Source organism: Streptomyces huasconensis (assembly GCF_021028635.1).
GTDB classification, from domain to species: domain Bacteria; phylum Actinomycetota; class Actinomycetes; order Streptomycetales; family Streptomycetaceae; genus Streptomyces; species Streptomyces huasconensis.
In genome coordinates, this window is sequence record NZ_CP086119.1 from 5,386,925 (window position 1) to 5,443,825 (window position 56,901).

51 protein-coding genes, 1 pseudogene and 1 riboswitch (2 of these 53 only partly in view) are annotated in these 56,901 nt (G+C 70.9%); of the genes and pseudogenes, 27 read left to right on the plus strand and 25 right to left on the minus strand.

From position 1 onward, the window contains the following. The 3 genes in view from rsgA to J2N69_RS24715 are tightly spaced (at most 32 nt apart) and all read right to left on the minus strand, a layout consistent with a single transcriptional unit that may run on beyond the window. Window positions 1-286, minus strand: partial view of a ribosome small subunit-dependent GTPase A gene (gene rsgA, locus J2N69_RS24705; protein WP_127911080.1) — the beginning only. Its footprint begins 725 nt before the window's first position; only the first 286 of its 1,011 coding nucleotides appear in the window; it begins with the start codon at window positions 284-286; its stop codon lies beyond the left edge, outside the window. A gap of 16 nt (window positions 287-302) precedes the next feature. Then, a complete protein-coding gene (aroA, locus tag J2N69_RS24710) occupies window positions 303-1,652 on the minus strand; it encodes a 3-phosphoshikimate 1-carboxyvinyltransferase (RefSeq protein WP_230902674.1) in 1,350 nt (449 codons plus the stop codon). Between the two features lie 32 nt (window positions 1,653-1,684). Beyond that, complete coding sequence (locus tag J2N69_RS24715) at window positions 1,685-2,407, minus strand: M50 family metallopeptidase (RefSeq protein WP_230902675.1); 723 nt, start codon at window positions 2,405-2,407, stop codon at window positions 1,685-1,687. A 49-nt stretch (window positions 2,408-2,456) separates the two neighbouring features. On the opposite strand from J2N69_RS24715, the gene J2N69_RS24720 reads away from it, so the two are divergent. From J2N69_RS24720 to J2N69_RS24765, 10 genes are all read left to right on the plus strand, one after another. Continuing rightward, window positions 2,457-3,275, plus strand: a complete 819-nt coding sequence (locus tag J2N69_RS24720) for an SOS response-associated peptidase (protein ID WP_230902676.1) — start codon at window positions 2,457-2,459, stop codon at window positions 3,273-3,275. 1 nt (window position 3,276) lies between these two features. Next, the gene (locus J2N69_RS24725; RefSeq protein ID WP_230902677.1) at window positions 3,277-3,933 is read left to right on the plus strand and encodes an alpha/beta hydrolase family protein; all 657 of its coding nucleotides are present in this window, start codon (window positions 3,277-3,279) and stop codon (window positions 3,931-3,933) included. Between the two features lie 232 nt (window positions 3,934-4,165). Further along, entirely contained in the window at window positions 4,166-4,840 is a 675-nt protein-coding gene (gene sigR, locus J2N69_RS24730; RefSeq protein WP_030780923.1) for an RNA polymerase sigma factor SigR, read from the plus strand. Beyond that, the gene (rsrA, locus tag J2N69_RS24735; protein ID WP_230902678.1) at window positions 4,837-5,157 is read left to right on the plus strand and encodes a mycothiol system anti-sigma-R factor; all 321 of its coding nucleotides are present in this window, start codon (window positions 4,837-4,839) and stop codon (window positions 5,155-5,157) included. Before sigR ends, rsrA begins: the two co-directional genes overlap by 4 nt. 192 nt (window positions 5,158-5,349) lie before the next feature. Then, window positions 5,350-6,708, plus strand: a complete 1,359-nt coding sequence (locus J2N69_RS24740; RefSeq protein WP_230902679.1) for an HD-GYP domain-containing protein — start codon at window positions 5,350-5,352, stop codon at window positions 6,706-6,708. Beyond that, a complete protein-coding gene (locus J2N69_RS24745) occupies window positions 6,705-7,994 on the plus strand; it encodes an HD-GYP domain-containing protein (RefSeq protein ID WP_408056787.1) in 1,290 nt (429 codons plus the stop codon). Before J2N69_RS24740 ends, J2N69_RS24745 begins: the two co-directional genes overlap by 4 nt. 147 nt (window positions 7,995-8,141) lie before the next feature. After that, window positions 8,142-9,122: a tetratricopeptide repeat protein gene (locus J2N69_RS24750; protein ID WP_230902680.1), complete on the plus strand. Its 981-nt coding sequence runs from the start codon at window positions 8,142-8,144 to the stop codon at window positions 9,120-9,122. Between the two features lie 106 nt (window positions 9,123-9,228). Continuing rightward, window positions 9,229-9,879: a peptide deformylase gene (def, locus tag J2N69_RS24755; RefSeq protein WP_230902681.1), complete on the plus strand. Its 651-nt coding sequence runs from the start codon at window positions 9,229-9,231 to the stop codon at window positions 9,877-9,879. A gap of 302 nt (window positions 9,880-10,181) precedes the next feature. Next, window positions 10,182-11,294: an epi-isozizaene synthase gene (cyc1, locus tag J2N69_RS24760; RefSeq protein ID WP_330166828.1), complete on the plus strand. Its 1,113-nt coding sequence runs from the start codon at window positions 10,182-10,184 to the stop codon at window positions 11,292-11,294. Beyond that, the gene (locus J2N69_RS24765; protein WP_230902683.1) at window positions 11,291-12,667 is read left to right on the plus strand and encodes a bifunctional albaflavenone monooxygenase/terpene synthase; all 1,377 of its coding nucleotides are present in this window, start codon (window positions 11,291-11,293) and stop codon (window positions 12,665-12,667) included. The genes cyc1 and J2N69_RS24765 overlap by 4 nt, the downstream gene beginning before the upstream one ends. Window positions 12,668-12,755: 88 nt before the next feature. On the opposite strand, the gene J2N69_RS24770 is transcribed toward J2N69_RS24765, so the two are convergent. The 8 genes from J2N69_RS24770 to J2N69_RS24805 form a co-directional block, all read right to left on the minus strand. Next, window positions 12,756-13,778, minus strand: a complete 1,023-nt coding sequence (locus J2N69_RS24770; RefSeq protein ID WP_230902684.1) for a ribonucleotide-diphosphate reductase subunit beta — start codon at window positions 13,776-13,778, stop codon at window positions 12,756-12,758. Next, the gene (locus J2N69_RS24775; RefSeq protein WP_230902685.1) at window positions 13,778-16,183 is read right to left on the minus strand and encodes a ribonucleoside-diphosphate reductase subunit alpha; all 2,406 of its coding nucleotides are present in this window, start codon (window positions 16,181-16,183) and stop codon (window positions 13,778-13,780) included. The genes J2N69_RS24770 and J2N69_RS24775 overlap by 1 nt, the downstream gene beginning before the upstream one ends. Window positions 16,184-16,329: 146 nt before the next feature. After that, window positions 16,330-16,427, minus strand: a riboswitch (adenosylcobalamin-variant (AdoCbl-variant) riboswitch). Window positions 16,428-16,500: 73 nt separating this feature from the next. Continuing rightward, entirely contained in the window at window positions 16,501-17,004 is a 504-nt protein-coding gene (locus J2N69_RS24780) for a GNAT family N-acetyltransferase (RefSeq protein ID WP_230902686.1), read from the minus strand. Window positions 17,005-17,081: 77 nt separating this feature from the next. After that, window positions 17,082-18,722 carry a monocarboxylate uptake permease MctP gene (gene mctP, locus J2N69_RS24785; protein WP_408056911.1) on the minus strand — a complete coding sequence of 547 codons (1,641 nt, stop codon included), beginning with the start codon at window positions 18,720-18,722 and terminating at the stop codon, window positions 17,082-17,084. A 2-nt stretch (window positions 18,723-18,724) separates the two neighbouring features. Continuing rightward, window positions 18,725-18,994 (minus strand): DUF3311 domain-containing protein, encoded by a 270-nt coding sequence (locus tag J2N69_RS24790; protein ID WP_230902687.1) that lies wholly within the window; start codon window positions 18,992-18,994, stop codon window positions 18,725-18,727. Between the two features lie 133 nt (window positions 18,995-19,127). Continuing rightward, window positions 19,128-19,325, minus strand: a complete 198-nt coding sequence (locus tag J2N69_RS24795; protein ID WP_269075631.1) for a YbdD/YjiX family protein — start codon at window positions 19,323-19,325, stop codon at window positions 19,128-19,130. Then, complete coding sequence (locus J2N69_RS24800; RefSeq protein ID WP_230902688.1) at window positions 19,322-21,460, minus strand: carbon starvation CstA family protein; 2,139 nt, start codon at window positions 21,458-21,460, stop codon at window positions 19,322-19,324. The genes J2N69_RS24795 and J2N69_RS24800 overlap by 4 nt, the downstream gene beginning before the upstream one ends. An 83-nt stretch (window positions 21,461-21,543) precedes the next feature. After that, a complete protein-coding gene (locus J2N69_RS24805; protein ID WP_127911086.1) occupies window positions 21,544-22,326 on the minus strand; it encodes a GntR family transcriptional regulator in 783 nt (260 codons plus the stop codon). Between the two features lie 324 nt (window positions 22,327-22,650). Here J2N69_RS24805 and J2N69_RS24810 point away from each other — a divergent pair, with 324 nt between their 5' ends. The 6 genes and pseudogenes from J2N69_RS24810 (at window position 22,651) to J2N69_RS24835 (ending at window position 28,974) form a co-directional block, all read left to right on the plus strand. Then, a complete protein-coding gene (locus tag J2N69_RS24810) occupies window positions 22,651-23,925 on the plus strand; it encodes an extracellular solute-binding protein (RefSeq protein WP_230902689.1) in 1,275 nt (424 codons plus the stop codon). 144 nt (window positions 23,926-24,069) lie between these two features. Beyond that, window positions 24,070-25,059: a carbohydrate ABC transporter permease gene (locus tag J2N69_RS24815; protein WP_230902690.1), complete on the plus strand. Its 990-nt coding sequence runs from the start codon at window positions 24,070-24,072 to the stop codon at window positions 25,057-25,059. Continuing rightward, window positions 25,056-25,886, plus strand: coding sequence for a carbohydrate ABC transporter permease (locus tag J2N69_RS24820; RefSeq protein WP_230902691.1), 831 nt, complete (start codon window positions 25,056-25,058; stop codon window positions 25,884-25,886). The genes J2N69_RS24815 and J2N69_RS24820 overlap by 4 nt, the downstream gene beginning before the upstream one ends. Before the next feature lie 6 nt (window positions 25,887-25,892). Further along, a pseudogene (locus J2N69_RS24825) lies at window positions 25,893-27,408 on the plus strand (glycoside hydrolase family 3 protein). Between the two features lie 234 nt (window positions 27,409-27,642). Continuing rightward, window positions 27,643-28,107, plus strand: a complete 465-nt coding sequence (locus tag J2N69_RS24830) for a lactococcin 972 family bacteriocin (RefSeq protein ID WP_230902692.1) — start codon at window positions 27,643-27,645, stop codon at window positions 28,105-28,107. A gap of 135 nt (window positions 28,108-28,242) precedes the next feature. Next, the gene (locus J2N69_RS24835) at window positions 28,243-28,974 is read left to right on the plus strand and encodes a hypothetical protein (RefSeq protein WP_230902693.1); all 732 of its coding nucleotides are present in this window, start codon (window positions 28,243-28,245) and stop codon (window positions 28,972-28,974) included. Window positions 28,975-29,045: 71 nt separating this feature from the next. Here J2N69_RS24835 and nagB read toward each other — a convergent pair whose 3' ends face one another. After that, window positions 29,046-29,831: a glucosamine-6-phosphate deaminase gene (nagB, locus tag J2N69_RS24840; RefSeq protein ID WP_230902694.1), complete on the minus strand. Its 786-nt coding sequence runs from the start codon at window positions 29,829-29,831 to the stop codon at window positions 29,046-29,048. A gap of 450 nt (window positions 29,832-30,281) precedes the next feature. Continuing rightward, window positions 30,282-31,052, minus strand: a complete 771-nt coding sequence (locus tag J2N69_RS24845) for an SDR family oxidoreductase (protein WP_230902695.1) — start codon at window positions 31,050-31,052, stop codon at window positions 30,282-30,284. A gap of 93 nt (window positions 31,053-31,145) precedes the next feature. Here J2N69_RS24845 and J2N69_RS24850 point away from each other — a divergent pair, with 93 nt between their 5' ends. Then, a complete protein-coding gene (locus J2N69_RS24850; protein ID WP_230902696.1) occupies window positions 31,146-31,763 on the plus strand; it encodes a TetR/AcrR family transcriptional regulator in 618 nt (205 codons plus the stop codon). A gap of 347 nt (window positions 31,764-32,110) precedes the next feature. Further along, complete coding sequence (locus J2N69_RS24855; protein WP_230904860.1) at window positions 32,111-33,577, plus strand: sensor histidine kinase; 1,467 nt, start codon at window positions 32,111-32,113, stop codon at window positions 33,575-33,577. Between the two features lie 253 nt (window positions 33,578-33,830). On the opposite strand, the gene J2N69_RS24860 is transcribed toward J2N69_RS24855, so the two are convergent. Both J2N69_RS24860 and J2N69_RS24865 read right to left on the minus strand, forming a co-directional pair. Next, a complete protein-coding gene (locus tag J2N69_RS24860; protein WP_016639615.1) occupies window positions 33,831-34,088 on the minus strand; it encodes a WhiB family transcriptional regulator in 258 nt (85 codons plus the stop codon). Window positions 34,089-34,403: 315 nt separating this feature from the next. Then, complete coding sequence (locus tag J2N69_RS24865) at window positions 34,404-35,372, minus strand: diacylglycerol/lipid kinase family protein (protein WP_127911458.1); 969 nt, start codon at window positions 35,370-35,372, stop codon at window positions 34,404-34,406. Between the two features lie 126 nt (window positions 35,373-35,498). On the opposite strand from J2N69_RS24865, the gene J2N69_RS24870 reads away from it, so the two are divergent. Next, window positions 35,499-35,957 carry a hypothetical protein gene (locus tag J2N69_RS24870; RefSeq protein WP_230902697.1) on the plus strand — a complete coding sequence of 153 codons (459 nt, stop codon included), beginning with the start codon at window positions 35,499-35,501 and terminating at the stop codon, window positions 35,955-35,957. A gap of 3 nt (window positions 35,958-35,960) precedes the next feature. Here J2N69_RS24870 and J2N69_RS24875 read toward each other — a convergent pair whose 3' ends face one another. The 3 genes from J2N69_RS24875 to J2N69_RS24885 form a co-directional block, all read right to left on the minus strand. Next, a complete protein-coding gene (locus tag J2N69_RS24875; RefSeq protein WP_408056788.1) occupies window positions 35,961-36,971 on the minus strand; it encodes an RNA polymerase sigma factor SigF in 1,011 nt (336 codons plus the stop codon). A gap of 17 nt (window positions 36,972-36,988) precedes the next feature. After that, window positions 36,989-37,402: an ATP-binding protein gene (locus J2N69_RS24880; RefSeq protein ID WP_030780840.1), complete on the minus strand. Its 414-nt coding sequence runs from the start codon at window positions 37,400-37,402 to the stop codon at window positions 36,989-36,991. A 247-nt stretch (window positions 37,403-37,649) separates the two neighbouring features. Beyond that, entirely contained in the window at window positions 37,650-37,910 is a 261-nt protein-coding gene (locus J2N69_RS24885) for a UBP-type zinc finger domain-containing protein (RefSeq protein WP_230902699.1), read from the minus strand. Between the two features lie 46 nt (window positions 37,911-37,956). Here J2N69_RS24885 and J2N69_RS24890 point away from each other — a divergent pair, with 46 nt between their 5' ends. Further along, entirely contained in the window at window positions 37,957-39,555 is a 1,599-nt protein-coding gene (locus J2N69_RS24890; protein ID WP_230902700.1) for a Na+/H+ antiporter, read from the plus strand. Here J2N69_RS24890 and J2N69_RS24895 read toward each other — a convergent pair. From J2N69_RS24895 to J2N69_RS24905, 3 genes are all read right to left on the minus strand, one after another. Further along, a complete protein-coding gene (locus tag J2N69_RS24895; RefSeq protein WP_230902701.1) occupies window positions 39,534-40,478 on the minus strand; it encodes a 1-aminocyclopropane-1-carboxylate deaminase/D-cysteine desulfhydrase in 945 nt (314 codons plus the stop codon). The genes J2N69_RS24890 and J2N69_RS24895 overlap by 22 nt on opposite strands. A 124-nt stretch (window positions 40,479-40,602) precedes the next feature. Then, on the minus strand, window positions 40,603-41,193 hold the full coding sequence (locus J2N69_RS24900; RefSeq protein ID WP_127911454.1) for an N-acetylmuramoyl-L-alanine amidase: 591 nt from the start codon (window positions 41,191-41,193) through the stop codon (window positions 40,603-40,605). Between the two features lie 139 nt (window positions 41,194-41,332). After that, window positions 41,333-41,569, minus strand: a complete 237-nt coding sequence (locus J2N69_RS24905) for a hypothetical protein (protein ID WP_127911453.1) — start codon at window positions 41,567-41,569, stop codon at window positions 41,333-41,335. Between the two features lie 257 nt (window positions 41,570-41,826). On the opposite strand from J2N69_RS24905, the gene J2N69_RS24910 reads away from it, so the two are divergent. The 5 genes from J2N69_RS24910 (at window position 41,827) to J2N69_RS24935 (ending at window position 50,542) form a co-directional block, all read left to right on the plus strand. After that, on the plus strand, window positions 41,827-43,233 hold the full coding sequence (locus tag J2N69_RS24910; protein ID WP_230902702.1) for a family 2B encapsulin nanocompartment shell protein: 1,407 nt from the start codon (window positions 41,827-41,829) through the stop codon (window positions 43,231-43,233). A 141-nt stretch (window positions 43,234-43,374) separates the two neighbouring features. Further along, entirely contained in the window at window positions 43,375-44,547 is a 1,173-nt protein-coding gene (locus J2N69_RS24915) for a family 2 encapsulin nanocompartment cargo protein polyprenyl transferase (protein WP_408056912.1), read from the plus strand. A gap of 349 nt (window positions 44,548-44,896) precedes the next feature. Continuing rightward, on the plus strand, window positions 44,897-45,559 hold the full coding sequence (locus J2N69_RS24920; RefSeq protein WP_230902704.1) for a GNAT family N-acetyltransferase: 663 nt from the start codon (window positions 44,897-44,899) through the stop codon (window positions 45,557-45,559). 653 nt (window positions 45,560-46,212) lie between these two features. Further along, window positions 46,213-47,184, plus strand: coding sequence for a hypothetical protein (locus J2N69_RS24930; protein ID WP_230902706.1), 972 nt, complete (start codon window positions 46,213-46,215; stop codon window positions 47,182-47,184). A gap of 199 nt (window positions 47,185-47,383) precedes the next feature. Then, window positions 47,384-50,542, plus strand: a complete 3,159-nt coding sequence (locus J2N69_RS24935; protein ID WP_230902707.1) for a BTAD domain-containing putative transcriptional regulator — start codon at window positions 47,384-47,386, stop codon at window positions 50,540-50,542. Window positions 50,543-50,565: 23 nt separating this feature from the next. On the opposite strand, the gene J2N69_RS24940 is transcribed toward J2N69_RS24935, so the two are convergent. Continuing rightward, a complete protein-coding gene (locus tag J2N69_RS24940; RefSeq protein WP_230902708.1) occupies window positions 50,566-51,330 on the minus strand; it encodes an ABC transporter permease in 765 nt (254 codons plus the stop codon). Next, window positions 51,327-52,310 carry an ATP-binding cassette domain-containing protein gene (locus J2N69_RS24945; protein WP_230902709.1) on the minus strand — a complete coding sequence of 328 codons (984 nt, stop codon included), beginning with the start codon at window positions 52,308-52,310 and terminating at the stop codon, window positions 51,327-51,329. Before J2N69_RS24945 ends, J2N69_RS24940 begins: the two co-directional genes overlap by 4 nt. Window positions 52,311-52,489: 179 nt before the next feature. Here J2N69_RS24945 and J2N69_RS24950 point away from each other — a divergent pair, with 179 nt between their 5' ends. Together J2N69_RS24950 and J2N69_RS24955 are read left to right on the plus strand one after the other, a co-directional pair. Next, entirely contained in the window at window positions 52,490-53,125 is a 636-nt protein-coding gene (locus J2N69_RS24950; protein ID WP_230902710.1) for an HAD family hydrolase, read from the plus strand. 111 nt (window positions 53,126-53,236) lie between these two features. Beyond that, on the plus strand, window positions 53,237-54,193 hold the full coding sequence (locus J2N69_RS24955) for a sigma-70 family RNA polymerase sigma factor (protein ID WP_230902711.1): 957 nt from the start codon (window positions 53,237-53,239) through the stop codon (window positions 54,191-54,193). A 5-nt stretch (window positions 54,194-54,198) separates the two neighbouring features. Here the strand turns inward: J2N69_RS24955 and J2N69_RS24960 are convergent, their stop codons facing one another. Both J2N69_RS24960 and J2N69_RS24965 read right to left on the minus strand, forming a co-directional pair. Beyond that, window positions 54,199-56,292, minus strand: a complete 2,094-nt coding sequence (locus J2N69_RS24960) for an elongation factor G (RefSeq protein ID WP_230902712.1) — start codon at window positions 56,290-56,292, stop codon at window positions 54,199-54,201. Between the two features lie 143 nt (window positions 56,293-56,435). Further along, window positions 56,436-56,901, minus strand: partial view of a hypothetical protein gene (locus J2N69_RS24965; RefSeq protein WP_230902713.1) — the 3' portion only. 23 nt of this gene lie beyond the right edge of the window; only the last 466 of its 489 coding nucleotides appear in the window; its start codon lies off the right edge, out of view — the gene reads right to left on this strand; it ends in the stop codon at window positions 56,436-56,438.

Here is a 56,901-nt window from a genome sequence, read left to right on the forward strand (position 1 = left end):
CGATCCGCACGATGCGCGCGAGGGTGTCCTTCTTGCCGGACAGGTCCCCGACCACCGCGACCCGGTCGCCCACCACGGCGGCCTTGCGGCCCAGCTCGCGGGCCTTCATGGCCATCACGATCCGGTCGTCGACCAGGACGGTGAGCCGCCCGCGGTCGACGGTGAGGACCATGCCCTCGGCGGCGTCCTCGTGCTTGGGCCTGATGTGGGTGCGGGGGCGGTTGCCCTTGCGGTTGGGGCGGACGCGGATGTCGTCCTCGTCGGGGTTCTTGCCGTAGCGGCGCATGTTCTCGTTCCGCCCGTCAGTTCCCGAGCATCCCGGTCCAGAGTTCGGGGAAGTCCGGGAGGGTCTTCGCCGTCGTCGCGACGTTCTCGATCTGTACGCCGGCCACCGCGAGGCCGATGATCGCGCCCGCGGTCGCCATGCGGTGGTCGTCGTAGGTGTGGAAGACACCGCCGTGCAGCGGGCGCGGGCGGATGTGCAGGCCGTCGGCGGTCTCGGTGACGTCACCGCCGAGTTCGTTGATCTCCTTGGTGAGCGCGGCGAGCCGGTCCGTCTCGTGGAGGCGCAGGTGGGCGACGCCGCGCAGCGTCGAGGGGGAGTCCGCGAGAGCCGCGACGGCCGCGATGCCGGGGGTCAGCTCGCCGACCTCGCTCAGGTCCACGTCGAGGCCGTGGATCGAGCCGGAGCCGGTGAACACCAGGCCCCGCTCGGTCAGTTCGCAGGAGCCGCCCATCTCCGTGAAGATCTGGCGGAGCGCGTCGCCGGGCTGCGTGGTGTGCGCGGGCCAGTCCGGGATGGTGACCGTGCCGCCGGTGACCAGGGCCGCGGCGAGGAACGGCTGGGCGTTGGAGAGGTCGGGCTCGATGGTCAGGTCGCGGCCGAGGAGCGCGCCGGGGGTGACCCGCCAGACGTTCGGCTCGCCGCCCGCCTCGGGGGTGTCCACCTGGGCGCCGGCCGAGCGCAGCATGTCGACCGTCATCCGGATGTGCGGCATGGAGGGCAGCGGACCGCCCACGTGCCGGACCTCCACGCCCTGGTTGAAGCGCGGGCCCGACAGCAGCAGGGCGCTGACGAACTGGGAGGACGACGAGGCGTCGATCTCGACCGGGCCGCCGTCCAGGGCCCCGGCGCCGTGCACGGTCAGCGGCAGCGCGCCCGGGCTGCCGAGCGAGGTGTCGTCGATGCGGGCGCCGAGCACCCGCAGGGCGTCGATCACACCGGTCAGGGGGCGCTCGTACGAACGGGGATCGCCGTCGAAGCGGATCGGGCCGTCGGCGAGGGCGGCGACCGGGGGCAGGAAGCGCATGACCGTGCCGGCGTTGCCGACGTCGACCGTGGCCGGGCCGCGCAGGCCCGAGGGGATCACGCGCCAGGCCTCACCGGTGGCGTCGGGGCCGCCCGCGACGGAGGAGCTGGACGACACCGTCTCCTCGATGCCGACGCCCATCGCGCGCAGGGCGCCCGCCATCAGCAGGGTGTCGCGGGAGCGCAGCGGGCGGCGCAGCCAGCCCGGCTCGGCGGCGAGGGAGGCGAGGACGAGCGCGCGGTTGGTGACCGACTTCGAACCGGGGACGTGGACCGTCGCGGTGACGGCTCCGCTTGCGTGCGGGGCGGGCCAGAGGGCGGTGTGCGCCGGGGTTTCGGTCATGCCCTCACTTTAGTGGCTGCCGCGGACCCCGCTCAGACGGTGAGCAGCCAGCGTGCCCCGCCCATCAGGGAGCAGAGCGAGACGGCGTGGAAGAGGAAGAGCCACAGCCCGGCGGGGACGTGGGTGAGCCGCGACAGCTGGTCCGCGTCCGAGTCGCCCGCGCCCCCGTGCCGGCGTTTGGCCTGGAGTTCGAAGGCGGGCCGGACACCGCCGAGGAGCAGGAACCACACCACCGCGTACGCGAACGCCGCCTGCACGTCGGTCTCGGCCAGCCAGGACACCAGGAGGAAGGTCCCGCCGGTCAGGACGACCGTCAGGGCGCCGTACGCGTTACGGATCATCACCAGCATCGCGACGAGCAGCGCGGTGGCGATCCACAGCAGGGCCGTGATGCGCCCCGAGGAGAGCAGGGCGGCGCCGCCGAGGCCGAGCAGCGGGGGCGCGGTGTAGCCGGCCGCCGCGGTCAGGATCATGCCGAGCCCGGTGGGCCGGCCGCGCGAGACGGTCAGGCCCGAGGTGTCGGAGTGCAGCCGTATGCCGTCCAGGCGGCGCCCGGTGAGCAGCGCGACCAGGCCGTGGCCGCCCTCGTGGGCGATGGTGATGGCGTTGCGGGCCAGGCGCCAGGCGCCGTGCGGGACGACGACGGCGAGCGCGACGACGCCGGCCGCGATCACCAGCCACTGCTCGGGCGCGGACTGGGTGCCGAAGACGCGGTCCCAGAGGCCGGCCAGGCCGGCGTCGGCGGTGCTGTACATGGTCGGAACCGGCTCCTCTGGGGGACGGGGTCGTGGCAGTCTGGCACGTATGTGCGGACGGTATGCATCGAGTCGTAGGCCCGAGGACCTCGCGGGGATCTTCGAGATCCAGAAGTGGGAGGAGCCGGAGGAGGAACTCGCCCCCGATTACAACGTGGCCCCCACCAAAGAGGTCTACGCGGTCCTCGACCGTCCACTGAAAGACGCCGAGGACCCGGCTCCGGTTCGCCAGCTGCGCACCCTGAAATGGGGCCTCGTCCCGTCCTGGTCCAAGACGCCCGAGGGCGGCGCGCGGATGATCAACGCCCGCGCCGAGACCGTCCACGAGAAGCCCTCCTACCGCCGCGCCTTCGCCGCGCGCCGCTGCCTCCTGCCCGCCGACGGCTATTACGAGTGGGTGACCGCGCCCGAGGAACGGCAGCTGGAGGTCGAGGGCAAGAAGAAGCGGTCCCGCAAGCAGCCGTACTTCGTGACCCCGGCCGACGGCTCCGTCTTCGCCATGGCGGGCCTCTACGAGTTCTGGCGGGACAAGACCCTGCCCGACGAGCACCCCCTCGCCTGGTGGGTGACCTGCACGGTGATCACCACGGAGGCCGAGACCACCCCGCTGGCCGTCGCCCCCGCCGAGGGCCCGCGCTCGCTCGCCGACATCCACCCGCGGATGCCGCTGATGCTCACCCCCGACCGCTGGGACGCCTGGCTCGACCCGTCCCGCACGGACGTCGAGGAGCTGCGCCCCCTCCTGGCGCCGCCCCCGGCCGGGCTGATGCGCGCCTACCCCGTGTCGACGGCGGTCAGCAACGTACGCAACAACGGCCCGGAGCTGCTCAAGGAGCTGGACGGCCCCGAAGAGGGCACACTCTTCTGACGTGACGCACGAAACACACCCGCCCCAGAGCGACATCGTGGAGACCGGCGCCGGTGAGGCGCGGATCACCTGGCACCCGGCGCGGAAGAAGGCCCGCCTCCTGCTGGCCGTCGGCCACGGCGCGGGCGGCGGCATCGAGGCCCGCGACCTCCAGGCCCTCGCCGCCGCGCTGCCCGCGCACGGCGTGAGCGTCGCCCTCGTCGAGCAGCCCTGGCGCGTCGCGGGCAAGAAGCTGGCGCCCGCGCCGAAGACGCTCGACGTGGGGTGGCGCGGGATCTGGCCCGCCCTGGAGAAGAAGGGGCTCCCGGTCGTCTCCGGAGGCCGCAGCGCGGGCGCGCGCGTGGCCTGCCGCACCGCCGCGGAGCTGGGCGCCGCCGCCGTCCTCGCGCTCTCCTTTCCCCTGCACCCCCCGGGGAAGCCCGAGAAGTCCCGCGCCGACGAACTGCTCGGCGCCGGGGTGCCGACCCTCGTCGTGCAGGGCGGCAACGACCCCTTCGGGAAGCCCGCCGAGTTCCCCGAGGGGACGTACGAACTGCTCGAAGTGCCCTTCGGCGATCACGGTTTCAAGGTGCCGAAGAAGGCGGGGCCGTCCCAGGAGGACGCCATGACGGTCATCACGGACGGCGTCACACGGTGGGCGGGAATGCTGGACGCGTGACCCCTGTTGTCGCGAACAGACGGTGAACGCCGTCGCAGACGTGTTCGTACGAGAGGGAGTCCGCCGCATGGGTTCGACCATCTGCCCGAACCGCTCCAGCGCCGCTGACCTGGAGTGGACGGTCTTGAGCGCACCCAAAACCGCAACTATTCGGGCGGCGCGCGGAGTGGATCGTCGTCTATCCTCCGATTCGAGTGGGGCTGCTTTCGGCCTCGCCACGTCGTTGGAGGAGGTGGGTCCGGTCACTGGGACCGACGCAGGGACCGAGCACGGCCAGGCGGAGCGCCCGGAAGAGGGTTCGGAGACGGCCGCGGAGCGCACGGCCCGCTTCGAGCGGGACGCGCTGACGTTCCTCGACCAGATGTACTCCGCGGCGCTGCGCATGACGCGCAACCCGGCGGACGCGGAGGACCTGGTCCAGGAGACCTACGCGAAGGCGTACGCGTCGTTCCACCAGTTCCGCGAGGGGACCAACCTCAAGGCGTGGCTGTACCGCATCCTCACGAACACGTTCATCAACTCGTACCGCAAGAAGCAGCGCGAACCCCAGCGCAGTGCCGCCGAGGAGATCGAGGACTGGCAGCTCGCGCGCGCCGAGTCGCACATGTCCACCGGTCTGCGCTCCGCCGAGTCGCAGGCGCTGGACCACCTGCCCGACTCGGACGTGAAGCAGGCGCTCCAGGCGATCCCCGAGGAATTCCGCATCGCCGTCTATCTGGCCGATGTCGAGGGCTTTGCGTACAAGGAGATCGCGGACATCATGGGGACACCCATCGGTACGGTGATGTCCCGGCTGCACCGGGGCCGCCGCCAACTGCGCGGCATGCTGGAGGACTACGCCCGTGAGCGCGGGCTCGTCCCGGCGGGTGCCGGAGAGTCGAACGGAACGAAAGGCTCGGGCTCATGAGCTGCGGAGAGCCGCACGAGACTGACTGCAGTGAAGTCCTGGACCACCTCTATGAGTTCCTGGACCACGAGATGCCGGACAGCGACTGCACCAAGTTCGAGACGCACTTCGAGGAGTGCTCGCCGTGCCTGGAGAAGTACGGCCTGGAGCAGGCCGTGAAGAAGCTGGTGAAGCGCTGCTGCGGCCAGGACGACGTCCCCATCGACCTGCGGGCCAAGGTGATGGGACGCATCGACCTCATCCGCTCCGGTCAGTCGGTGCCCGACCAGGACGTCACGCAGGACGCCGCACCGGGTGTGACGCCCTCGGAGGCGTGAACCTGGCGGGTCCCACCGCCGGTTGAGAAGGAGAGCAGGTCGCGCATGATGCGGCCTGCTCTTTTTCCGTGCCCCGTTTCTCCCCGCCGTCACTCGAATGTGCTAATTCGCCGCCGTCGGGCACTGGCCGCCGAGCCGCCGCTCTAGTCTCCGGACCTGGGTCTTGCGAGCTGGAACGGGGAGGAGAACTCCATGCGGTCGGTGCCGGCGCGGGCCCGCCTGTACATCCTGTGCGTCGCCCTGGCGGGCGCCGCCTGCGCCGCGCCCGCGCTGAACGCACGCACCCCCTGGCCCGCCGTCGCGCTCCTCGCGGTGCTCTGCGCCGGGTGCGAACAGAGCGCCCTGCCGCGCGGCCGCACGCGCGGCCTCGGCACCTTCTACCCCGTGCTGCTCGCCGCGGTCTTCCTGCTGCCGCCCGCGGCCGCCGCCCTCGTCGCCGTGCCGGGCGCGCTGCTCGCCCGCGTCGACCGCCGCCCCCACGGGATACGCCGCCTCTGGCGCGCCGCCCGGCTCGCCCCGGCCTGCTGGGCGGCGGCGCGGGTCCACGCGGCGCTCGGCGGGCCCGCCGCCGGTGCCGGGCCCGACTTCCCGCACGTCCTGTGGCCCGCGGGAGCCGCCGTGCTCGCCTTCTGCGCCGTGCTCGCCGTGCTGGACGGCGGGATCTTGGCGACCGCCGAGCGGGTGCCCGCCCGGGCGGCATGGCGGGGCCTTTTCACCCGCTCGCTCGCACCCGTGGCGGTGCACGGCCTGGCCGGACTGATGATGGCCATCCTGTGGACCAGCCCCTACGGCCCCCCGGCCGCGCTGCTCGTACTGCTGCCCATGGGCGTCTCCTGCTGGGCCTTCGCGCAGTACCACCGCGAGCGGGCCGCCCACCAGGCCACCATCCGGGCGCTCGTCCAGGCCGTCGACCTCAAGGACAAGTACACCCGGGGCCACAGCGAGCGCGTCGGCCGCGCCTCGGTGATGATCGCGCGCGAGCTGGGCATGGACGACGAGCGCGTCGAGGTCCTGCGGTTCGCGGGCATCCTGCACGACGTCGGCAAACTCGGCGTGCCCACCCGCCTGCTGCGCAAGGACGGCCCCCTGACACCCGAGGAGCGGCGCGTCATCGAGCTCCATCCCGAGTACGGGCACGAGATGGTGCGCGGCATCGGCTTCCTCGGCGAGGCACGCGCGGCAATCCTCCACCACCACGAGCGGATCGACGGCAGCGGATATCCCTACGGGCTCGCCGGACGGCAGATCCCGGAGTGCGCCCGCGTGGTGGCCGTGGCCGACGCCTTCGACGCGATGACGTCCACCCGGTCCTATCGCCGGGCACGACCGGTGTCCGCCGCCCTGGAGGAGCTGGCCCGGTGCGCGGGGGCGCACTTCGACCCGGTGATGGTCGCCGCGCTGACCCGTGCGCTGGCCCGCGACGGGTGGCACCCCGAGGTCACGTCGGACGTTTCGCGCCGTGCGCCGGAGCACGCCCCTGACCAGGGCGGAAACGTACCTTCTGCGCGGACCGCCGCCACGCCCGCCGGGCGCGGACCGGCCGCCCCGTGACCGCCCCCGGCGCCCGGCGCCCGCTCACCCGCGCGGAACGCCTGCCCGTGACCGCGGCCCACGCGGTGGCCGGGCTGCTCGCCGCCGTCTCGCTCGGCTGGACCCTGTGGCACGGCGTCGCCGAACGGCCGGTCGCCCTCGCCTTCGGGGCGCTGATCACCCTCGGTGAACTGGCCCGGTGGGGGAGCGGGAAGGGGCGTGAGCCCGCGCCGCTCGGCGCCGCGGGAGCCCTGGCGTACGCCCTGCTCGGGCAGAACGCCGGGACGGCCACGCACCACGGCGTGCTCCAGGTGATCGCCGTGGTCGTCGCGGCCGCCCTCGTGGGGGCGGTGCCGCACGTCGCGCTCGGCCGGGGGCCCACGGCCGACCACATGGCGCGGCGCGTGCTGACCGTCGCGTTCGCCGCCGCCTGCTTCCAACCCCTCTACAACGCGGGCAAGTTGGAGGGCTGGGTCGGCCACGGCCCCTGGTACGCGCTCTTCATCGTCGTCCTGCTCGGCCTCACCGCGCTCTGTGACGCCGTCCTCGCCGCCGCGCTGGCGCACGCCCGCACCCGCTGGCCGTTCGGGCCGCTGCTCCGCGACGAGCTGCGGGCCATGCCCGGCATCGGCTCGGCCGTCTGCGCCACGGGGGCCGTGATGGCGCTCGCCGTGGCCGTGGCGGGGCTCTGGGCGCTGCCCGTGTTCAGCCTCCCGCTGCTGCTCACCCAGCTCGCCTTCCGGCGCTACGCGGCGGTGCGGGCCACCTACCGGCAGACCATCGCGTCGCTGGCCCGGGCCACGGAGATCGCCGGGTACACCCCGCAGGGCCACGCCCACCGCGTCGCAGGCCTCAGCCGGGCCGTCGGGCGTGACCTGGGGCTCAGCGGGCCGGACCTCACCGTCCTCGAGTACGCGGCCCTGATGCACGACATCGGCCAGCTCTCCCTCGTCGACCCCGTGCCCGAGGGCGCCACCGCCGCCCTGCCCGAGGCGCAGCAGCGCCGCATAGCCCTGCTCGGCGGCGCCGTCGTCCGGCAGACCGGGGTGGACTCCGCGGTCGCCGTGGTGGTGGAGCGCCAGGCCGACCCGTACCGCGATCAGCCGCTCACCGCGCGAATTGTGCGCACCGCGAACGCGTACGACGAGATGGCGCGGGGAGAAGGACCCTCAGGGGCGCTCGGCGGCCCGCTCAACGCCCTGGAGAGGCTGCGGCTGGCCACGGGCCACGACTACCAGCCCGAAGTCGTGGAGTCCCTGGCGAGGGTGGTGTCGCGGGGCGGCCTTAGCTCTCCCCCGGCTGGGTAACCCATGGGTAATGAGCGGTCGTCCGACCGTACGTGGTTGGATGCGAAGAAGAGGAAGACGAGGGTGCGCGGGGGCATCGACCCGACGCCGCGCCTTCGAGGACGGGACTTCCGGCACATCGTGACAGGCGGGAATCAGGCGGGAATCGTGAGGATCTTCGGCAAGGGACGGCACCGGCCCTCCGCCTCATGGCGGCAGGCGACCGACCGCGCCTTCACGCTGATCGGCGACGGCCGGTACGAGGACGCGGGAGCGCTGCTCACGCGCGCGGCGGATCTCGAACCCTGGCTGTCCGAGTCCTGGTTCAACCTCGCGCTGCTGCACAAGTTCCGGCACGACTGGGAGCAGGCGCGGGCCGCGGGGCTGCGTGCCGTCGCGCTCCTGGACCGCTCGGCGGGCGCCCCGGACTGGTGGAACGTCGGCATCGCGGCGACCGCGCTCCAGGACTGGCCGCTGGCCCGCCGCGCCTGGCAGGCGTACGGGCTGCGGGTGCCCGGTGGCGTGGCGGCGTCCGGTGAGCCCTCGGGCATGGAGCTTGGCAGCGCGGCCGTGCGGCTCTCCCCGGAGGGCGAGGCCGAGGTGGTGTGGGGCCGCAGGCTGGACCCCGCGCGCATCGAGGTGCTGTCCATTCCGCTGCCCTCCTCCGGGCGCCGCTGGGGCGAGGTCGTGCTGCACGACGGCGTCCCGCACGGCGAGCGGACGACGGCGGCCGGACACTCGTACCCCGTGTTCGACGAGATCGAGCTGTGGGCGCCCTCACCCGTGCCGACCTGGGTCGTCCTCCTGGAGGCCGCCACCGAGGACGACCGGGACGCCCTGGAGCGGCTCGCGGCCGACGCGGGCTTCGCCGCCGAGGACTGGTCGTCGTCCGTGCGGCTGCTGTGCCGCATGTGCTCCGAGTCGCGGATGCCGAGCGACGAGGGCGACGGCGAGCACCTGGACCCGCACGACCACAGCGAGCCGGGTCACCCGGGCCCGCTCGGCCACCGCAGCCCCGGCGCGGTCTGGGTGCCGGAGCGCGAGTGCGGCATCGCGGCGCCCGCCGCCCTGGTGCGCGGGCTGCTGGACAGCTGGGTGGCGGACAGTCCGGACTCGCGGGACTGGCGCGACCTCGAAGAGGTCTGCTGACCGGAAGCGGCCACCGGCCTCCCCGGCCCGAAGAGACCGGCCGGCACTTCGCCGTAGGCTGTACCGGCACAAACTCTGAGGGTTTCACGGAAGGCTTACGGCGGACATGGCGCAGGACACTGAGCAGCAGGCCTCCGGCGGGGTGCTCCCCGTCGACGACGAGGGCTTCGTCATCGACACGGAGGACTGCGAGGAGCGCGAGACGGCCTACCGCGAGCGCGGCACGTCGCGGCCCATCACGGTCGTCGGCAACCCGGTCCTGCACAAGGAGTGCAAGGACGTCACGTCCTTCGACGACGACCTCGCCCGGCTGATCGACGACATGTTCGCGACCCAGCGCGTCGCGCAGGGCGTGGGCGTCGCCGCCAACCAGGTCGGCGTCGACCTGAAGGTCTTCGTCTACGACTGCATGGACGACGAGGGCGTGCGCCACGTCGGTGTGGTCTGCAACCCCGTGCTCCAGGAGCTGCCCGCCGAGAAGCGCCGTCTCGACGACTCGGGCGAGGGCTGCCTGTCCGTGCCCACCGCCTACGCCCCGCTGGCCCGCCCGGACTACGCCGAGGTGACCGGCCAGGACGAGAAGGGCAACCCCATCAAGGTGCGCGGCACCGGCTACTTCGCCCGCTGCCTGCAGCACGAGACGGACCACCTCTACGGCTACCTCTACATCGACCGCCTCTCCAAGAGGGAGCGCAAGGACGCGCTGCGCCAGATGGCAGAGGGCACGCCGCGCTACCCCGTGGTACCCAATGAGTGACGCGTGCGGCGCCTGAGCGGCGCGGGAACCGCGTGACACGTGCGGCCCCTGGTCGGGAACCCCCTGACCAGGGGCCGTTGCCATGAGCCGCTCACCTGTGCGAGCAAAACCGGCTGTCGAAGATCCAGAATCAGTCAACCCCGATGATGTTCTCGGCACCGGGGGGTAGTGAATGGCGCAAAACTGTTCCCTGAACGGTCAGTTGTGGTGCTGAATGGAAAGGCGCGGAGAGTTGCGCAACGGCGCGCGCCCGGCACGGGGGAGGGGCGTGCGTCACCCATGCGGTTGAAAGGGGTTTGTCCGTGCCTGCATATTCCGGAAGCACTTCCCAGACACAGCCACACAGCCAGGCGGTGACCGTCCCACCGGCGCTCGCAGTTCCGGTGATCGAGGCGACGTTTCCCCGCCGTCTGCACCCGTATTGGCCCCAGCTTCAGGAGAAGTCCAGGACCTGGCTGCGCGAAATGCGGCTCATGCCGCCGGACAAGGTCGAGCGCTACGCGGACAGCCTCTGCTACACCGACCTGGTGGCCGGCTACTACATCGGCGCGCCGGACGAGTTGCTCACCGCGATAGCCGACCTCAGCAGCTGGTTCTTCGCGTGGGACGACCGGCACGACCGGGACTCGGTGCACGGCCGCGCGGCGCAGTGGCGGCTGCTGTGCCGGGGCCTGCACGACGCGCTCGACGCGCCCCATGAGTATCTGCGCGACCGGGACCCGTTGGTCGCCGGTTTCGCGGACTGCGTCCGCCGCCTGTACTCCTTCCTGGGCCCCAGCTGGAACGCCCGGTTCGCGCGCCACTTCCACCCCGTGATCGACGCGTACGACCAGGAGTTCAGGAACCGCCGCGACGGCGTCGTGCCCACCGTCGAGACGTACGTCGAGCTGCGTCGCCTCACGTTCGCGCACTGGGCCTGGATCGACCTGCTCGAACCCACCGCCCGCCGCGAACTGCCGGACGCCGTACGGAAGCACCCCGCGTACCGGCGGGCGGCACTGGCGACCCAGGATTTCTCCGCCTGGTACAACGACCTGTGCTCACTTCCCAAAGAACTCGCGGGAGATGAACTGCACAATCTCGGTATCAGTCTCATTCACCACGAGGGGCTGACGCTCGAAGAGGCGGTGCGCGAAGTTCACCGACGGGTCACGCAATGTGTCACGAATTTTCTCGAGGCCGAGGAAGAAGTGCTGCTGTTCGCCCGTAACTTGTCCGAGGGAACCGCACGCGGAAAGGAACTCGCGGAAGCGGTGGAATCCTGCGTCGGCAACATGCGGAACTGGTTCTCTTCCGTGTACTGGTTCCACCACGAATCCGGTCGTTATCGGGTGGACAGCTGGGACGACCGGTCCATGCCCCCGTATGTCACGGAAGACGTCCTGGCGGAAAACGAACTGGTGGGTGAGGAATGAGCGTCGAGTCCGCGATACCCGTACCGGCGGCCTCCGGGCCGGACCCGCTGCGCACCCCGCCGCTCGTCCCGGGCGGCGCGCCTTTGCTCGGCCACGCCTGGAACCTCGTGCGCGACCCGCTCGGCTTCCTCGCGAAGCTGCGCGACCACGGCGACCTCGTACGGATCAGGCTGGGGCCGAAGACGGCGTACGCGGTCTGCGACCCGGAACTCGTCGGCGCCCTGCTGAAGCGCCCCGAGTACATCGTCGGAGGCCCGCTCTGGGACACCCTCGAAGTGCTCCTCGGCAAGGGCGTGGCGACCAGCAACGGCAAGCTGCACCGGCGTCAGCGGCGGATGATGCAGCCCGCGTTCCGGCCCGAGCGGATCGCCGACTACGCCAAGGTGATGGAGGAGGAGGCGCGCGCCACGGCGGCCCGCTGGCGGCCGGGCGAGACGGTCGACGTGGGCACGGAAATGTTCCGCACGGCTGTGCGCATCGTCTCGCGCTCGCTCCTGGAGGTCGACTCGATCCGCGAGAAGGCGGACCGCATCGCCGACTCCCTGCACACCGTCTTCGAGGGGCTCTACCGCCGGATGGTGCTCTCGGTCGGGCCGCTCTACCGCGTGCCGACCCCCGCCAACCGGCGCTTCGAGAAGGCGCTCGCCGACCTGCACGCGCTCGTCGACGAGATCATCGCGGAGCGCCGGGCCGCCGGCCCCGGCGGACCGGCGGACCTGCTCGCGGAATTGCTGCGGGCCACGGACGAGGCCGGGGAGCCGATAACCGACCAGGAGATCCACGACCATGTGGTCTCCCTCGTCGTGGCCGGCGCCGAGAATGTCGCGTCGACGCTGGCGTGGACCTTCCATCTGCTCACCGAACACCCCGACCAGGAAAGGAAGTTGGTTGAAGAGGTAAATTCTGCGGTCGGGGATCGCGCGATCACATTCGCCGATCTGGGCGACCTGCCGCACACCCGCAATGTCATCACCGAGGCCATGCGCATACGGCCCGCCGCCTGGATATTCACGCGCCGGTCGGTGGCCGAGACCGAGCTGGGCGGCTATCGCATTCCGGCCGACGCGGACATCGTCTACAGCGTCTACGCCATGCAGCGCGACCCGCGTTCCTTCGAGCGGCACCTGGAGTTCGACCCGGACCGGTGGGCACCCGAACGGGTTGCCGACATACCGGAGTTCGCGATGATGCCGTTCAGCGTCGGCAACCGTAAGTGCCCCGGGGATCACTTCAGCATGGCCGAACTGGCCCTCATCCTCGGCACGGTGGCCCCGAGGTGGCGCCTGGAGCGGGTCCCGGAGACCGACAGCGGCACCCGCGTCGGCATCACCCTGCATCCGAAGCGGCTGGTTCTGCGGGTGATGCCGCGCTGAGCGACATGAACGGCCAGGGGCGCCGCCGAGCGGTCGGGGGCGCCCCGGATGTGCCCGCCCCGCCCCCCGTGACGAGGCGGGCACACGCTCAGAACTCGTCGTCGAACGACACCGACCCCTCGACCGCGACTTGGTACGCCGACGGACGCCGCTCGAAGAAGTTGGTCAGCTCCTGCACGCCCTGGAGCTCCATGAAGGAGAACGGGTTCGACGAGCCGTAGACCGGCGCGAAGCCGAGCCGCTGGAGGCGCTGGTCGGCGACGCACTCCAGGTACGCGCGCATCGAGTCGGTGTTCATGCCCGGCAGGCCGTCACCGCACAGGTCGCGGGCGAACTGCAGTTCGGCCTCGACGGCCTCCTTCAGCATGTCCGTCACCTGCGTCTGGAGCGCGTCGTCGAACAGCTCGGGCTCCTCCTTGCGGACGGTGTCCACCACGTCGAAGGCGAAGCTCATGTGCATCGTCTCGTCGCGGAACACCCAGTTGGTGCCGGTCGCCAGGCCGTGCAGCAGACCGCGGCTGCGGAACCAGTAGACGTACGCGAAGGCACCGTAGAAGAAGAGCCCCTCGATGCACGCGGCGAAGCAGATCAGATTGAGCAGGAAGCGGCGGCGGTCGGCCTGGGTCTCCAGGCGGTCCAGCTTCTCGACCGAGTCCATCCACTTGAAGCAGAACTGCGCCTTCTCGCGGATCGAGGGGATCTCCTCGACCGCGTCGAACGCGGCCGCCCGGTCCTCGGGGTCGGGCAGATAGGTGTCGAGCAGCGTCAGATAGAACTGGACGTGCACGGCCTCCTCGAAGAGCTGGCGGCTCAGGTACAGCCGTGCCTCGGGGGAGTTGATGTGCTTGTAGAGCGTCAGCACCAGGTTGTTGGAGACGATCGAGTCACCGGTCGCGAAGAACGCGACGAGGCGGCCGATCAGGTGCTGCTCCTCGGGCGTCAGCTTCGCCAGGTCGGCGACGTCCGAGTGGAGGTCGACCTCCTCGACGGTCCAGGTGTTCTTGATCGCGTCCCGGTAGCGCTCGTAGAAGTCGGGGTAGCGCATGGGGCGCAGGGTCAGTTCGAAGCCCGGGTCGAGAAGGTTCTTCTCGGAGTTGGCGGTGGAGCTCATTACTGGCAGGCCTCGCAGGACTCGGGGTTTTCCAGGGAGCAGGCGACGGCCTCTTCGGCCGTGACCTGCGCGGGGACGGGAGCGGCGGCGGTGTTCGAGCCGCCGGCCGCGCGGGCGATGCGCGTGGCGGGGCGCGAGCGCAGGTAGTACGTCGTCTTCAGGCCCTGCTGCCAGGCGTACGCGTACATCGAGGAGAGCTTGCCGATGGTCGGCGTCTCCAGGAAGAGGTTCAGCGACTGCGCCTGGTCGAGGAACGGGGTGCGCGCGGCGGCCATGTCGATCAGGCCGCGCTGCGGGATCTCCCAGGCCGTGCGGTAGAGCGCGCGGACGTCCGCGGGAATCCAGCTGAAGCCCTGCACCGAGCCGCTGGCCTCGCGCAGCGCCTCGCGGGTCTGCTCGTCCCAGACGCCGAGCCGCTTCAGCTCCTGGACCAGGTAGGCGTTGACCTGGAGGAACTCGCCGGACAGCGTCTCGCGCTTGAAGAGGTTGGAGACCTGCGGCTCGATGCACTCGTAGACACCCGCGATGGACGCGATGGTGGCGGTCGGCGCGATGGCCAGCAGCAGGGAGTTGCGCATGCCGGTCTCGGCGATGCGGGCCCGCAGCGCGTCCCACCGCTCCGGCCAGGTCAGCTCGACGTCGTAGTGGTCGGGGTGCAGCACGCCGCGCGCGGTGCGGGTCTTCTCCCAGGCGGGCAGCGGGCCCTCCCGCTCGGCGAGGTCGGCCGACGCCTCGTACGCGGCGAGCATGATCCGCTCGGCGATGCGGGTGGACAGGGCGCGGGCCTCGGGGGAGTCGAACGGCAGCCGCAGCTGGAAGAAGACGTCCTGGAGGCCCATCGCGCCGAGGCCCACCGGGCGCCACTTGGCGTTGGAGCGGCCGGCCTGCTCGGTCGGGTAGAAGTTGATGTCGACCACGCGGTCGAGGAACGTCACGGCGGTGCGGACCGTCTCGTCAAGACGCTCCCAGTCGATGTCCCGGATCGCCGTGTCCACGAACGCGCCGAGGTTCACCGAGCCGAGGTTGCACACGGCCGTCTCGCCGTCGTCCGTCACCTCCAGGATCTCGGTGCAGAGGTTGGAGGAGTGCACGGTGTGGCCGGGCTCCGCCGTCTGGTTGGCGGTGCGGTTGGCGGCGTCCTTGAACGTCATCCAGCCGTTTCCGGTCTGCGCGAGGGTGCGCATCATGCGGCCGTACAGGTCCCGGGCCGGGATGGTCTTCTTCGCGAGCCCGGCGGCCTCCGCCTCGCGGTAGGCGGCGTCGAACTCCTCGCCCCACAGGTCGACGAGGTCGGGCACGTCGGCCGGGGAGAACAGTGACCAGTCCTGGTCGGCGGCGACGCGGCGCATGAACTCGTCCGGAATCCAGTGCGCGAGGTTGAGGTTGTGCGTGCGGCGCGCGTCCTCACCGGTGTTGTCGCGCAGCTCCAGGAACTCCTCGATGTCGGAGTGCCACGTCTCCAGGTAGACCGCGGCCGCGCCCTTGCGCCGGCCGCCCTGGTTCACGGCGGCGACCGAGGCGTCCAGGGTCTTCAGGAACGGCACGATGCCGTTGGAGTGCCCGTTCGTGCCGCGGATCAGCGAACCCCGGGACCGGATGCGGGAGTACGAAAGGCCGATGCCGCCCGCGTGCTTGGAGAGCCGCGCGACCTGGTGGTAGCGGTCGTAGATGGAGTCCAGCTCGTCCAGCGGGGAGTCGAGGAGGTAGCAGGAGGACATCTGCGGGTGGCGGGTGCCGGAGTTGAAGAGCGTCGGCGAGGAGGGCAGGTAGTCCAGGCGGCTCATCAGGCCGTACAGCGCGGCGACCTCGTCCACGGCGGCGGCGCCGTCGTCCTTGGCCAGACCGCTCGCGACGCGCAGCATGAAGTGCTGCGGGGTCTCGATGACCTGCCGGGTGATCGGGTGGCGCAGCAGATAGCGGCTGTGCAGGGTGCGCAGGCCGAAGTACTCGAACCGGAAGTCGGCGCCGTCGGCGAGCGCGGCGACCACCAGCGCGTCGAGCCGGGCCGCGTGCGCCGTCACGAAGGACGCCGTGCGGTCGGCGATGAGCCCCTCGCGGTGGCCGACCGCCACGGAGTCGGTGAAGGAGCGCACGCCCTGCGTGGCCGCCTCCTCGCGGATGCCGATCGACAGGAGCCGGGCCGCCAGCTTCGAGTACGCCGGGTCCTCGGCGATGAGCCCCGCGGCCGCCTCGGTCGCCAGTTCCCGCAGCTCCGAGAGGTCCGCCTTGGCCGAGCGGCCGCGCAGGGCGGCGGCGGCGACCCGGCCGGGGTCGGCGTCGGGGAGGTCGGCGGTGAGATCGGTCAGGGTGCGCAGCAGCGCGGCCCCTGGCCCGTCGGTTCCCTCGGCACCCTGGGCGGTGGGCGTCGACGGCGCTGACGCGGGTTCGGCAGGCGCGATGGTCACGTGGGGGGCACTCCCTCGCTCGGCTCTGGGCCAGGGGGAGGCGGACGGCACACACGGGCGCACCCGGGCAGGGCGGCGTACCGCGTCCACCGGCCCACTCCACGAGGCCCGGACGGTCGGCACCCGGGCCGGACGGCACGGGTGCACTGTCGGCAGGTCATCGGACTCCGCGTACGCCGAATGCGTACACATGCACCGTTGCGGGACAGTTCCGGACTTGCACCGGATTTCCCTGCGGCGACAGCGAGCACGAGCATACATCTTGTGCCGGGCCTGAGAAGCGGGCCCACATCTTGTGTCGGCTCGCGGAGTGGTGGCTAGAGCTTCAGCGCGTACGCCAGCAGCGGCACCGTCTCGATCGGCCGCCAGTCACGCTCGGGCGTCCGTACGAACCCGAGGCGCTCGTACAGCCGGTGGGCGGCGTGCATGGACCTCTGCGTGGACAGCACGAGCGAGGTGCGGCCCGCTTCCTTGGCGCGTCGCACGCACTCCCGTACGAGCGCTTCGCCGGCGCCCCGGCCGCGCGCCTCGGCAGAGACGGCGAGCATCCGTATCTCCGCGTCGTTCGCGCCCGCGATGTCGGCCATCGGCCCGCCGGAGGGGACGTAGGTGACGCCGCCGAGCACCTTGCCCGCCACCTCGGCGACGAGGATCTCGGCGTGCGCCGCGCGTCCCGGCACGTCCCGCAGCACGGCGAGGTAGGGGTCGTCCTCCCCGAAGTCCAGGTGGCCGCCGTCGAGATAGGCCTGCGCGGTGAGGGCGCCCAGCGCCTCGTACTCCTCGGGGAGGGCCCGCCTGATCGTGAGGGTCGTCGTGTCCATGGGCCGCAGTGTGCAACACGGGTACGACAGAGGGCCGCCGGTTTTTCCGGCGGCCCTCCGTCGCGGCGGGGCGGGGCTCAGTGCCCGGCGCCCGCGGTCGCCTTGGGCAGTTCCTCCATGACGCCCGGGTCGCCCGCGTCGGCGGTGTAGTCCCCGGGGGAGGTCTCGTCGACGCCGTCCGGGGCCTTCAGCGCCTTCAGGACGAAGGTGAGGACCACGGTCACGATGACGTTCAGGACGAACGCGGTGAGGCCGATGTAGCCGATCTCGCCGATGCCCGGGATCGTGTCCGAGGAGCCGCCGAAGTGCTTCTGCGTCGGCGACGCGACGCCGTACGCGGCCAGTGTGCCGTAGACCATGCCGACCGCCCAGCCGCCCAGCAGCGCCCAGCGGTGGAACCAGCGCGTGAAGAGGCCGCCGACCAGCGCGGGCATCGTCTGGAGAATCCAGATGCCGCCGAGCAGCTGGAAGTTGATCGCGACCGTCTTGTCCATGGTGAGGACGAAGACGAGCGCGCCGACCTTCACCAGGAGCGAGACCAGCTTGGAGACCTTGGTCTCCTGCGCGGGCGTCGCGTCGGGCCTGATGAAGTCCTTGTAGATGTTGCGGGTGAAGAGGTTCGCGGCCGCGATCGACATGATGGCCGCCGGGACCAGCGCGCCGATGCCGATGGCCGCGAACGCCACGCCCGTGAACCAGTCGGGGAACATGTCCTCGAACAGCTGCGGGATCGCCAACTGGCCGTTCTCCACCTTGACCCCGGCCGCGATCGCCATGAAGCCGAGCAGCGCCAGCAGGCCGAGCATCAGCGAGTACAGCGGCAGGATCGTGGTGTTGCGGCGGATCACGTCACGGCTCCTGGACGAGAGCGTCGCGGTGATCGAGTGCGGATACATGAACAGCGCCAGCGCCGAACCGAGCGCGAGCGTCGCGTACGTCCACTGCCCGGCCTCGGCGGGCGCGAGCGCGCCGCGCGGTTTGTCGGTCGCCGGGTTGGTCTGCGCGAAGGCGTCGCCGGCCTTGGCGAAGATGTCGTCGAAGCCGCCCAGCTTGATCGGGATGTAGATGATCGCGACGACGATGACGAGGTAGATCAGGCCGTCCTTCACGAACGCGATCAGCGCGGGCGCGCGCAGCCCCGACGAGTAGGTGTACGCGGCGAGCACCGCGAAGGCGATCAGCAGCGGCAGGTCCTTGATGAACCAGTTGGTGTCCGGGCCCCCGCCGACGCCCATGACGTCCAGGACGGCCTGGATGCCGACGAGTTGGAGCGCGATGTAGGGCATCGTGGCGAGCAGGCCGGTGACCGCGACGGCCAGCGAGAGCCCCTTCGAGCCGAAGCGTCCGCGCACGAAGTCCGAGGTGGTGACATAGCCGTGCTTGTGCGAGACCGACCACAGGCGCGGCAGGAAGGTGAAGATCAGCGGATAGACGAGGATGGTGTACGGCACCGCGAAGAACCCGGCCGCGCCCGCCGCGTAGATCGCCGCCGGGACGGCCACGAAGGTGTACGCGGTGTAGAGGTCGCCGCCGAGCAGGAACCACGTGACCCAGGTGCCGAACGACCGGCCGCCGAGGCCCCATTCGTCCAGGCTCTGGTCGTTCTCGGCCTTGCGCCAGCGGGCGGCCAGGAAGCCCATGACCGTGACCGCGACGAAGAAGAAGACGAAGACGGCGAGGGCGACGCCGTTGACACCGCCGGTGCCTGCTGCGAGCACGTTCACCGGGCCACGCCTTCCTCGGCGCGCACGGACTCGCGGGCGCGCTGGTCACGCTGCCACAGCTTGTACGCGATCATCGTGAGCAGCGTGGAGATGACCACCCACAGCATCTGGTACCAGTAGAAGAACGGGATGCCTATGAAGGTCGGTTCGATCCTCGCGTACGAACTCACCCAGAGCATTGCCACGAACGGTGCGACAAGGCAGACCGCGATGACCACGCGGACCGGCGTCACCACCGGTCTGTTCACTTCCGGCGCATCTGACATGTCGCGGCTCCGTTCCCTCACTTGTCCCATGTTTAACGTGCGGGAAATCTAAGCCACGGTCTCGCGGTATGGAACCCCTGTCCGTATAACGGACGCGTGCCGGAGGTGCCGTACCGCCTGTTCAGCCGCCCCCTCAGCAGCAGCGGAACCCCTGCCGCGGGTCCGACTCCTGGCGGTCCGTCCGCATCCGCTCGAAGTCACGGCGGCTGGGCACCGCCGCGGCCGGATGGTCCTTGCGTACGTGCGCCACGTACCGCTCGTACGCCGACTCGCCGGTCAACTCGCGGACGTACCACCGCATCCAGCGCACCCCGCGCAGCAGCCAGGTCAACGCGTAGGCTCCCGCGTCCCGTCGCGCCGCGCTTCCCGCTTCTCCTCGGCGGTCGGGAAGAGCCCGGCGGGGGCCGTCACCTTCGACTCCACGTACGGCGCTTCGCTCAGCCGGGAGGCCTCGGGGTCGCGGATGTGCTTGAGGCAGACCCGTGCCGCGTCGGCGATCACGATGACGATGAGCAGAGCGAGCGCCGCCGAAAGCACGCCGTCCACCGTCGAGTTGGTGACGACGGTGTGCATGTCGTCCATGGTCTTGGCGGGCGGCAGGACCTTGCCGTCGTCGATGGCGTCCTGGTAGATCGAGCGCTGCTTGAAGAAGCCGACCCGCGGGTCGTCGGAGAACACCTTCTGCCAGCTCGCCGTCAGGGTCACCGTGGCGTCCCAGGCGAGCGGAACGCCGGTGATCCAGGCCCACTTGAGGCGTCCTGACTTCACGAGCAGCGTCGTGCAGACGGTGAGGGCGACGGCGGCGAGAAGCTGGTTGGCGATGCCGAAGACCGGGAAGAGCTGGTTGATCCCGCCGAGCGGCTCGTGGACGCCGACCCACAGGAAGTACCCCCACAGCCCGGTGACGGCGGCGCTGGTCAGCACCAGGCCGGGCTTCCAGCTCACCCGCTTGAACGGCTTGTAGACGTTCCCGAGCATGTCCTGGAGCATGAAGCGGCCCACGCGCGTGCCCGCGTCGAGCGCGGTCAGGATGAACAGCGCCTCGAACATGATCGCGAAGTGGTACCAGAAGGCCCGCATCGAGCCGCCCGTGACCTGCGAGAAGATCTCCGAGACGCCGACCGCGAGCGTCGGCGCGCCGCCCGTGCGCGAGAGCAGCGAGGACTCCTCCACGTTCTTGGCGGCCTGCGCCAGGTCGGCGGGGGAGATGCTGTAGCCGAAGTTCGCGACCGCCTTCGAGGCCTCCTGCACGGTGTCGCCGACGACACCCGCCGGCGCGTTCATCGCGAAGTACAGGCCGGGGTCGATGATCGAGGCCGCGACGAGCGCCATGATCGCGACGGACGACTCCATCAGCATGGAGCCGTACCCGATCATCCGGACCTGCGTCTCCTTCTGGATCATCTTCGGTGTGGTGCCCGAGGAGATCAGCGCGTGGAAGCCGGACAGCGCCCCGCACGCGATGGTGATGAAGACGAAGGGGAAGAGTGAACCGGCGAAGACGGGCCCGTCGCCGCGTGAGGCGAAGTCGGTCACCGGGTCCATCCGCATCGTCGGCAGGGTGACGACGACGCCGAGCGCGAGCAGCAGGATGGTGCCGATCTTCATGAAGGTGGAGAGGTAGTCGCGCGGCGCGAGCAGCATCCACACCGGCAGGATCGAGGCGACGAAGCCGTACGCGACCAGCCAGACGACCAGCGTCGAGGGCGCGAGCGTGAAGGTGTCCGCGAGCGAGGACTCGGCGACCCAGCGCCCGGCGACCAGCGCGATCAGCAGCAGCGCGATGCCGATGAGCGAGACCTCGCTGACCCGGCCCGGGCGCAGGACCCGCAGGTAGAAGCCCATGAGCAGGGCGATCGGGATGGTCATCGCGATGGAGAAGGTGCCCCACGGCGACTCGGCGAGCGCGTTGACGATGACGAGCGCGAGCACCCCGAGCAGGATGATCATGATGGCGAACGCGGCGAGCAGGGCCGCGGCCCCGCCGAACGGCCCGATCTCGTCCCGCGCCATCTGCCCGAGCGACCTGCCGTCCCGCCGGGTGGAGAAGAACAGCACGACCATGTCCTGCACGGCACCCGCGAAGATCACGCCGACGACGATCCAGATGGTGCCCGGCAGATACCCCATCTGGGCGGCGAGCACCGGCCCCACCAGCGGTCCCGCGCCCGCGATCGCCGCGAAGTGGTGGCCGAGCAGCACGCGCCGGTCGGTCGGATGGAAGTCGATGCCGTTGTCGAGCCGCTCGGCGGGCGTGGCCCGGCGCGCGTCGACCTTCAGGACCTTGTACGCGATGAACTTGGAGTAGAAGCGGTACGCGATGGCGTACGAGCCGAGGGCCGCCGCCACCATCCAGGCGGCCGACACCTCCTCGTCGCGCGCGAGCGCCAGGACGGTCCAGCCCGCGGCGCCGACCAGCGCGACGAGGGTCCAGACGGCGATGGATCGGGGTTCTGCTCTGCGCACCGGGTCGTCCTCCCGTTCACCATGCGATGACGGGAGGAACGTAGAGCAGGGAGGTGATCCGCGCCAGACCCCCGGTGCGCGGGTCAGTCCGTGGGGCGCTTGAGGCGGGCCACGAACTTGTAGCGGTCGCCGCGGTAGACCGAGCGCACCCACTCCACCGGCCGGCCCGCGGCGTCCAGCGAGTGCCGGGACAGCAGCAGCATCGGCAGGCCGACGTCGGTGCCGAGCAGGCCCGCCTCGCGCGGGGTGGCCAGCGAGGTCTCGATGGTCTCCTCGGCCTCGGCCAGGCGTACGTCGTACACCTCGGCGAGGGCGGTGTAGAGCGAGGTGTACTTGACCAGCGAACGGCGCAGGGCGGGGAAGCGCTTGGCCGACAGGTGCGTGGTCTCGATGGCCATCGCCTCGCCGTTGGCCAGGCGCAGCCGCTCGACGCGCAGGACGCGGCTGCCCGCGCCGATGTCGAGCAGGCCGGCGAGGGTGTCGTCGGCGGTGATGTAGCCGACGTCCAGGAGCTGCGAGGTGGGCTCGAGGCCCTGGGCCCGCATGTCCTCGGTGTACGAGGTGAGTTGCAGGGCCTGCGACACCTTCGGCTTGGCGACGAAGGTGCCCTTGCCCTGGATGCGCTCCAGGCGGCCCTCGACGACCAGTTCCTGCAGGGCTTGGCGGACCGTCGTGCGCGAGGTGTCGAACTCGGCGGCGAGCGTGCGCTCCGGGGGGACGGGGGTGCCGGGCGGCAGCGTCTCCGTCATGTCCAGCAAGTGCCGCTTCAGGCGGTAGTACTTGGGCACGCGCGCGGTGCGGCCGACGCCGGGTGCCTCCGGCGGCGTGCCCGCTTCGGTCCCCGTGCTGCCCGCTTCGGTGCCCATGGTCAGCCTTCCCGGCTCCTGTGCTGCTGCCGTCACCGGCTCCTCCGTCTGTCGCGGCTCACATCGTGGCACGGTACGGGCCATGGGGGTGCCCCCTGGTCGAGCGAAGTCGAGAGCTCGGGGGAGAGCCTGCCCGCTCAGGTGTCGGTCCGATAACGGACGTGACAGCCCTTCTTATACACCCTTGACACCCCTAAAGGTCTAGGCCAAGCTCCCCGTACTGGTCTACACCATTAAAGACCAGGTTCCAGTCCCACGGGCAGATCTCGGTCCATTCGGTCGCTGCGGGTGGGGGGTTGACTGGCATCCCTTGAGGAGGGTGACGTGAAGCGCAAGCTCATAGCGGCCATCGGTGTCGCGGGCATGTTGGTCTCGGTCGCGGCCTGCGGCGGTGACGACGGGGACAAGAAGTCCGGCGGTGCCGACGGCTTCAAGGGCGAGACGCTGACGCTCTGGGCGATGGACGGGTCGACGCCGGACAAGTGGCAGAAGGATGTCACGGCGGCCTTCGAGAAGAAGACCGGCGCGAAGCTGAAGTTCGAGGTCCAGCAGTGGAACGGCATCCAGCAGAAGCTGACCACGGCCCTCTCCGAGGAGAACCCGCCGGACGTCTTCGAGATCGGCAACACCCAGACCGCCGCGTACGCCAAGACCGGCGGCCTCGCCGAGCTGGGTGACCTCAAGGAGTCGATCGGCGCCGACTGGACCGAGTCGATGAACAAGGCCTCGGTCATCGACGGCAAGCAGTACGCCGCTCCGTGGTTCGTCCTCAACCGCGTCGTGATCTACAACAAGAAGATCTGGGCCGAGGCGGGCATCAAGGACACCCCCAAGACCCGCGAGCAGTTCCTGAAGGACCTCAAGCAGATCGGTGCGAAGACCGACGCCGAGCCGATCTACATGCCGGGCCAGTTCTGGTACCACTTCGTCGGCCTGACCATCGGTGAGGGCGCCGAGCTGGTCAAGAAGGACGGCGACAAGTACGTCTCCAACCTGGCCGACCCCAAGGTCGCCAAGGCCATGATGACGTACCAGGAGTTCCAGAAGCTCTCCAAGGCCCCCAAGAACAAGGACGAGGCCACCCCGCAGCAGGGCGAGGTCTTCGGCAAGGGCAAGACCGCCACGTTCATCGGCATGCCGTGGGAGGCGGACCTCGCGATCAAGACGGACAAGAAGATCGCGAAGGACATCGGCTACTTCACGATCCCCGGTGCCACGGCCGACAAGCCCGAGGGCGTCTTCCTCGGCGGCTCCAACCTCGCCGTCGCCGCGACCAGCAAGAAGCAGGAGCTGGCCAAGGAGTTCCTGAAGATCGCGCTGTCCGACAAGTTCGAGGGGCAGTTCGCCAAGGAAGGCGGCGTCATCCCGAACAAGGAGTCGCTGGAGTCCGCCCTCAAGGGCAATCCGGCCGCCGCGGCCATGACCCCGGCCACCCCCGGCGGCGGCATCACCCCGCTGATCCCGGAGTGGGGCGCGGTCGAGAACCCGCCGAACCCGATCAAGAACTACATGACCGCGGTGCTCAACGGTAAGTCGCCCGCGGCCGCCGCCGAGCAGGTCGAGGGCGAGCTGAACAAGCGCCTGGCGCAGAAGCAGTAGACGACACCCTCCCTTGACGGGGGCCCTCCTGCCGGGGGCTCCCTCGGCGGGGACCCCCTTGCCGGGGGCGGCGGGTGAGACGCCCTCGCCGCCCCCGGCACACCTCTGCGTACCGCCGCGATGCCCACGAAAGAGATGGCGAGTATGACCGTGCAGAAGACCGAACGGCCGCCCTCCGGCCCGACGGAGGTGCAGACACCGGACGGCGGACCACGACCACGCGGCCCGCGCGCGACCCCGGGGCGTCTCGCCGGCCTGACGCCCTATCTGCTCCTTGCCCCCGCGATCGTCGCCACCGTGCTGCTGCTCGGCTGGCCGCTGGTCAGCAACGGGATGCTGTCGTTCCAGAACCTCAACATGAGGCAGTTCATCCTGCACCTCACGGAGTGGAACGGGTTCGACAACTACGCGGAGATCCTCACCGGAGAGGACTTCTGGCGGGTCACCGGACGCTCGGTCGCCTTCACCGCCGCCAACGTCGTACTGATCATGATCCTCGGTACGCTCGTCGGCCTGCTGCTCGCACGGCTCGGCCGCAAGATGCGGACCCTGCTCCTGGTCGGCCTCGTCCTGGCCTGGGCGATGCCCGTCGTCGCCTCGACCACCGTCTACCAGTGGCTGTTCGCGCAGCGCTTCGGCGTCGTCAACTGGGTGCTCGCCAAGATCGGCTTCGAGTCCATGGCCGACCACGACTGGCTGAGCACGCAGTACTCCACCTTCTTCGTGGTCCTGCTCCTGATCGTCTGGCAGTCGATCCCCTTCGTGGCGATCAACCTCTACGCCGCCACGACGACCATCCCCAAGGAGCTGTACGAGGCCGCCTCGCTGGACGGCGCCGGCGCCTGGCAGCAGTTCACCTCGGTCACCCTGCCGTACCTGCGGCCCTTCCTCTACGCCACGACGTTCCTGGAGATCATCTGGGTCTTCAAGGCGTTCGTCCAGGTCTTCACCCTCAACGAGGGCGGCCCGGACCGGCTCACCGAGATCCTGCCCGTCTACGCCTACATCGAGGGCATGGGCAACCAGCACTTCGGCATGGGCGCGGCGATCGCGATGCTCACCATCGTCATCCTGCTGGCCATCACCTCGTACTACCTGCGGATCGTGCTCAAGCAAGAGGAGGACGAGCTGTGAAGCGCTCGCCGCTGGGCCGGATCTGGCCCAACCTGACCGCCGTCGTTCTCTTCCTGTTCTTCGTCTTCCCCGTGTACTGGATGTTCGCGACGGCCTTCAAGCCGACCGGCGACATCATCAGCGAGAACCCGGTCTGGTTCCCGACCGACGCCACGTTCGAACACTTCAAGACGGCCATGGACGCCGACCACTTCTGGACCATGGTCGGCAACTCGATCACCGTCACGGTCTGCGCGGTCGTCCTCTCGCTCATCATCGGCGTCACCGCGGCGTTCGCCCTCGCCCGGATGCGCTTCAAGGGGCGGCGCGGCTTCATCATCGGCTTCATGCTCGCCCAGATGGCGCCCTGGGAAGTCATGGTCATCGCCATCTACATCATCGTGCGCGACGCCGACATGCTGAACAGCCTGCTCCCGCTCACCCTCTTCTACATGGTGATGATCCTGCCCTTCACCCTCCTGACGCTGCGCGGCTTCGTCGCCGCCGTGCCGAGGGAACTGGAGGAGTCCGCCATGGTCGACGGCTGTACGCGCATGCAGGCCTTCCGCCGCGTGATCCTGCCGCTGCTCGCACCGGGCCTGATGTCGACCTCGCTCTTCGGCTTCATCACCGCCTGGAACGAGTTCCCGCTGGTCCTCGTGCTCAACAAGGAAGCGGATGCCAAGACCCTGCCGGTGTGGCTCTCCAGCTTCCAGACCGCCTTCGGCGACGACTGGGGCGCCACCATGGCCGCGGCCTCGCTCTTCGCCATCCCGATCCTGATCCTCTTCGTCTTCCTGCAGCGCAGGGCCGTCAGCGGCCTGACCGACGGCGCAGTGAAGGGATAACGCGACATGACGACACTTGCCACGCCTGCCTCCGGTGACGCGACGCCTTCCGGCGACACCCTCTCCCGCAACGCCCTGGCCGTCCTCCAGCCCGGCTTCGACGGCACCACCGCGCCGGACTGGGTACGCCGCAGGATCGGCGAGGGCCTCGCCTCCGTCGGCCTGTTCGGGCGCAACGTCAAGACCGCCGAGCAGGTCGCCGCGCTCACCGCCCAGCTGCGCGCCGAACGCGAGGACCTGCTGGTCGCCATCGACGAGGAGAGCGGCGACGTCACCCGCCTGGAGGTGCGCACCGGCTCCTCCTACCCGGGCAACTTCGCCCTCGGCGCCGTCGACGATCCCGCGCTGACCCGCGAGGTGGCCGCCGACCTCGGCCGCCGGCTCGCGGCCTGCGGCATCAACTTCAACTGGGCGCCCTCGGCGGACGTCAACGCCAACCCGGACAACCCCGTCATCGGCGTACGCTCCTTCGGCGCCGACCCGCAGCTCGTGGCCCGGCACACCGCCGCCTATGTCGAGGGCATGCAGTCGTCCGGCGTCGCCACCTCCGCCAAGCACTTCCCGGGCCACGGCGACACGGCGATCGACTCGCACCACTCCGTGCCGGTCATCGACGTCGACCGGGACGTGCTGAACTCCCGCGACCTCGCGCCGTTCCGCGCCGCCCTCGCGGCCGGCACGCGCGCCGTGATGAGCGCCCACATCCTCGCCCCCGCCCTGGACCCGGAGAACCCGGGGACGGTCTCCCGCCGCATCCTCACCGACCTGCTGCGCGGGGAGTTCGGCTATGACGGCCTGATCGTCACCGACGGCATGGACATGCAGGCCATCGCGGGCCGCTACGGCTTCGAGCGCGGCTGCGTCCTCGCCATCGCCGCGGGCGCCGACGCGATCTGCGTGGGCGGCGGGCCCTCCGACGAGGGCACGGTGCTGCGGCTGCGGGACGCCTTCGTCGCCGCGGTGCGCTCGGGCGAACTGTCCGAGGAACGCCTCGCCGACGCGGCCGACCGCGTGCGGGCGCTGGCGGACTGGGCTTCGGTGTCGGGCGCGGCCGAGCGTTCGGGGCGCGCCCGACACCGGAATAGGCCTGGTCGCGGCCCGCCGCGCGCTGACGGTCACACGCGGCGAGACCTACACGGCCCCGGTCACCGAGCCGCCCTACGTCGCCACCTTCACGCCGCTCCCGAACATCGCGGTCGGCGACGAGACCCCGTGGGGCGTCACCGCCGCGCTCGAACACCGCCTCCCCGGCACGGCCTCCGGCAGCTTCTCCGGCGACGGGGCGGGCACCGAGGCCCTCGCGGCGGCGGGGGAGCGCCGCATCGTGGCGGTGGTCCGCGACGCGCACCGCCACGCGTGGATGTCCGCGGCGGTACACACGCTCGTGGCGTCCCGCCCGGACACCGTGGTGGTGGAGATGGGCGTCCCCCAGTCCGCCCCGACCGGCGCCCTCCACATCGCGACGCGCGGCGCGGCGCGGGTCTGCGGCGAGGCGGCGGCGGAGGTCATCACCGGCACCTGACAGCCTGACCGCATACCAAAGGGGCGCTCCTTTCCGGGGGCGCCCCTTCCGCATACGGCGACTAATAGGCCGTCAATATAGGTATGTTCCATTCCGCTTACCGTTCATTTTTCAACAATTTTTCATTTGTTGGGAGTTGGTGAAATCTGAACGGAAGAATTTCTCCTCAATCACGTGACGAGATGGCATGATCATCGCGGACGGGCCCAGTCCTTACCGGTTCAGTACTAAGAGATGGACGACATCATGCAGTCGGTCAAGAAGCTCGCCGTTGCCACCATCATGACGGTGGCCGCCGCCGGAACTCTGGCTACCGCCGGCCCCTCGGTCGCCGCGACTCCTCAGCCTCTCGTATACACGGCGAAGTCCTCTGTCGCTCCGCCGGCGCAGCTCATAGGCCCGAACGGCGAAAAGCCGACCAAGTGGGGCGTGGCCGCGATTCCCGTCGCGAAGTCGGGCTCGATCACCCCCAAGGCGACCCAGTCCGTCGGTGGCGGCACCTGGTCCTATGGCACCTCGGCCGTCATCTCGGGCAAGAAGTGCTACTCGAACTACATCCACCCCACGAAGAAGCACTCGGCGAGCGTCGCTATCGCTTCCCAGACCGACAAGGACATCCAGGCCGCGGACATCTGGGCGAACGCCTCCGCGATCTCCGGTGGCGCGTACACGTGCCACACCTACTGGGGCGTCTACTAAAAACCACGCTCCACCCATCCGTGTAGCGCCTCTCGCGGCCCTGGTCACACGGCTTCTCGAAGCCGGTGGCCAGGGCCGCGCGCGCCCCGGCCTTCCCCCTTCAGACGCGCTCTCCCGCGGCGGTGACAACGCAGCATGCACCAGACTGGCCTGCCGAACACGAGGACCGGCACCGGCTCCGAAAGCGACACCCATAGCACCGACACTCGTGCCGATACCGAGCGAAGCCGGTTTCCACTACGGCTGCCTCCGCACGCTCATTCCCCGCTGGTCGCGTATCCCCTGGCCCTGGTGATCGGCGCGATCCTCGGGGCTTCCGGCCCCTTGCTCCTGGCGACCGATGCGCCATGCGGTCAGGTGGCGCATCTGACGCTCAGCGCAGGCTGGAGCTGGGCCGCCCTCGCCTATTTCGTGGGAATGGCGGGCGGGTCGAAGATGCGATCCGCCGCGACAGGAACTCTCGCATTGCTGAGCGCGGTTTGCGTTTACTACGCGACAAAAGCCCAGCAGGGCGCTTATCTTGCGGCGGACCTCAGCGACCCGACAGGACAGGCGACGCAATTCGACTGGGACGGTTTTATATCGAAGACGCTTTTGTGGTGCTTCTTTGCCTTGCTCTTCGGACCTCTCCTCGGAGCAGCGGGAAACCTTGCCCGGAATTCCGCGTACCGCTTCCCGTGTCGTCTCGTGATCCCTCTGGTGGTCATCGTGGAAACCACTATGCGGTTGGGGGCCGAGGCGGATCTGCAGGGTTCCCTCACCACCACCACATGGAGCGGCACCCGCGCAGCGGCGATCGCGGCCCTCATCGCCGTGGCCGTTCTGACAGCGCTCGACAGTCGACGACGGCGGCGGCCCGGGGCCTGAGGGTTCGCCTGACGCGTCTGCGCGACGGGGCGGACCCCCGCACTCCCGGGCCCAACGTTGCGAGAACGCTCCTACAGACCCTGCCAAGCAGGCTTGTTGGCGTAGGTGTGCCGGAAGTAGTCGGCGAGCTTCAGCTTGGAGGCGGCGGCCTCGTCCACCACGACCGTGGCGTGCGGGTGCAGCTGAAGGGCCGACGCGGGGACGATCGAGGCGACCGGCCCCTCCACCGTCGCGGCCACCGCGTCCGCCTTCCCCTCGCCCGTGGCCAGCAGCACGAGGTGCCGCGCCTCCAGGATCGTGCCAATCCCCTGGGTGATGACGTGGTGGGGGACCTGCTCGATATCCCCGTCGAAGAAGCGCGCGTTGTCCACCCGCGTCTGCTCCGTCAGCGTCTTGATGCGCGTGCGCGAAGCGAGCGAGGAGCAGGGCTCGTTGAACCCGATGTGCCCGTCGGTCCCGATTCCGAGCAACTGGAGATCGACACCCCCCGCCTCGGCGAGCGCCTTGTCGTACGCCTCGCATGCCGCCTGGACGTCCTCGGCACTGCCGTCGGGCCCCATGAACGCCGACTCGCTCAGGCCGAGCGGCTCCACGACCTCCCGCAGGACCACCGAGCGGTACGACTCCGGGTGCCCGGCCGGCAGGCCCACGTACTCGTCGAGCTGGCAGATCCGCGCCCGCGAGGCATCCACGGCACCGGCGGCGACCTTGGCGGCCAGCGCTTCGTAGATGGGCAGCGGGGTGGACCCGGTGGCGACACCGAGCAGGGCGTCAGGCTTACGGCGCACCAGGGCGGCCATGGCCTCCGCGATGAGCTCGCCGCCTGCCTTGGCGTCCGGGACGATGACAACTTCCACGCTGGGCCTGCCGATCTGGAGAGGGGACTCACGGGACACTGTGGTCTCAAGGGGACACTGTGGTATAGACCAATCTAGCAGAGTGCTGCCCCCGAGCCAGTTCGTTTCCCGCCGTCCATGCTCGCCCCTGCACCCCACCCGCGCCCGTCGGACGAACGTACGGAGGAGGCGTGGTCGGTCCGATGCCTCGCACCTGGAACGGCTGGCGTCGGCCGACCCTTCCAGACCCTCGTCCCGGGCGGGCAGGCCGCGAGCGAGCCGGCCCGTCGCCGGGCGGCCTCCGCGCCCCCGGCCGGAGGCGCGGCGCGAAGGGACGCCGGAGGCCGACGTGACCGGGAGCCGCTGACGGGCCGACGCAGGCCGACGTGACCGGGGTCGCTGACGGGCCGCCCCCCCCGGAGTGCCGCCCCGGGTGCCGCACCCCGGGCGCCACCCCCCCCCCGCGACCGGCTACGGCAGCGAACCGCCGGTCGCGTCTATCCACTGCCCGGTGACCCACCTGCCGTCGTCCGACGCGAGGAAGGCCACCACGTCGGCGACGTCCGACGCGGCGCCGACGCGGCCGAGCGCCGAGAGCCGCGCGGAGCTCTCCCATGCGGCGCGGTTCTCCTCGCCGCGCAGCCAGGCGGCGTTGATGTCCGTGTCGATGATCCCGGGTGCCACCGAGTTCACCGTGATCCCGCGGGGGCCCAACACCTTCGACAGATTCCGGGTGAAGACGTCCAGGGCGCCCTTCGTCATCGCGTACGTCATGATCTCCGGCATCAGCGCGGCCCGGGAGGCGCCGGACGAGATGTTGATGATCCGGCCGCCGTCCCGCAGCCGCTCCGCGCCGAGCTGTGTGATGAAGTACGGCGCTTGCGCGTTTACGGCGAACAAGCGGTCGTACTCCGCCTCGTCCGTCTCGGCGAAGGGGTGCGAGGTGCTGATCCCGGCGTTGTTCACCAGGATGTCCAGCCCGTCCGCGTGCGCGTCGAAGCGGGACCACAGCGTCTGGGCATCCCCCGCGACGCCCAGCTCCGCACCGATCGCGAAGGCGGAACCGCCCGCCGCCTCGATCGCGTCCACCGTCTCCTTCGCGGCGGTCTCGTTGCTGCCGTAGTGCACGGCCACCCGCGCGCCGTCCCGCCCGAGCCGCTCCGCGATGCCCCGCCCGATGCCCCGGCTCCCGCCCGTGACCAGCGCCGTCTTCCCCGCGAGCCTGCCCGTGGTTGCAGCCATCTCAGACGCCCCCTCTTTTTCTAGTGGTCGCTACAGAAAAAACCGTAGCCGACCCCGATCGATTTTTCTAGTGCCCGCTATACAATTCACCCCATGGCGACGAAACAGCGCGGCCGCCCCCGATCCTTCGACCGCGACACAGCCCTGGAGCAGGCGCTCCGCGCCTTCTGGGAGCGCGGGTACGAAGCGACATCCGTCTCCGACCTGACGCGCGTCATGGGCATCGGGGCGCCCAGCCTGTACGCCGCGTTCGGCGACAAGCGGACCCTCTTCGACGAGGTCGTCGTGCGGTATGGAGTCACCCACGGCGCCTTCGGCGGGCGCGCCTTCGAGGAGGAGCCCACCGTGCGCGGCGCCGTCGGGCGCATGCTGCGCGAAGCCGCCGCCGAGTACACCGACCCGGCCCATCCCCCGGGCTGCCTGGTCATCTCCGCGGCCACCAACTGCACGACGCCGGAGGTGGAAGAGGCCCTGCGCGAGCGACGCAACGCCAACGTCGCGGACATCGCGTCCCGCATCCGCGCGGCCGTCGCGGCGGGAGAGCTGCCCGAGGACACCGACCCCACCGCCCTCGCCCGCTACACGGCGGCGGTCCTGCAGGGCATGTCCCAGCAGGCCAGGGACGGCGCCACCGAGCAGGATCTCGAAGCGGTGGCCGATCTCGCGATGCGGGCGTGGCCACCGGGTCCGCAGGCGCACAATGGGGTCTGACGGGCTCGCCATGGGGGTCTTACGATCCCGCCCGGACAAAGATCTGCCGACGCATAGACATGACAGAATGGTCTAGTCCACAATGCGTGGGTAAAGTCTCCGCTCTTCCCGCACAGGAGAGCGGACCGAGGACCCGACGCTCTCTGCCCTGACCGCGTCGGAGCCTCTCGATCGGCCGGCCAGTACCGCACATTCTGGCGGCCGATGCACCTGAAGGGCTGCGGTGCCGTGGGCGGGTTGAGGGTCCCGCCCTGGCGCCGCGGCTCGTCGGGCCCGTCGAGCTCCTCGGGAATCTCCGCGACAGGGCCTCGCCGCACGCGACAGGTACGCTCGCACACGTGCCCTCCATGAACGACCTCGTACGCCAGCACACCGCCCTCGGTGACTCCGACCTCGAGTGGCTGCATCTGCTGGTCTCGGAGTGGCAACTGCTCTCCGACCTCTCCTTCGCCGACCTCGTGCTGTGGGTCCCCACGCGCGACGGCACCCGCTATGTCTCCGTGGCGCAGATGCGGCCGAACACCGGACCCACCTCCTACCAGGACGACATGGTCGGCCACCTCGTCCCGCGCGGTCGGCGTCCCCTCCTGGACGCCGCCCTGGATGAGGGCCGCATCGTGCGCGAGGGCGACCCGGAGTGGCGCGAGGAGGTCCCCGTACGCGTCGAGTCCATCCCCGTACGCAGGGAGGGGCGCGTCCTCGGCGTGATCGCCCGCAACACCAACTTGCTGACGGTCCGCACCCCTTCGCGGCTGGAGCTGACCTACCTCCAGTCGGCGTCGGACCTCGCGCAGATGATCGCCGCGGGGTCCTTCCCGTTCCCGGGACAGCAGGTCGACATGGACGCCTCTCCGCGCGTGGGGGACGGTCTGCTGCGGCTCGACGCCGACGGCATCGTGCAGTACGCGTCGCCGAACGCCCTCTCCGCGTACCACCGTTTGGGCCTCGCGTCCGACCTGGTGGGCCACCATCTGGGCAGGGCCACGGCCGAACTCGCCCCGTCCCGCGGTCCGGTGGACGAGGCCCTGGCCAAGGTCGCCAGCGGCTGGGCGCCGCGCGAGTTCGAGATCGAGGGTGGCGACGGCGTGATCCAGCTGCGCGCGATCCCGCTCAAGCCCAAGGGCCCCCGCATCGGTTCACTCGTACTCCTGCGCGACGTCACGGAACTGCGCCGCCGCGAGCGGGAGTTGATCACGAAGGACGCGACCATCCGGGAGATCCACCACCGGGTGAAGAACAACCTCCAGACAGTCGCCGCGCTGCTGCGCCTGCAAGCCCGCCGCATTGACTCCACCAAGGGCCGGGAGGCGCTGGAGGAGGCCGTGCGCCGGGTGGGTTCCATCGCCATCGTCCACGAGACGCTCTCGCAGAACCTGGACGAGCGCGTGCAGTTCGACGAGATCGCCGACCGGGTGCTCGCGATGGTCGCCGAGATCTCGCCCGGCAAGGTCACGGGCCGGCGCACCGGACGCTTCGGCATCCTCGACGCGGAGGTGGCGACCCCGCTCTCCATGGTCCTCACCGAGATTCTGCAGAACGCCCTGGAGCACGGCTTCCGCGAGGGGGACACCGGCACGGTCGAGGTCTCCGCTGTGCGCGGCGGCACGAGCAAGGACGCGCGGCTGCTGATCACGGTCCAGGACGACGGCGTCGGTCTGCCCGAGGACTTCGACCCGCACCGCTCCGGCAACCTCGGTCTGCAAATCGTGCGCACCCTGGTGGAGGGGGAGCTGGGCGGCACCTTCGACATGGTCCGCGCCCCGGAGGGCGGCACACAGGTGATCCTCGACGTCCCGGTCAGCGCGGACAAGTAGGTGAACGTCACGCACGGCTACGACGCCCACCGCCCACGGCGACACCCACCGCGCACAGCAGCCCGCACGTAACAGTGGCACGGCACACAGCAATGGCACCGCACACAGCAGTGAGCCCCGGACCTGTGTGGTCCGGGGCTCACTGCTCACGTTGCGATGCGCATCGGGGGTACTGCGCGGCTGCGGCTCGGGGGCGGGAGATGCGTACTCGCTGTACGCGCCGCCAAGCTTGGGCTCGTGGGGGGCGTGGGCGTCAGGCGCTGGCCTGGCGTGCACGGTTGCGAGCGGCGCGGCGCTTCATTGCGCGGCGCTCGTCCTCGCTGAGGCCACCCCAGACGCCGGAGTCCTGGCCGGACTCAAGCGCCCACTGCAGGCACTGCTCCATAACGGGGCAGCGACGGCAGACGGCCTTGGCTTCCTCGATCTGCAGCAGCGCAGGACCGGTGTTGCCGATGGGGAAGAAGAGCTCGGGGTCTTCCTCGCGGCAAACGGCGTTGTGACGCCAGTCCATGGCTGCTACCTCTCCTTGGTATTACATGCAGGTTGCTTGTGAATGTGAACGCTTTCACGAATCCCTCGACGCGGGAAGGTCAACGCCCAGTCGCCTGGTGTGGACCTGTGGTGGAGGAGGGGTTCTGGCTTTCTGCGGGGCCGATGTTGTGGGCCGTCCCGATCGCCATGTAGAGATTCGCAAACCTCGGCGGCGGATACAACCCCTTCCGGAAAGTTTTTTTTGATTCCTCAGTGTCGACTGGGTCACAGCCGTACTTCCATGGGGTGGACCCTGGCCTAAACGTTCGAGTGAAAGGACTTTAGGCCCTTCCACTCACACAATCACACGCAGTGCACGGCGAACGCCTGTGAACGTCACGCTCGTGCGCAGTCCCAGGTGGTCGCCGTCCATCTGGAGGGGGAGCGGAACCTTGGAATGCAAGGTGAAGTCGGTGAGGTCGTGGAGCGTGACCGCGTGCTTACCGTGGGGTCCCCGCTCCGGCGTCGACATCAGCAGCTGCGTGCCGTATCGGGCCACCGCGGCCGTGGAGAGCTTCTTCAGACCGAGTACGTCAAGGCCGGTGTCGAAGGAGGCCTGCGGGGACGCGTAGAGCGGGCGATTGCCCAGGTAGGAGTAGGGCGAGGTGTTGCAGACTATGGACATCACCAGGTCCGTCACCGGCTCCTCGCCGGGCCGCTCCACCGTGATCATGCCGTGCCGCCGATGGGGCTCGTCGAGGAACTGACGGAGCACCTGGCGCACATACAGGGCGTGGGTGGAGCGTCTGCCGCGTTCCCGCTGCTGCTCGACCCTGCCGACCACGCCGCCGTCGAAGCCGAGGCCGGCGCAGAACGTGAACCAGCGCGAGGGCACGGCCTCGTCCTCCGTGCCCGGTGTGCCGCCCGCGAGGCCGAGGCCGACCGTGCGCTCGCTGCCCTCGCGCAGGGCGTCGAGCAGGGCGCCGGTGGCCTCCACGGCGTCGTTCGGCAGCCCCAGGGCCCGCGCGAAGACGTTCGTGGAGCCGCCGGGGACGACCGCGAGGCGCGGGAGGCGGTCGGGGTCGGGCCCGTGGTGCAGCAGGCCGTTCACGACTTCGTTGACCGTGCCGTCACCGCCGAGGGCGACGACCAGCTCTATGTCCTCGCTCTCCGCGGCCTGCCGGCCGAGGTCTCTGGCGTGCCCGCGGTACTCGGTGGTGACCGCCTCGAGCTTCATCTCGCTCGCCAGCGCGTGGACCAGCACGTCACGCGTACGCGCACTGGTGGTGGTTGCCGCCGGGTTGACCACGAGGAGTGCACGCATGCTCAGCAGCCTACCCAGCCGTCTTTACCTGGCCCAGACCGAGGTGCCGGGGCGGACCTGGACGGGGGTGCCGGGAGCCGCGGACCGCGGTGCCGGGCCTGGGCCGCGCGAAGCTACCCTGCTGGGGTGAGCACTGAGCGGAAATCCACCCCCGAAGCCCCGGAACCGGCCGTGGCGGGCCCGCGTCCCGCGCGGCTGACCGCCGCTGCCGCCCTGACCGCGCTGGAGGGCCTCGCCCTGCTCGCCGGGGGTGTGTACATGCTCGTGATGGGTCTCGCGGGCTCGCCCGACAGCCCGCGCCAGGCCGAGACCGGCGGCATCACGCTGATCGTCCTCGCACTGCTCCCGCTCCTGGCCGCGCGCGGCCTGCTGAAGCTGCGCCGCTGGAGCCGCGGCCCCGCGATCATCACGCAGATCATGGCGCTGCCGGTGGCCTGGCAGCTGCTCCAGGCCGACAGCGCGGCGATCCCGGCGGGGATCGTCCTCGCGATCGTGGCGGTCGCGTCGCTGGTGCTCCTGGTCAACCCCGCGACGACTGAGGCCCTCGGCATCCAGGGCCCCGGGAACGCCCCGGACCGGAGGTAGCCGCTACTCCTCCACCAGGAGCTTCTCCCGCAGCTGGGCCAGCGTGCGGGCGAGCAGGCGCGAGACGTGCATCTGCGAGATGCCGACCTCCTGTGCGATCTGCGACTGCGTCATGTTGCCGAAGAAGCGCAGGAGCAGAATGCGCTTCTCGCGCGGCGGCAAATCTTCCAGGAGTGGCTTGAGGGATTCGCGGTACTCGACACCTTCCAGGGCCTCGTCCTCGGCGCCCAGGGTGTCGGCGACGGCCGGGGACTCGTCGTCCGTGTCGGGGACGTCCAGGGAGAGCGTGGAGTAGGCGTTGGCCGACTCCAGGCCCTCCAGGACCTCCTCTTCGGAGATGGCCAGTTTCTCGGCGAGCTCGTGCACCGTGGGGGAGCGGCCGTGCAGCTGGGACAGCTCCGCCGTGGCCGTCGTCAGCGACAGGCGCAGCTCCTGCAGACGCCGCGGGACGCGGACCGCCCATCCCTTGTCGCGGAAGTGCCGCTTGATCTCACCCACGACCGTGGGGGTCGCGTACGTGGAGAACTCCACGCCGCGCTCCGGGTCGAAGCGGTCCACGGACTTGATCAGCCCGATCGTGGCGACCTGGGTGAGGTCGTCCAAGGGCTCGCCGCGGTTGCGGAAGCGGCGGGCCAGGTGCTCGACGAGCGGCAGGTGCATGCGGACCAGCTGGTTGCGCAGCTCCGCGTACTCCGGACTGCCGCTGTCCAGGCCGCGCAGCTCGATGAACATCGCGCGTGCGCCACTGCGGTCCTGGGGATGGTGCCGGCTGTGCTCGTGCTCGCTCATGTTTCCCGCCCGTCGCCCGCCGCCCCGGCCGGAGAGCTGCCTCAGCTCGTCCTTGGCGGTCGGCTCTGCCTGCTCCGACACATCGGGCACCGTCGGCGGACCCGGCTGGCCCGGGTCCTCCGGGTGCGGTTTGGCCTGCTGTTCGGGAATCCCGGTGGCCATACGGCGCACCCCCTCCCTGCCGTCGGCGGGCAGACTCTGTGTGCCGCGCTCTTCGTCACGCACCGGCCCGTCCCCGTCCCTCACGCCGGCCCGGGTCCCGCGCCGCGCTTCTTGTAGAGGCTGATCGAGACGGTGTTGTCCTCGGCGACCGTGGAGTCCACCTGGCCCGCGAGGGCCGACAGCACAGTCCAGGCGAAGGTGTCCCGCTCAGGGGCCCGGCCGTCGGTCGTGGGCGCCGAGACCGTCACCTCCAGCGAGTCGTCGACGAGCCGGAAGACGCAGCTGAGCACCGAGCCCGGCACGGCCTGCTGGAGCAGGATCGCGCAGGCCTCGTCGACCGCGATACGGAGGTCCTCGATCTCGTCGAGAGTGAAGTCCAAACGCGCCGCGAGGCCGGCCGTGGCCGTCCGCAGCACCGACAGGTAGGCACCCGCGGCCGGAAGGCGGACCTCCACGAAGTCCTGATTCCCGGGCTCGCCTGCGATCTGGGACACCCTCACCTCCAAGGTGGTACAAGCATTTTCGGGGCTCCAGAACCGCCGTCCAGCGGCGGTCCGGACTGCGTCACACGGGTAACGCGCCACGTGGTTCTGCGGTGACGCTACCGCGCTCCCCAGCTCCGTGTCCCGGGGGCCCCGCCCCGTTGCTGTCACTCATAGTAAGCATATGAGTACACACAGTGGCTAGGGGTCGGGCAGGCCCAATTGGAAAGTACGGGCGTCGGGTTGACGTACCCAGGCGTCAGACGATCGAACCGTCCACAAAGCACCAACGCCAGCTCTCCCCCGGCTCGAAGGTCCTCATCACTGCGTGTGAGGTCTCCTTGAAGTGCTCGGTCGCGTGCCGGAACGGCGAGGAGTCGCAGCAGCCCACATGGCCGCACTCCAGGCACAGCCGCAGCTGGACGGGGTGACTGCCGGCCGCCAGGCACTCGAGGCACGTTTCGCTGAGCGGAGCCACGTCGGGGTGCGGCAGCGCGGCGACGTGCGGGCACTCGTTCATGATTGCCAGGTTACGACGGGAACGCGGAAGGCGAAGGGCTCTGCCGATGGATGTACTGCCCCTGGTGGCACTGATCGCGGCGAGTGCCGTGGTGGCGGGGGCCGCGCGCAGGACCCCCGTGCCGGCGCCGCTGCTCCTGGTCGGGGCGGGGCTCGTCGCCTCGTACGTGCCCGGGGTGCCGGACTACCACCTCGACCCGCACATCGTGCTGCCGCTGATTCTGCCGCCCCTGCTGCACACGGCCGCCCTGGAGAGCTCCTACCTGGACCTGCGCGCCAACATCAGACCCGTCGCGCTGCTCTCGGTCGGCTACGTCCTGTTCGCCACGCTCGCCGTCGGCTGGCTGGCGTACCTGCTGATCCCGGACCTGCCGCTGACCGCCGCGCTCGTGCTCGGCGCCGTGATCGCGCCCCCGGACGCGGTCGCGGCGACCGCCATCGCGCGCAGGGTGGGACTGCCCTCACGGATCACCACGATCCTCCAGGGCGAGTCCCTGGTGAACGACGCGACGGCGATCACCGCCTACAAGGTGGCCCTCGCCGCGGCCGTCGGAGAGGGCGCCAGCTGGTCCGGCGGCGTCGAGGAGTTCCTGATGGCCGCCGTCGGCGGGGTCGGTGTCGGGCTGCTCCTGATGGTCCCGATCCACTGGCTGCGCACCCACCTCAGGGAGGCGATGCTCCAGAACACCCTGTCGCTGCTCATCCCCTTCGTCGCGTACGCCGCCGCCGAGCAGGTGCACGCCTCCGGAGTGCTCGCCGTGGTGGTGGTCGCCCTGTACCTCGGGCACCGCTCCTGGCAGGTCGACTTCGAGACGCGGTTGCAGGAGGCCGCGGTGTGGAAGGTCGTCGCGTTCATCCTGGAGTCGGCGGTCTTCGCGCTCATCGGCCTCCAGCTGCCCATCGTGCTCAAGGGGCTCGGGGAGTACAGCGTCGGCCAGGCGGCCTGGTACGCGGCCGGGGTCTTCGTCTTCGTCGTCGTGGCGCGCTTCGTGTGGTCCTACCCGGCCACCTATCTGCCGCGTGCCCTGTCGGCGCGGATCAGGGAGCGCGAGGACGACATGGACTGGCGCAGGCCGCTGATCGTCAGCTGGGCCGGCATGCGGGGCGTTGTCTCGCTGGCCATCGCCTTCTCGATCCCGCTCGTCATGGAGAACGGGGAGCCGTTCCCCGGGCGCAACCTTGTCCTGTTTCTTACCTTCACCACCGTCATCGGCACACTCGTCGTGCAGGGGCTCTCGCTGCCGTGGCTGATCCGCGTCCTGAAGCTTCCGGGCCGTGACGCGCAGGCGCAGACGCTCGCGGAGGCGCAGGCGCAGAACGCCGCCTCGCAGGCCGCGGAGGCCCGGGTGGAGGAACTCATGCGGGACGAGCACAACTGCCTTCCACAGCCCCTCCAGGACCGTCTGCGCACCGTTCTGGAGCGGCGCCGCAACTCCGTGTGGGAGCGGCTCGGTCAGCCCAACCCCGTGACGGGGGAGTCGGCGGACGACACCTACCGTCGCCTGGCGCGGGAGGCGATCGCCGCGGAGCGCGAGGTGTTCGTGAGGATGCGGGACGAGCGGCGCATCGACGACGAGATGATGCGGACGCTGCTGCGCAAGCTGGACCTGGAGGAGGCCGCCGCCTACCGGGAGGTCGAGGACTGAGCCGGTGCCTCGCGGGTACCGGTGATCACCGCGGTGAGGCGAGTGCCGGGCCGGAAGGCACCCTCTTCGGAGAGGACGGTCAGGGCGTACAGGAGCTTGGCGACGTAGAGGTGCTCTACGGAGAGGCCCGTTTCCGGTCCATGCCGGTGCTCGAAGTCCTCCGCGAAGGTGAGGAGTTCGGGGGGTGTGCGGGCGTATCCGCCGCAGTGGAAGCGCTCGTCCAGACGCCAGTTGGCGGTCGGCTCGCCGAACGTCTCTTGCTGAAGAGCCCTTATGTCGTCGCTCAGGAAGCCGCCCTTGAGGACCGGTATGCCGAGGGCCTGCCGGTCCGGGCCGAGGCCGGCGGCCAGGCCCGCGAGCGTGCCGCCGGTGCCGCAGGCCACGGCGGCCACATCGGTGTGCTCGCGCAGCTCCTCGCCGAGGGCCGTGCAGCCCTGGACGGCGAGGGTGTTGCTGCCGCCCTCCGGGATCACGTACGCGTCCTCGGTGCCCGTCTCGCGCCGGATCGCGGCCAGCGTCCCCGGCTCCGTCTTCTCGCGGTACGTCGACCGGTCGACGAAGTGCAGGCGCATGCCGTCCGCCACGCACCGGGTCAGGGACGGGTTCAGGGGGCGCCGGGCGAGTTCGTCGCCGCGCACGACACCGACGGTGGCGAGGCCGAGGAGGCGGCCCGCGGCGGCGGTGGCGCGCAGGTGGTTGGAGTAGGCGCCGCCGAAGGTGAGCAGGGTTCCGTGGCCCGCGTCGGCCGCGGCGCGGAGGTTCAGGATGAGCTTGCGGTACTTGTTGCCCGGCAGGTCGGGGTGGATCAGGTCGTCCCGCTTGAGCAGCAGCCGCACGCCGTGACGGGCGAAACGGTCGTCGTCTATGCGCTGCAGCGGCGACGGGAGCCGGGGGCTCAGACCGGTGGGCGGGGTGTGGTGCACCCCGCCATTGTCCCCCGGGGCACACTGCCCGGCAGGGGCCGGTGGGGAGCGGGTAGCTTGCGGTGCTGTACGGGTTGCTTGAGGCGCCGCCCCTGTGGGGGTTACGTGGGCGGGCTTGTGCGGGTTACTTGAGGCGCTCTTCGATGCGCGCGCGCATCTCGTCCATGGTGAAGCCACGCGGGTCGACCTTGCCCGGCTGCCACTCCAGGTGGCCGATCACCGAGCGCTCCGTCCAGCCGTGCACACGGCAGATCGCGGCCGAGACCCGCTCGATCGCGTCCAGCTGGGCGTCGGGCCACGGGTCCTCGCCGTCACCGAGGTTCTCGCACTCGAAGCCGTAGAAGTGGCGGTTGCCGTCGGTGTTGGACTCGTTGTCCGGAGGCAGGCGCTTCTCGGCGATGACCGCGCGCAGCACTTCGTCGTCGCCCATGCCCGCGTGGTTGGCGCGGCCGTAGCCGACGAGGTGGACGCAGCCGTCCTTGGTGATCACGCCGTGGCAGAGAGGTCCGGGCAGCGAGGGGTGTCCGTCCCGGCAGATCTCGACCGTGCGCTCGCTGCCCGACGTCACGGTGTGGTGGATCATGACGCCGTGCACGGGGCCCCAGGGCCCCTTGTGGTTGCGGTTGTGGTGTTCCCAGTCGCCGACTTCGACGACGGTCACGCCCTCGTCTCGCAGTGCGTCCAGGAAGCGTCCCGCGGACATGGGTGAGGCCATGACCGCCTCCTTTGCGGGGCGCGACGGCCGCCGGTCGCGGACCGCCTCGTACGCCCTGCTTGTACCGGAACTGCGGTGCCCGGACCAGCTGTTCGGAAGCGATCCGAGGCGTGTTCGGGCACCGTGCGAGCCGATCCGGTCAGTTGCCGTGCAAGAAGGCGTCGCCGTTCGTCGCGATGTGGGACTCCAGGGCCTGCAGCGCCTGCTGCGTGGCCTGCGGGGAGCCGGTGCCCCGGCGCTCGGCGTAGTACGCGGCGCCGAGCTTCTTCAGGAGGGCGTCGCCCGCGCGCTTCTCCTGGACCTCGTCAAGCTTCTGCTTGCCCTGCGTGAGGCCCCGCTGCGCCTGCTCTTTGGCGCGATCCAGGAAGCCTGCCATTGCTGTCTCCTGCCGGTTGAAGCGAAGGGTGCGGGCTGTGCGATGCCCCGCGAGGAATGAACGGACGCCGGGATCTTGGAGTTCCCTGCCCTCCCGGATTGGGCCGAATGGGTGGCGGCGCGCCTACTGCCCAGCCAGGACGTGATCCATTCCCGCTCGTTTGTGTAATGGCGTGGCCACGGTCCGTGCTGCCAGGCTGATCCGTGCAGATCACCGCTGGCAGCGGGTCACGCAGGTATTCGGGAGGGCACAGTCACATGTCGGTAGGCGAAGAGGTCCGCGAAGAGTCGCAGCAGCCGCAGCAGAGCCTCGGCACATCGGCCGCGCGGAATCTGGCCACCACCACCAAGACGGCACCGCAGATGCAGGAGATCAGCTCGCGCTGGCTGCTGCGGATGCTGCCCTGGGTGCAGGTGCAGGGCGGCACGTACCGCGTGAACCGCAGGTTGAGCTACTCGGTCGGCGACGGCCGGGTGACCTTTGTGAAGACGGGCGACCTCGTCGAGGTCATCCCGGCCGAGCTGCGCGAGCTGCCGGTGCTACGGGGCTTCGACGACCAGGACGTGCTCACGAGGCTGGCGCGGCGCTGCCGGCAGCGGGAGTTCGCCGCGGGCGACATCCTGACCTCCTTCGGGAGCCCCGCGGACGAGGTGTTCCTGCTCGCGCACGGCCGCGTCGAGAAGATCGGCACGGGGCCGTACGGCGGGGACGCGGAGCTCGGCACTCTCGCCGACGGCGCGTACTTCGGCGAGCAGGCGCTCCTGGACTCGGAGGCGATCTGGGAGTTCACCGCGCGTGCCGCGACGGCGTGCACGGTACTGACCCTGCCGAGGCAGGAGCTGGAAGAGGTCGCGGCACGCAGCGAATCCCTGCGCGCCCACCTCCAGCGGCTGCGTTCCATCCCGGAACAGCGGACCAACAAGTACGGCGAGGCGGCCATCGACCTCTCCGCGGGACATGTCGGCGAGGCGGTGCTGCCGGGCACCTTCGTGGACTACGAATCGTCGCCCCGCGAGTACGAGTTGAGTGTCGCGCAGACCGTCCTGCGCATCCACACGCGCGTGGCCGACCTCTACAACCAGCCGATGAACCAGACCGAGCAGCAGTTGCGGCTCACCGTCGAGGCGCTCAAGGAGCGCCAGGAGCACGAACTCATCAACAACCGTGAGTTCGGCCTCCTGAACAACTGTGAGTACGACCAGCGGATTCAGCCGCACGACGGCGTGCCCGGACCCGACGACATGGACGAACTGCTCAGCCGCAGGCGGGGATCGAAGCTCTTCCTCGCGCACCCGCGCGCGATCTCCGCGTTCGGCCGCGAACTGAACAAGCGCGGACTCGTCCCGGAGACGATCGACATGGGCGGGAACAGGATTCCGACCTGGCGCGGAGTGCCGATCTTCCCGTGCAACAAGATCCCGGTGACCGAGGCCCGCACGACCTCCATCATCTGCATGCGTACGGGCGAGGAGGAGCAGGGCGTCGTCGGCCTGAGGCAGAGCGGCATCCCGGACGAGATCGAGCCGAGCCTTTCCGTGCGGTTCATGGGCATCAGCGAGCAGGCGATCATCTCGTACCTGGTGTCGACGTACTACTCGGCCGCGGTGCTCGTGCCCGACGCGCTCGGTGTCCTGGAGAACGTCGAGATCGGCCGCTGGAAATGAGCCCTGGACTGTGCCCGTGGCCGCGGAGCAGCGGGCACCGCCGCCGTACGGGGCACCGCCTCCGTTCGGGCCCATACGTCGACGGGCCGCCCCCGTTCGCGGCCCTGCCGGGGTGAGCCCATGACCGAAACGACGACGGACATGCCGGACGCGACGGCGCGTGTGACGCCGGTCGGCGTCGCGGGGGCGCCCAGCACGGGTGTGGTCGGCGAGGGGGTGCCGGTGCAGAGCCCCGGTGACGGGCACGAGGCCTCGGAGATCCTCGCCGCGGCACGGGTGTGCGTCGATCCCGAGCTGCACGAGGTGGTCGACTCACTGCCCGAACACCTGCGCAGGGTCGCGCGCTACCACTTCGGTTGGGAGCACGCCGACGGCACACCGGCCGCCGGCAGCTCGGGCAAGGCCATCAGGCCGGCGCTCGTGCTCGCCGCGGTGCAAGCGCTCGGCGGGGCGCCCGCCACGGCCGTGCGGGCCGCTACGGCCGTGGAGTTGATCCACAACTTCACGCTCCTGCACGACGACGTGATGGACCGCGACGCCACGCGCAGGCACCGGCCCACCGCCTGGAGCGTGTTCGGTGTCACCGACGCGATCCTCGTCGGTGACGCACTCCAGGCGCTGGCCCAGCGGCTGCTCGCCGAGGACCCCCACCCGGCGGCACCGGCGGCAGCCGCCCGCCTCGCCCGCTGCGTCGTGGAGCTGTGTGCGGGGCAGCACGCGGACTGCGCCCTGGAAGGGCGCGGGCCCGACGAGGTCACGCTCGACGAGTGCCTGGCCATGGCCGAGGCCAAGACGGGGGCGCTGCTGGGCTGTGCGTGCGCGCTCGGGGCGTTGTATGCGGGCGGGGGGCCCGAGGAGGTGGACGCGCTCGACGGGTTCGGCCGTGAGGCCGGGCTCGCGTTCCAGCTCATCGACGACGTCATCGGCATCTGGGGCGACCCCGGCCACACCGGGAAGCCTGCCGGTGCCGACCTCACGGCCCGCAAGAAGTCCCTGCCGGTGGTCGCCGCGCTCGCCTCGGGCACGCCGGCCGCGGCCGAACTGGCAGCGATGTACGGCGGAGCGCCCGGCAAGGGAATGCCCGGCAAGGGATCGCCCGGCAAGGGAGCGGGGGAGGGGCACGAGAGGAGAGACGGGGAGTTGGAGCGGGTCGCCCGTGCGGTGGAGCGCGCGGGCGGGCGTGACTGGGCGCAGGCGCACGCGGCCGACCGGATGTCGAGGGCGGTGGGCCAGCTCGCCAGGGCGGTCCCTGACCCGGAGGCGGCGGGAGGGTTGCTGGCGCTGGCCGAGTTCGTGACGCGGCGTACGCAGTGAGGGCGTGTACGGGGCGGCGTGCGTGGGGTGGGGCGTCCCGTTGGGGATGGCCGCGTGGGGTGGGGCGTCCTGGGGAGGAGCGTCCGGGGGAGGGGCGTACTAGGGAGACGTACGCAGGCCGGAGTGCTTGCGGGAAGGGAGGTCGTATCGGGGCGGAGTGAGGTGAACCGAGGTGAGGTGAAGTGACGCGGGAGTGTCCCGAGACCGCCGGAATGAGGGTGGGCTCGGGGCCTTCCGCGGCGGGGGAGGCGATCGCCTAGGCTGCAATCAGGGGGCTGCGGCGCGGAGTTGGGTGTGCGCGTGACGGGCCGCCATCAGTCGTGGGTGAGCGGTGAGGGGTGGACGGGCTGTGGGTGTGGCGATCCGTAGGGCCGGGGAGGAGGACCGGGCCGGTGCGGTCCGGTTGCTCGACGAGGCTTTCATGTGGGACCCGGTCAGCGCGTGGGTTTTTCCCGCCGAGGAGCACCGCAGGCGCAGGCATGGCGTGCTGGTGGACGCCTTCTTCGACCTGGCGCTCGACGAGGGGTACATCGACATCACCGAGGACGGCTCGGCCGTGGCGTTGTGGTGGTCGGTACCGGCGGCGGGACCCAAGGCCGGCGGGGGGAGCGCGGGCAGTGCGAAGAGCGCAGGAAGCGGGGGCGGGGCGGAGGCCGACGGTCCCGCGCTGTTGCGCCGGGCCGTCGATCCGGAGAACGAGCGGGTCGAGCTGATCGGTCGGCTCACCGAGGCGGCCCATCCGACCGACCGCGCACACCAGTACCTGCACATGATCGCCGTACGGCCCGACCGGCAGGGCGAGGGGCTCGGCACGGCCCTGATCGCCGCCGTACTCGAACGCTGCGACGCGGAGGGCCTGCACGCCTACCTGGAGGCGAGCAGCGCGCGCAGCCGTGCGCTGTACGAACGGCTGGGGTTCGGCGTGACCGGGGCGCCGCTCGACCTGCCGGACGGCCCGCGGATGTGGCCGATGTGGCGTGAGCCGAGGGAGGGTGCCAGAGGGGGGCGGTGAGCCCTGGGCTTGAGCCAGGCCCGGCTGGTGCGGCCCGGGCGGCCGGGGTGGTTTCGGCAGGGGCCCCGGTCAGGGCGGAGCGTCGTGGGGCTGCCGAGTGGGGCCGAACAGGAATAAAATCGGCCCATGGGCAGCAAAGGGCACCGGCCCGGACCCGGCCCGCAAGACGAGCCGGTGTGCAAGGCCTGTGGACAACCGGTCGGTACGGTCATCCGGCGGCGCAAGGTTCTCGGGGTGTTCGTCCCCGCGTGGGACCCCGGGCCATGTCGCAACGCGCGGTGCGAGGCCTGTGTGGCCGACGCCTCCTCCGCGGGCTCTCCCTCCTCGGCGGAGCGACCTGGCGGCAAGCGGTTCCGGTCGCGAGCGCGGTCGCGGCACGGCTGGAGGGCTACGGCGTTATCGGCCTCCGAGGAGCTGACGTCGGACGGTTCGGAGGAGAAGCCGCATTAGGGTGCGGTCGGGCACCGCAGGGCCGCCTGTCCGGGCTGCCTGGACTGCCTGTGCGGTCTGGGGCGCCTTGATGCCGGTCGTCCTCATCGTCGGTTGGTGAGGGCTTGGCCAAGTGGGGCGTGAGGGTGCTCCGTTGTGCGTGTCGTGGCGGGGTAAGGTCCCAGGGGTCGGTGGGGGTACGGCCACCTGGGGGAGGGCGCGCCATGAAGGTGCGGGCGGGCGGATCGGCCCTGGCGGGGCTGGTGTTGGTGGGGTGCGGTGTCGTCGCGGTGTTCTCGGACGACACCCTGCCCGGTTACGCGGGAGAGTCCGGGGTCCCGCGGGTCACGAGTGAGCGCGACTTGCCCGAACTACCGCTGGCGGCGCAAGAGTTGAGTGACCGCGACCACAAGCGCATGGTCCGGGCGCAGGCTCATTTCGTACAGCAGTGCATGCGTTCCTACGGGTTCGCCGACTTTCCGCTGCACCCCGGGCGGCCCGCCCCGATGAGCCAACAGGTGACCATGACGGCGGTATCGGTGTCCCCCTACGGGATCTTCGACCTCGGCCAAGCGCGCCGTTGGGGCTACGGCTTCGATCCGCGCCGCACGGCGGAGTGGGACGCGGAGGCCGGTCCGAAGGGCAGGGTCCCCACGCAGCGGGAGGACGAGGTGTTGCACGGCTACGGCACGCCGGTCGGCCGCAAGGTGGGAGGGCGGGGGCGCGAGGTGCCCGAGGGGGGCTGCGACGCGGAGGGGACGCGGCGGTTGATGGAAGGCGTGGAGGACGAGGAGCGTTTGCTGGGATATGTCTCCCGGCGCACCCAGGAGATCGACCGGGCCGTGGCCAAGGACGAGCGGGTGCGGCGGGCCTTCCGGGACTGGTCGCGCTGCGTCGAAGGCAAGGGCTTCAAGGAGTACGAGAGTCCGGTGACGGCCTTCCACGACAAGGCGTGGCGTGCGGGGCGCAAGGATGGCAATACGGGGCGCGGCGAGCGGGAGTTGGGTACGGCCGTCGCCGATGTCGAGTGCAAGAAGAAGCTGAACACCGTCGGGGTGTGGTGGGCCGTCAGCAACGAGAGACAGCGTGCCGAGATGCGTGACAACAAGGCAAAGTATGCGGCCGTGCGGGAGGACCGGGACCGGGTGCGGGCCACCGTCCGTGAGGCGCTTGGCGAGGCGCTCGCCGAGAAGTGAGAAGTGACGAGAAGTGAGAAGTGAGGGGTGAGGTGGAGGCGGGGCGGGGGCGGACGGCGAGGTGACGCGGGCCGTCACATCGGCTCGCGTCATGCCGCTGCGGGGCTGCGGGGCTGCAGGGCTGCGGGGCTGCAGGGCCGCGGGGGTGGAGAGATGCGGGGGTCGTTGGGGCTCACCGGGTGCGTGGCAAAATCAGTGGATGCAGATCAGGGTGCTGGGCCCATTCGAAGTGCGCGGGGACGACGGCAACTTGGTCGACGTGCCGGGGGCACGGCTGCGCGGGCTGCTCGTCGCTCTCGCGCTCCGGGCGGGGGACGCGGTCCCGAAGGCGTCGCTCGTCGACTGGATCTGGGGTGAGCAGCCGCCCGCCGACGCGACGAACGCCCTGCAGCGCCTCGTCTCCCGGTTGAGGAAGGTCCTGCCGGACGGGGCGATCGAGGGGCGGCCGGACGGCTATCGGCTGACGGTGGAGCCCGAAGCCGTCGACGCCGTGCGGTTCGAACGTCTCGTCACCGCGGGTCAGGACCCCGCCGGTGACGCCTCCCGGCGGGTGCGGTCGCTGCGCGAGGCACTTGAGCTGTGGCGCGGTGCGGCCATGCAGGACGTCGGGTTGCAGGAGAGCGGCGCGTTCGACGCCGCGGTCGCCCGGCTCGACGGGCTGCGCCTGACCGCCACCGAGGAGCGGTTCGACGCGGAAGTCGCCCTCGGGCGCGGCGCGGGGGTGGTCACGGAGCTGACCGACCTGGTGGCCGCGCACCCGATGCGGGAACGGCTCGCCGCCGCGCTGATGCGCGCCCTCGTGGCCGCCGGCCGCGACAGCGAGGCGCTGCTCGTGTACGAGCGGGCGAGGGAGGCCCTGGCCGACGCGCTGGGTGTCGACCCCTCGCCGGAGCTTGCCGCGCTCCATGTTGCCTTGCTGCGCGGCGAGTTGAAGAAACAGGAGGCGAGCCGCGACACCAACCTCCGCGCCGAGCTGACCACCTTCGTCGGCAAGGACGCCGATGTCGCCGCGGTGCGCGAGCTGGTCGCCGAGCACCGGCTCACCACCGTGACCGGGCCGGGCGGCTCGGGCAAGACCAGGCTGGCCACGGAGACCGCGCGCACGCTCCTCGGTGAACTGCCGGACGGAGCCTGGCTGGTGGAACTCGCCGACATAGGAGCCGAGGACGATGTGGCGCACGCGGCGCTCGCCGGGCTCGGCCTGCGGGAGACCCTGCTCGGCGGAGCCCCGAACGCCGAGCCGACGGACCGGCTCATCGCCGCCATCCGTGAGCGCGAGACGCTGCTGATCCTGGACAACTGCGAGCACGTGATCGAGTCCGCCGCGGTCTTCGCCCACCGGGTGCTCGGGGAGTGCCGGCGGCTGCGCATCCTGGCGACGAGCCGGGAACCGCTCGGCATCACCGGGGAGGCGCTGTGGCCGGTCGAGCCGCTGGCCCTGCCCGGCGGGGACGCGGACCCGCGGACGATCGAGTCGTCGCCCGCCGTCCAGCTGCTGCGGGACCGGGCCGAGGCGGTGCGCCGGGACCTCGCGGACGACGCCCGCACCCTGGCGACGATGGCACGTGTCTGCCGGGCCCTGGACGGCATGCCGCTGGCGATCGAACTGGCCGCGGCACGGCTGCGCACCATGTCCGTCGACCAGCTGGCCACCCGGCTCGACGACCGGTTCCGCCTGCTGACCGGCGGCAGCCGGACCGCGCTGCCGCGCCACAAGACGCTGCGCGCGGCGGTCGACTGGAGCTGGGAGCTGCTCACCGACGCCGAGCGGACGGTCCTGCGCAGGCTCTCCGTGTTCTCCGGTGGGGCGAGCCTGGAAGCGGCCGAGCGGGTCTGCGCGGGCTACGCCGACGACCCGGTGGAACAGGAGCAGGTGCTTGAACTGCTCACCGCCCTGACCGAGAAGTCCTTGCTGCGCGCCGAGGGCGACGGCGCCCCCCGCTACCGCATGATGGGCACGATCAGGGAGTACGCCGCGCAGCGGCTGGCAGAGGCGGGGGAGGCCGACCTGGTGCGCCGCGCGCACTTGGCGTACTTCATCGAACTCACCGAGACCGCGGAGCCGCACCTGCGCCGCACCGAGCAGCTCGACTGGCTGGCCAGGCTGGAGGCCGAGCACGACAACATCAGCGCGGCGATGCGCGGTGCCCTCGCGGCGGGCGAGGCGCAGGAGGCCATGAGGCTCGCGGGGGGCGCGGGCTGGTACTGGTGGCTCAGTGGGCGCAGGGCCGAGGGCATCGAACTGATCACCGCGGCGACCAGGGTTCCGGGCGAGGTGACGGACGAGGCGCGGGCCATGGCGTACGCGCTGGTCGTGCTGTTCGTCAGCGCCGGGCGGGGCGACGAGAAGCAGGCGGAGACATGGATCAGGGAAGCGGACCGGTACGGCCGGCGCGCTCGGCGCAACCCGCTGATGGGGCTCATCAGCGCGACGGTCCGGCTGCTGGACCGGCCCGACGGGGCCCTGACGGCGTTCGAACCGCTGCTTGACGACGAGGACCCCTGGGTACGGGCGCTGGCACGGCTGCACATGGGCAAGATGCGCATCCAGCTGGGTCTGGGCGGGGCGGAGGCCGCGGCCGCCGACGCGTACCTGGAGGGGGCGCTCGCCGAGTTCCAGGCCCTCGGTGAGCGGTTCGGGATCTCGTTCGCCCTGACGGAGCTGGCGGAGCGGTTCGCGATGCGCGGTGAGTTCGCCGCCGCGTGCGCGTACCTGGAGGAGGCGATCACGGCCGTCTCCGAGATCGGTGCCACCGAGGACCTCATCTCGATGCGGGCGCGGCAGGCGCAGCTGCACTGGCTGCTCGGTGACAAGGACGCCTGCGCGGTGGCCCTCGCCGAGGCGGAGCGGCACGCGGAGCGGGTCAGCTGGCCGGACGCGCTGGCCGAGCTGGCCTTCGCGGAGGCGGGGCTCGCCCGGTGGGCCGGTGACACCGAGGAGGCCCGCCGCCAGACCGGTGTGGCGACCGCCCTGCTGGGCGAGGAGGCGGAGTGGGCGCAGAACCGCGCGACACGGCACGACCTGCTCGGTTACCTCACCGAGGACCTCGCCGAGGCCCGCGCGCACCGCGCGGCGGCCTGCGAGGCGGCGGCCGAGGCGGGACACCCGCTGGGCATCGCCAACGTGCTCGTGGGAGTCGCGGACCTGGCGCTGCGCCACGACGACCACGAGCAGGCCGCGCGGCTGCTGGCGGCCGGCCAGGCCGTGCGGGGCCTGCGGGACCACTCCCACCCGGACGTGGCCCGCATCGAGCGGGCCGTGCGGCACCGCCTCGGCGACACGCGGTACGCCGAGGTGGCCCGGGAGGGAGCGGAGGCCGACTGGTCCGAACTGGTCGAGGTCACACTCGCCTCCTGAGGGAGGTGGCGAGCCGGCCGGGGTCACGCACGCTTCTTGAACGTGGAGACCGACCACACGTACCCGATGACGGCGATGCCGACGCACCAGGCGACGGCGGCGATCGCGTCCCCTCGCGACAGGCCGCCCAGCAGCAGCCCGCGCAGCGTCTCGATGATCGGCGTGAAGGGCTGGTACTCCACGAACTGCCGCACACCGGTCCCCATGGTGTTCGCGGGTACGAAGGCGCTGCTCAGGAACGGCAGCATGATCAGCGGTACGGTGCCGAGGCCCGCCGTCTCCGGAGTCTTCGCGGCGAGCCCCAGGGCGACGGTGAGCCAGGCGGCGGCGAAGCTGAGCAGCAGGACCAGGCCGAGCACGCCGAGCCAGTCGAGGGCGCTCGCGGCCGGGTCGAAGCCCATCGCGAAGGCGACCCCGATGATGGCCGCGCAGCCCACCAGGCAGCGCACCGTGGTGACCACGACGTGGCCGTTCAGCACGGCGCCGCGCGAGACGTCCATGGTCTTGAGCCGGTTGATGATGCCCTTCGACATGTCGGAGTTCACGGCCGCCGAGGTGGCCCCGAGGCCGTAGCTGATGGCCATCACGAGGAGACCGGGTGTCGCGTAGTCGATGTAGGCGGCGCCGCCGACGTCGAACGCGCCGCCGAAGACCTTGACGAACAGGAGCATCATCACGATCGGGAACAGGATCGCGTTGAACACCGTGGTGGGGTTCCGCAGGGTGTGCTTCAGATTGCGGCGCAGCATGATCGCCGAATCGGTCAGGGTGGTCGCGACGGCGCTCATCGGTTGATCGTCCCCTCGGTGGTGGCGTGCGTGGTGGTGTGGGCGGTGCCGGCGTGGGCGGTGGTGGTGTGCTCGGTCAGGGCGAGGAACACGTCGTCGAGGTCGGGGGTGTGCACGGAGAACTCCGCGGCGTCGAGCCCGTGGTCGTCGAGCCGGGTGAGGAGGGCCCGCAGCGACCGCGACGCGCCGTCGCTGGGCACGCGCAGGGTCAGCTCCTCGTCGTCCCGGGTGGAGGTGGCGAGGACCCGCGCCGCCGCGTCGAGTTCCTGGAGGCCGGTGAAGCGGAGCCGGACGTGGGTGCCGGGGATCTGGCGCTTGAGCTCCGCGGGGGTGCCGTGGGCGACCAGGCGGCCTTCGTCGAGCACCGCGATCCGGTCGGCGAGCTGGTCGGCCTCCTCCAGGTACTGGGTGGTGAGGAAGATGGTGGTGCCCTCGGCCACCAGCTCGCGGACGATCCCCCACATGGTGCGCCGGCTGCGCGGGTCGAGGCCCGTCGTCGGCTCATCCAGGAAGAGGATCCGCGGCTTGCCGACCAGCGTCATCGCCAGGTCCAGCTTCCTGCGCATACCGCCGGAGTAGGTCGCGGCCAGCTTGTCCGCCGACTCCTTCAGGTCGAACCGGTCGAGCAGCTGTGAGACCACGCGCTCCGCGGAGCGCACGCGCTTCAGGTCCGCCATCATGCGCAGGTTCTCCCGCCCCGACAGCAGGTCGTCCACCGCGGCGAACTGGCCGGTCACGCCGATGACCGAGCGCACCTCCTTGGTCTGGGACGCCACGTCGTGGCCGGCGACGTGCGCGGTCCCGGCGTCGGCCTTCAGCAGCGTCGTCAGGATGTTCACCGTGGTCGTCTTGCCCGCGCCGTTCGGACCGAGCAGGGAGAAGACCGAGCCCGAGGTGACCTCGAAGTCGATGCCGTCGAGCACGGCCTTGTCCCCGTACGCCTTGCGGAGCCCGGAAACTGCAATCGCTGATCTCTTCATGCCGCTACCTTCGCCAGCGGCCCTGTCAGCCCCCTGTCACACCCCTGACACGGACGCTGACGTCCCTGACACGGACGCTGACGTCCCGGACACAGGCGGTGAGACGCAAGTATCGGCATCGCGTCCTATCGGCCCTATCGGCCCGGCCCTGGTCCGAGTCCACGTGGTACACACGTGCGATGACCACCTCCGGCCGGGCGTTCGACGCCGTACTGAGTGACCTCGATGGCGTGATCCGCTTCTACGCCATGGAACAGCTGGAGCAACTGGAGGCCGAGGCCGGGCTGCCACGGGGCAGCACCGCGGAGACGGCCTTCGCGCCCGAGACCGACCTGCCGCTCATGCGCGGCGAGATCACCAGGGAGCAGTGGATCGACTCCATAGCCCGTGGCCTCTCCGACCGGGTGCCGTGGGAGCGGGGGCACGCGCTCGGCACGACGCTGGCGGAGACCAAGTTCCGGGCGGACGACGCGGTGGTCGGGCTGCTCCGGCGGGTCAGGGCGGCCGGGCTCCCGGTCGTCCTGGTGACCAACGCGACGCCCTGGCTCGCCGACGACCTGGCCCTGCTCGGTCTCACCGGCGGCCCCGGCGACGGTGTCTTCGACGCCGTGATCAGCAGCGCCGACCTCGGTGTCACCAAGCCCGACCGCCGCATCTACGAGGTGGCGGCGGAACGGGCCGGAGTCGCCCCCGGCCGTTGCCTGTTCGTGGACGACCTCGAGGAGAACGTCACGGCGGCCGAGGCGCTGGGGATGACCGGCCTGCTCTACCGCGAACCGGCCGACCTGCGGGCGGCGTTGGCACCGCTTCTGTGACGCCCTGGAGCGTTCACTACTGTTCTCCTCAGGGCTGTTCTCCCCCCTGCCGCGTCGGCGCACGTGGATGCCGGGGACGGGGGGCGGAGAACGGGGAACGGGAGAAGCGCAGTGGACGTCAACGCATCGGCCGAGGCCGGCCTGGCCGCACGGTTCGAGGAGCACAGGGCCCGGCTGAACGCGGTCGCGTACCGCATGCTCGGCTCGGTGAGCGAGTCCGAGGACGCGGTCCAGGAGGCGTGGCTCCGGCTCAGCCGCACCCAGGCCGCAGCCACTGCCGCAGCCAAAGGCACTGCCCCGGATGCCTCGGGGCCCGGTGAGGTGCGCAACCTCGGTGCCTGGCTGACCACCGTCGTCGGCCGGATCTGCCTGGACCTGCTGCGTTCACGCCAGTCACGGCGCGAGGAGTCACTCGACGTCTCCCTGGAGACACACGTGCCGGACCCGGTCGTCGGCCGCGTGGACGTGGTCGACCCCGAACAGGAGGCGCTGCGCGCCGACTCGGTGGGCCTCGCGCTGCTCGTCGTACTGGAGACCCTCGCGCCCGCCGAGCGGCTCGCGTTCGTGCTGCACGACATGTTCGCCGTGCCCTTCGACGAGATCGCGCTCATCGTGGAGCGCACGCCCGCCGCGACCCGACAGCTGGCCAGCCGGGCCCGCCGCCGCGTGCAGGGCTCGACGCCGGCCCACGAGAGGGACGTCGCCAAGCAGCGTGAGGTCGTCGAGGCCTGGACGGCCGCCACCAAGGCGGGCGACTTCGACGCGCTGCTCGAACTCCTCGACCCGGACGTCGTGTTGCGCTCGGACACCGGCGAGCTGTCCTCGGGCCTGTCGAAGCTGGTGCGGGGCGCGGCGACGGTGGCCGCGCAGGCCGCCATGTTCGCGCGGCTGGCCGCGCACCAGCATGTCGTGCTCGTCAACGGCCTGCCGGGCCTGGTCGCGGCCCCGGGCGGCGAGGTGTTCTCCCTCGGTTCCTTCACCGTCGTGGACGGCAAGATCGTGGAGATCAACATCATCGCCGACCCGGAGCGGCTGCGGAGTCTCGGGCTCCCGTCGTTCGAAGCCTGAGCCCTTCATGCGGGCGTTCTGCGCACCACCCGCAGTAGGTACTCCTTGCGGTGGAGCGGATCGTGGTCGGTCCGCTCGCGCGACGGGGCCGGGCCGCGCACCGGCTCGTAGTGGTCGAAGGCGGACTCCAGCTCGCCCTCGCCGCGCGTGAGCCCGGGCAGCAGCTGCTCCAGCGCGTGCACCTGCTGGGCGGGGATGTCCCCTTCCAGGCGGTACGAGGTTCCGCTCGCCGCCTGGGTGTGCGGTACCGCCCGCAGCCGGGCCAGGGCGGGCAGCACCGCACCGACCGTGTCGGCGGGCACGTCGAGCCGGAAGCGGTGCATCGGCTCGTGCACCACTGTGCCCGCATCGCGCAGCGCGTCCATCAGGACCAGCGGCGTCAGGTTCCGGAAGTCACCGGCGGTGCTCGACATGCTCTTGTCGAAGGTGCCGTGCGCGTGGCTCTGGCGCGGCCAGTAACCGGCGCGTGTCATGGTGACCGCGCAGTCGGGGACGCGCCAGCCGTACAGGCCCTGGTGCAGCGTCTCCCGGACGGTCTCCTCGACGGCCCGGAAGAACGCGTACGGCATCGAACCCAGCTCGACGCCGAGCCGGAACGTCACCCCCGCGCCGACCGGCGCGGGCTCGACGCGCAGCCCGACCGTGGCGAGGAACGGGTTGGGTTCCTTCTCGCCGACCTCGAACGCCTCGCCCGTGCCGACGACCCGCTCCACGCAGATCGTCGTCGTCTCGCGGAAGGAGACGTCGAGACCGAAGTCCTCGGCGAGCGTCGCCTGGATGACCTCCTTCTGTACCTCTCCGTAGAGGGACACCGACACCTCCTGGCGGACGGTGTCCTGCCGCAGGTCGATCAGCGGGTCCTGTTCGGCGAGCTGCGTGAGCGCGACGTGCAGGGCGCCCCGGTCGGCGGGACGCAGCGGGGTGACGACCGTCTCCAGGGTGGGCGGCGCGAAGAACCGGCCGCCGGGCTCGGCCCCCTTGGGCGGTACGCCGATGACGTCGCCGATCCTGACGTCGCCGAGCCCCCAGAGCCTGCCGATCTGCCCCGCGCGGACCTCGGCGCGGCGCACGTCCGTGCCCTGGTCGAAGACGCTGACGGCGGTGACCTTGCCTTCACGGGGGCCGTCGGCCCTGTCCCCCATCACGCCGGCAGTGCCGTCGGTGACGCCGGTGATGGCGACACGGTCCCGCGTGCGGACCGTCCCCGAGAACACGCGTACGTACGCGATCTTCTCCCCGGCGCTCCCGCGCTCCACCTTGAACACCTTGCCGGACACGGGGCCTCCGGCGTCCCCGGCGGTCGAGGGCAGCAACGCGCGGATGCCGTCGATCAGTTCAGGGACCCCCGCGCCCGTCATCGCCGACCCGAAGTAAACGGGGTGCACCAGGGCCCGCCCGGTCTGCCGGGCCAGCTCGGCGCGCAGGCGGTCGTACGAGAGGGACGAGGCGTCGTCCACGTACGCCGTGAGCAGCGCGTCGTCGTGCCCGGTGAGCAGTTCGACCAGCCGGGCGGTGAACCCGCCGCCCTCTGCGTTCTCGGCGGTGAAGGGCGTGAAGCGGGCCTCACGGGTGCCGATGTCCGCGACCGTGCCCATCGCCACGATGTCGGGGGTGAGCCGCTCGGCGATATGGCTCAGGGAGGCGTCGTACCGGGCGCCGGTGCGGTCCGCTTTGTTCACGAAGATCAGGGTCGGGATGCGCAGCCGCCGCAGGGTGCGCAGCAGGACGCGGGTCTGCGCCTGGACGCCCTCCACCGCGGAGATCACGAGCACGGCTCCGTCGAGCACGCTCAGGACCCGCTCCACCTCGGCGATGAAGTCCGGGTGGCCGGGGGTGTCGATGAGGTTGACCGTGACGCCCGCACCCGTGCCCGTGCCCCCCGGGGCTTCGATGGTGAAGGAGACGACCGCGGACTTGATCGTGATGCCGCGCTGCCGCTCCAGGGCGAGCGAGTCGGTCTGCGTGTTCCCGTCGTCGACGCGGCCGATCTCGTCGATGACCCCGGCGGCGTGCAGGAGCCGCTCGGTCAGGCTGGTCTTACCGGCGTCGATGTGGGCGAGAATGCCCAGGTTCAATGTGTGCGGAGCAGGTGAATGCACGTACCGTCATGTCCTTTGAAGAGAGCTGGCTTTCCTCGGGGCGGGACATGCGCGAACGCCGCATTTGCTGCTCCTTCGTGGACTGCGCCGGTCGTTCGCCGGCTCCCGCCAGTGCAGCAGGGGCCGCCGGACACGGCAACTGATTAACCCGGCTCACGGACGGCTGACGGATCTCCGCGCACGCCCGTTCGCCCGTGGCCCGAGTGGCCGTCCGCGCGGCGCCGCGACTCCGTGTGGCGCACCCACAGCCCGAGACCCCCGGCGACCGCGAGCAGCAGGGCGCTCGCGGCGGGCGTCGGCAGGGCGACGAGACCGGTGGACGCCGGCCGCGCCACGACGACCGTCAGGAACGCCCCCGCCGCCACGCCCGCCGCGACCAGGGCCGTCCAACGTGCGGCGCGGTCCGCGCGGCCCCGCAGGAACCCGGCCACGGACACCCACAGCGCGACCACGACGAGCAGCAGCAGCGACTGGCGCAAGCCGGGGGAGGCCTCCTCCTTGCCGTGGACGAGCCACCGGTAGAGCAGCCACAGGGCGTATCCCTGGAGGACGTCACGGGCGCCGCGCCGGGCCAGGGAGCGCGGGGCCCGGCAGGCCGGAGCCTGAACT

Bases quoted from the DNA above. Each gene is read 5' to 3' on its own strand.
- J2N69_RS24905 (WP_127911453.1), bottom strand. From the start codon at position 41,569: ATGGCAGGCTTCCTGGATCGCGCCAAAGAGCAGGCGCAGCGGGGCCTC.
- J2N69_RS24720 (WP_230902676.1), top strand. From the start codon at position 2,457: ATGTGCGGACGGTATGCATCGAGTCGTAGGCCCGAGGACCTCGCGGGG.
- rsrA (WP_230902678.1), top strand. From the start codon at position 4,837: ATGAGCTGCGGAGAGCCGCACGAGACTGACTGCAGTGAAGTCCTGGAC.
- J2N69_RS24885 (WP_230902699.1), bottom strand. From the start codon at position 37,910: ATGAACGAGTGCCCGCACGTCGCCGCGCTGCCGCACCCCGACGTGGCT.
- J2N69_RS24770 (WP_230902684.1), bottom strand. From the start codon at position 13,778: ATGAGCTCCACCGCCAACTCCGAGAAGAACCTTCTCGACCCGGGCTTC.
- J2N69_RS24915 (WP_408056912.1), top strand. From the start codon at position 43,375: ATGCCGGACGCGACGGCGCGTGTGACGCCGGTCGGCGTCGCGGGGGCG.
- J2N69_RS24860 (WP_016639615.1), bottom strand. From the start codon at position 34,088: ATGGACTGGCGTCACAACGCCGTTTGCCGCGAGGAAGACCCCGAGCTC.
- J2N69_RS24865 (WP_127911458.1), bottom strand. From the start codon at position 35,372: ATGCGTGCACTCCTCGTGGTCAACCCGGCGGCAACCACCACCAGTGCG.
- J2N69_RS24935 (WP_230902707.1), top strand. From the start codon at position 47,384: ATGCAGATCAGGGTGCTGGGCCCATTCGAAGTGCGCGGGGACGACGGC.
- J2N69_RS24805 (WP_127911086.1), bottom strand. From the start codon at position 22,326: ATGGGCACCGAAGCGGGCAGCACGGGGACCGAAGCGGGCACGCCGCCG.
- J2N69_RS24910 (WP_230902702.1), top strand. From the start codon at position 41,827: ATGTCGGTAGGCGAAGAGGTCCGCGAAGAGTCGCAGCAGCCGCAGCAG.
- J2N69_RS24945 (WP_230902709.1), bottom strand. From the start codon at position 52,310: ATGAAGAGATCAGCGATTGCAGTTTCCGGGCTCCGCAAGGCGTACGGG.
- J2N69_RS24890 (WP_230902700.1), top strand. From the start codon at position 37,957: ATGGATGTACTGCCCCTGGTGGCACTGATCGCGGCGAGTGCCGTGGTG.
- J2N69_RS24780 (WP_230902686.1), bottom strand. From the start codon at position 17,004: ATGGACACGACGACCCTCACGATCAGGCGGGCCCTCCCCGAGGAGTAC.
- J2N69_RS24715 (WP_230902675.1), bottom strand. From the start codon at position 2,407: ATGTACAGCACCGCCGACGCCGGCCTGGCCGGCCTCTGGGACCGCGTC.
- J2N69_RS24950 (WP_230902710.1), top strand. From the start codon at position 52,490: ATGACCACCTCCGGCCGGGCGTTCGACGCCGTACTGAGTGACCTCGAT.
- J2N69_RS24930 (WP_230902706.1), top strand. From the start codon at position 46,213: ATGAAGGTGCGGGCGGGCGGATCGGCCCTGGCGGGGCTGGTGTTGGTG.
- J2N69_RS24765 (WP_230902683.1), top strand. From the start codon at position 11,291: ATGAGCGTCGAGTCCGCGATACCCGTACCGGCGGCCTCCGGGCCGGAC.
- J2N69_RS24940 (WP_230902708.1), bottom strand. From the start codon at position 51,330: ATGAGCGCCGTCGCGACCACCCTGACCGATTCGGCGATCATGCTGCGC.
- J2N69_RS24835 (WP_230902693.1), top strand. From the start codon at position 28,243: ATGCACCAGACTGGCCTGCCGAACACGAGGACCGGCACCGGCTCCGAA.
- J2N69_RS24845 (WP_230902695.1), bottom strand. From the start codon at position 31,052: ATGGCTGCAACCACGGGCAGGCTCGCGGGGAAGACGGCGCTGGTCACG.
- J2N69_RS24740 (WP_230902679.1), top strand. From the start codon at position 5,350: ATGCGGTCGGTGCCGGCGCGGGCCCGCCTGTACATCCTGTGCGTCGCC.
- J2N69_RS24830 (WP_230902692.1), top strand. From the start codon at position 27,643: ATGGACGACATCATGCAGTCGGTCAAGAAGCTCGCCGTTGCCACCATC.
- J2N69_RS24850 (WP_230902696.1), top strand. From the start codon at position 31,146: ATGGCGACGAAACAGCGCGGCCGCCCCCGATCCTTCGACCGCGACACA.
- J2N69_RS24900 (WP_127911454.1), bottom strand. From the start codon at position 41,193: ATGGCCTCACCCATGTCCGCGGGACGCTTCCTGGACGCACTGCGAGAC.
- J2N69_RS24790 (WP_230902687.1), bottom strand. From the start codon at position 18,994: ATGTCAGATGCGCCGGAAGTGAACAGACCGGTGGTGACGCCGGTCCGC.
- J2N69_RS24815 (WP_230902690.1), top strand. From the start codon at position 24,070: ATGACCGTGCAGAAGACCGAACGGCCGCCCTCCGGCCCGACGGAGGTG.
- aroA (WP_230902674.1), bottom strand. From the start codon at position 1,652: ATGACCGAAACCCCGGCGCACACCGCCCTCTGGCCCGCCCCGCACGCA.
- J2N69_RS24855 (WP_230904860.1), top strand. From the start codon at position 32,111: ATGAACGACCTCGTACGCCAGCACACCGCCCTCGGTGACTCCGACCTC.
- def (WP_230902681.1), top strand. From the start codon at position 9,229: ATGGCGCAGGACACTGAGCAGCAGGCCTCCGGCGGGGTGCTCCCCGTC.